The sequence below is a fragment of the Kitasatospora sp. NPDC051705 genome (genome assembly GCF_044453265.1).
Taxonomy (GTDB): Bacteria; Actinomycetota; Actinomycetes; order Streptomycetales; family Streptomycetaceae; genus Kitasatospora.
In genome coordinates, this window is record NZ_JBITCO010000008.1 from 107,697 (window position 1) to 163,217 (window position 55,521).

The 55,521-nt window shown below is 75.0% G+C and carries 51 protein-coding genes (1 of these 51 cut by a window edge); 26 read left to right on the top strand and 25 right to left on the bottom strand.

Translation table 11 applies throughout. The features are described 5' to 3' along the window. Window positions 1-108: 108 nt before the first annotated feature. From ACIA8Q_RS13325 to ACIA8Q_RS13340, 4 genes are all read right to left on the bottom strand, one after another. Window positions 109-2,439: a peptidoglycan binding domain-containing protein gene (locus ACIA8Q_RS13325; protein WP_396317196.1), complete on the bottom strand. Its 2,331-nt coding sequence runs from the start codon at window positions 2,437-2,439 to the stop codon at window positions 109-111. Window positions 2,440-2,677: 238 nt separating this feature from the next. Next, a complete protein-coding gene (locus ACIA8Q_RS13330; protein ID WP_360213779.1) occupies window positions 2,678-3,139 on the bottom strand; it encodes a DUF6113 family protein in 462 nt (153 codons plus the stop codon). Continuing rightward, window positions 3,136-4,056, bottom strand: a complete 921-nt coding sequence (gene mshB, locus ACIA8Q_RS13335; RefSeq protein ID WP_360213781.1) for an N-acetyl-1-D-myo-inositol-2-amino-2-deoxy-alpha-D-glucopyranoside deacetylase — start codon at window positions 4,054-4,056, stop codon at window positions 3,136-3,138. The genes ACIA8Q_RS13330 and mshB overlap by 4 nt, the downstream gene beginning before the upstream one ends. A 48-nt stretch (window positions 4,057-4,104) precedes the next feature. Continuing rightward, window positions 4,105-4,299 carry a DUF2304 domain-containing protein gene (locus ACIA8Q_RS13340; RefSeq protein WP_360213783.1) on the bottom strand — a complete coding sequence of 65 codons (195 nt, stop codon included), beginning with the start codon at window positions 4,297-4,299 and terminating at the stop codon, window positions 4,105-4,107. 315 nt (window positions 4,300-4,614) lie between these two features. Between ACIA8Q_RS13340 and ACIA8Q_RS13345 the strand changes: the two genes are divergently transcribed. The 5 genes from ACIA8Q_RS13345 to ACIA8Q_RS13365 all read left to right on the top strand — a co-directional run bounded on the left by ACIA8Q_RS13345 (window position 4,615) and on the right by ACIA8Q_RS13365 (window position 10,724). Beyond that, window positions 4,615-6,768, top strand: a complete 2,154-nt coding sequence (locus ACIA8Q_RS13345) for a prolyl oligopeptidase family serine peptidase (RefSeq protein WP_396317197.1) — start codon at window positions 4,615-4,617, stop codon at window positions 6,766-6,768. Between the two features lie 324 nt (window positions 6,769-7,092). Beyond that, a complete protein-coding gene (locus ACIA8Q_RS13350; protein ID WP_360213787.1) occupies window positions 7,093-8,055 on the top strand; it encodes an ABC transporter ATP-binding protein in 963 nt (320 codons plus the stop codon). Further along, window positions 8,052-8,774, top strand: a complete 723-nt coding sequence (locus ACIA8Q_RS13355; protein ID WP_360213789.1) for an ABC transporter permease — start codon at window positions 8,052-8,054, stop codon at window positions 8,772-8,774. Before ACIA8Q_RS13350 ends, ACIA8Q_RS13355 begins: the two co-directional genes overlap by 4 nt. A gap of 8 nt (window positions 8,775-8,782) precedes the next feature. Continuing rightward, window positions 8,783-10,039: a histidine kinase gene (locus tag ACIA8Q_RS13360; RefSeq protein ID WP_360213791.1), complete on the top strand. Its 1,257-nt coding sequence runs from the start codon at window positions 8,783-8,785 to the stop codon at window positions 10,037-10,039. 55 nt (window positions 10,040-10,094) lie between these two features. After that, window positions 10,095-10,724 carry a response regulator transcription factor gene (locus tag ACIA8Q_RS13365; protein ID WP_360213793.1) on the top strand — a complete coding sequence of 210 codons (630 nt, stop codon included), beginning with the start codon at window positions 10,095-10,097 and terminating at the stop codon, window positions 10,722-10,724. Window positions 10,725-10,746: 22 nt separating this feature from the next. On the opposite strand, the gene ACIA8Q_RS13370 is transcribed toward ACIA8Q_RS13365, so the two are convergent. Both ACIA8Q_RS13370 and ACIA8Q_RS13375 read right to left on the bottom strand, forming a co-directional pair. Further along, window positions 10,747-11,619 (bottom strand): transglutaminase-like domain-containing protein, encoded by an 873-nt coding sequence (locus ACIA8Q_RS13370; RefSeq protein WP_360213795.1) that lies wholly within the window; start codon window positions 11,617-11,619, stop codon window positions 10,747-10,749. 67 nt (window positions 11,620-11,686) lie between these two features. Then, window positions 11,687-12,718: a GNAT family N-acetyltransferase gene (locus tag ACIA8Q_RS13375; protein ID WP_360213797.1), complete on the bottom strand. Its 1,032-nt coding sequence runs from the start codon at window positions 12,716-12,718 to the stop codon at window positions 11,687-11,689. A gap of 134 nt (window positions 12,719-12,852) precedes the next feature. On the opposite strand from ACIA8Q_RS13375, the gene fdxA reads away from it, so the two are divergent. Together fdxA and dapC are read left to right on the top strand one after the other, a co-directional pair. Beyond that, complete coding sequence (fdxA, locus tag ACIA8Q_RS13380) at window positions 12,853-13,179, top strand: ferredoxin (RefSeq protein ID WP_030061559.1); 327 nt, start codon at window positions 12,853-12,855, stop codon at window positions 13,177-13,179. 20 nt (window positions 13,180-13,199) lie between these two features. Then, the gene (gene dapC / locus ACIA8Q_RS13385; RefSeq protein WP_387904418.1) at window positions 13,200-14,348 is read left to right on the top strand and encodes a succinyldiaminopimelate transaminase; all 1,149 of its coding nucleotides are present in this window, start codon (window positions 13,200-13,202) and stop codon (window positions 14,346-14,348) included. A 75-nt stretch (window positions 14,349-14,423) separates the two neighbouring features. On the opposite strand, the gene ACIA8Q_RS13390 is transcribed toward dapC, so the two are convergent. Both ACIA8Q_RS13390 and ACIA8Q_RS13395 read right to left on the bottom strand, forming a co-directional pair. Then, window positions 14,424-15,191 (bottom strand): hypothetical protein, encoded by a 768-nt coding sequence (locus ACIA8Q_RS13390; RefSeq protein WP_360213909.1) that lies wholly within the window; start codon window positions 15,189-15,191, stop codon window positions 14,424-14,426. Between the two features lie 279 nt (window positions 15,192-15,470). Beyond that, window positions 15,471-16,526 carry a hypothetical protein gene (locus ACIA8Q_RS13395; RefSeq protein ID WP_360213801.1) on the bottom strand — a complete coding sequence of 352 codons (1,056 nt, stop codon included), beginning with the start codon at window positions 16,524-16,526 and terminating at the stop codon, window positions 15,471-15,473. 174 nt (window positions 16,527-16,700) lie between these two features. Here ACIA8Q_RS13395 and dapE point away from each other — a divergent pair, with 174 nt between their 5' ends. Both dapE and ACIA8Q_RS13405 read left to right on the top strand, forming a co-directional pair. After that, window positions 16,701-17,777, top strand: coding sequence for a succinyl-diaminopimelate desuccinylase (gene dapE / locus ACIA8Q_RS13400; RefSeq protein ID WP_396317198.1), 1,077 nt, complete (start codon window positions 16,701-16,703; stop codon window positions 17,775-17,777). Between the two features lie 123 nt (window positions 17,778-17,900). After that, window positions 17,901-18,710, top strand: a complete 810-nt coding sequence (locus tag ACIA8Q_RS13405) for a TIGR00730 family Rossman fold protein (RefSeq protein WP_360213805.1) — start codon at window positions 17,901-17,903, stop codon at window positions 18,708-18,710. Window positions 18,711-18,803: 93 nt separating this feature from the next. Here ACIA8Q_RS13405 and folP read toward each other — a convergent pair whose 3' ends face one another. Further along, window positions 18,804-19,616 (bottom strand): dihydropteroate synthase, encoded by an 813-nt coding sequence (gene folP / locus ACIA8Q_RS13410; RefSeq protein ID WP_360213897.1) that lies wholly within the window; start codon window positions 19,614-19,616, stop codon window positions 18,804-18,806. Between the two features lie 179 nt (window positions 19,617-19,795). Here folP and ACIA8Q_RS13415 point away from each other — a divergent pair, with 179 nt between their 5' ends. Both ACIA8Q_RS13415 and tag read left to right on the top strand, forming a co-directional pair. Next, window positions 19,796-20,221: a DivIVA domain-containing protein gene (locus ACIA8Q_RS13415; protein ID WP_360213807.1), complete on the top strand. Its 426-nt coding sequence runs from the start codon at window positions 19,796-19,798 to the stop codon at window positions 20,219-20,221. Beyond that, window positions 20,218-20,838 (top strand): DNA-3-methyladenine glycosylase I, encoded by a 621-nt coding sequence (tag, locus tag ACIA8Q_RS13420; protein ID WP_387904414.1) that lies wholly within the window; start codon window positions 20,218-20,220, stop codon window positions 20,836-20,838. The genes ACIA8Q_RS13415 and tag overlap by 4 nt, the downstream gene beginning before the upstream one ends. A gap of 246 nt (window positions 20,839-21,084) precedes the next feature. Here tag and ACIA8Q_RS13425 read toward each other — a convergent pair whose 3' ends face one another. Beyond that, window positions 21,085-21,885 (bottom strand): enoyl-CoA hydratase-related protein, encoded by an 801-nt coding sequence (locus ACIA8Q_RS13425; protein WP_360213811.1) that lies wholly within the window; start codon window positions 21,883-21,885, stop codon window positions 21,085-21,087. Window positions 21,886-22,183: 298 nt separating this feature from the next. Here ACIA8Q_RS13425 and ACIA8Q_RS13430 point away from each other — a divergent pair, with 298 nt between their 5' ends. Beyond that, a complete protein-coding gene (locus tag ACIA8Q_RS13430; protein ID WP_014137929.1) occupies window positions 22,184-22,351 on the top strand; it encodes a DUF3117 domain-containing protein in 168 nt (55 codons plus the stop codon). 184 nt (window positions 22,352-22,535) lie between these two features. On the opposite strand, the gene ACIA8Q_RS13435 is transcribed toward ACIA8Q_RS13430, so the two are convergent. Beyond that, the gene (locus ACIA8Q_RS13435; RefSeq protein ID WP_360213813.1) at window positions 22,536-23,144 is read right to left on the bottom strand and encodes an O-methyltransferase; all 609 of its coding nucleotides are present in this window, start codon (window positions 23,142-23,144) and stop codon (window positions 22,536-22,538) included. A 312-nt stretch (window positions 23,145-23,456) separates the two neighbouring features. On the opposite strand from ACIA8Q_RS13435, the gene sigE reads away from it, so the two are divergent. The 4 genes from sigE (at window position 23,457) to ACIA8Q_RS13455 (ending at window position 26,683) form a co-directional block, all read left to right on the top strand. Then, window positions 23,457-24,188 carry an RNA polymerase sigma factor SigE gene (sigE, locus tag ACIA8Q_RS13440; protein WP_387904530.1) on the top strand — a complete coding sequence of 244 codons (732 nt, stop codon included), beginning with the start codon at window positions 23,457-23,459 and terminating at the stop codon, window positions 24,186-24,188. Next, window positions 24,185-25,210, top strand: coding sequence for a zf-HC2 domain-containing protein (locus ACIA8Q_RS13445; RefSeq protein WP_360213815.1), 1,026 nt, complete (start codon window positions 24,185-24,187; stop codon window positions 25,208-25,210). Before sigE ends, ACIA8Q_RS13445 begins: the two co-directional genes overlap by 4 nt. A gap of 156 nt (window positions 25,211-25,366) precedes the next feature. Next, entirely contained in the window at window positions 25,367-25,804 is a 438-nt protein-coding gene (locus ACIA8Q_RS13450) for a sec-independent translocase (RefSeq protein WP_360213817.1), read from the top strand. A 201-nt stretch (window positions 25,805-26,005) separates the two neighbouring features. Beyond that, entirely contained in the window at window positions 26,006-26,683 is a 678-nt protein-coding gene (locus ACIA8Q_RS13455) for a hypothetical protein (RefSeq protein ID WP_360213819.1), read from the top strand. A gap of 148 nt (window positions 26,684-26,831) precedes the next feature. On the opposite strand, the gene ACIA8Q_RS13460 is transcribed toward ACIA8Q_RS13455, so the two are convergent. The 4 genes from ACIA8Q_RS13460 to ACIA8Q_RS13475 all read right to left on the bottom strand — a co-directional run bounded on the left by ACIA8Q_RS13460 (window position 26,832) and on the right by ACIA8Q_RS13475 (window position 30,654). Next, window positions 26,832-27,992, bottom strand: coding sequence for an Mrp/NBP35 family ATP-binding protein (locus tag ACIA8Q_RS13460; protein ID WP_360213821.1), 1,161 nt, complete (start codon window positions 27,990-27,992; stop codon window positions 26,832-26,834). 56 nt (window positions 27,993-28,048) lie between these two features. Further along, window positions 28,049-28,615, bottom strand: a complete 567-nt coding sequence (locus ACIA8Q_RS13465; RefSeq protein ID WP_360213901.1) for a DUF1003 domain-containing protein — start codon at window positions 28,613-28,615, stop codon at window positions 28,049-28,051. Window positions 28,616-28,682: 67 nt separating this feature from the next. Then, on the bottom strand, window positions 28,683-29,984 hold the full coding sequence (locus ACIA8Q_RS13470; protein WP_396317199.1) for a magnesium transporter MgtE N-terminal domain-containing protein: 1,302 nt from the start codon (window positions 29,982-29,984) through the stop codon (window positions 28,683-28,685). Window positions 29,985-30,114: 130 nt separating this feature from the next. Beyond that, window positions 30,115-30,654, bottom strand: coding sequence for a hypothetical protein (locus ACIA8Q_RS13475; protein WP_396317200.1), 540 nt, complete (start codon window positions 30,652-30,654; stop codon window positions 30,115-30,117). 132 nt (window positions 30,655-30,786) lie between these two features. Here ACIA8Q_RS13475 and ACIA8Q_RS13480 point away from each other — a divergent pair, with 132 nt between their 5' ends. After that, window positions 30,787-31,725, top strand: a complete 939-nt coding sequence (locus tag ACIA8Q_RS13480; RefSeq protein ID WP_387904403.1) for a DMT family transporter — start codon at window positions 30,787-30,789, stop codon at window positions 31,723-31,725. 62 nt (window positions 31,726-31,787) lie between these two features. Here ACIA8Q_RS13480 and corA read toward each other — a convergent pair whose 3' ends face one another. Further along, window positions 31,788-32,909 carry a magnesium/cobalt transporter CorA gene (gene corA / locus ACIA8Q_RS13485; protein ID WP_387904400.1) on the bottom strand — a complete coding sequence of 374 codons (1,122 nt, stop codon included), beginning with the start codon at window positions 32,907-32,909 and terminating at the stop codon, window positions 31,788-31,790. Between the two features lie 429 nt (window positions 32,910-33,338). On the opposite strand from corA, the gene ACIA8Q_RS13490 reads away from it, so the two are divergent. Next, a complete protein-coding gene (locus tag ACIA8Q_RS13490) occupies window positions 33,339-33,980 on the top strand; it encodes a suppressor of fused domain protein (RefSeq protein ID WP_387904397.1) in 642 nt (213 codons plus the stop codon). 63 nt (window positions 33,981-34,043) lie between these two features. On the opposite strand, the gene ACIA8Q_RS13495 is transcribed toward ACIA8Q_RS13490, so the two are convergent. The 5 genes from ACIA8Q_RS13495 to ACIA8Q_RS13515 form a co-directional block, all read right to left on the bottom strand. Next, window positions 34,044-34,904: a PHP domain-containing protein gene (locus ACIA8Q_RS13495; protein ID WP_360213831.1), complete on the bottom strand. Its 861-nt coding sequence runs from the start codon at window positions 34,902-34,904 to the stop codon at window positions 34,044-34,046. A 46-nt stretch (window positions 34,905-34,950) separates the two neighbouring features. Continuing rightward, a complete protein-coding gene (locus ACIA8Q_RS13500; protein ID WP_360213833.1) occupies window positions 34,951-35,589 on the bottom strand; it encodes a DUF6758 family protein in 639 nt (212 codons plus the stop codon). A gap of 307 nt (window positions 35,590-35,896) precedes the next feature. Next, window positions 35,897-36,055: a hypothetical protein gene (locus tag ACIA8Q_RS13505; protein ID WP_360213911.1), complete on the bottom strand. Its 159-nt coding sequence runs from the start codon at window positions 36,053-36,055 to the stop codon at window positions 35,897-35,899. A 366-nt stretch (window positions 36,056-36,421) separates the two neighbouring features. Continuing rightward, window positions 36,422-37,297 (bottom strand): alpha/beta fold hydrolase, encoded by an 876-nt coding sequence (locus tag ACIA8Q_RS13510; RefSeq protein WP_387904394.1) that lies wholly within the window; start codon window positions 37,295-37,297, stop codon window positions 36,422-36,424. A 119-nt stretch (window positions 37,298-37,416) separates the two neighbouring features. After that, window positions 37,417-39,345 carry a DEAD/DEAH box helicase gene (locus tag ACIA8Q_RS13515; RefSeq protein WP_396317201.1) on the bottom strand — a complete coding sequence of 643 codons (1,929 nt, stop codon included), beginning with the start codon at window positions 39,343-39,345 and terminating at the stop codon, window positions 37,417-37,419. A 695-nt stretch (window positions 39,346-40,040) separates the two neighbouring features. Between ACIA8Q_RS13515 and ACIA8Q_RS13520 the strand changes: the two genes are divergently transcribed. Further along, window positions 40,041-40,769, top strand: a complete 729-nt coding sequence (locus ACIA8Q_RS13520) for a ferritin-like fold-containing protein (RefSeq protein WP_360213839.1) — start codon at window positions 40,041-40,043, stop codon at window positions 40,767-40,769. 15 nt (window positions 40,770-40,784) lie between these two features. Here the strand turns inward: ACIA8Q_RS13520 and ACIA8Q_RS13525 are convergent, their stop codons facing one another. From ACIA8Q_RS13525 to ACIA8Q_RS13535, 3 genes are all read right to left on the bottom strand, one after another. Further along, window positions 40,785-41,111, bottom strand: a complete 327-nt coding sequence (locus tag ACIA8Q_RS13525) for a hypothetical protein (protein ID WP_360213841.1) — start codon at window positions 41,109-41,111, stop codon at window positions 40,785-40,787. Between the two features lie 137 nt (window positions 41,112-41,248). After that, on the bottom strand, window positions 41,249-41,476 hold the full coding sequence (locus ACIA8Q_RS13530) for a DUF3107 domain-containing protein (protein WP_360213843.1): 228 nt from the start codon (window positions 41,474-41,476) through the stop codon (window positions 41,249-41,251). A 130-nt stretch (window positions 41,477-41,606) separates the two neighbouring features. Next, window positions 41,607-42,266 carry a TetR/AcrR family transcriptional regulator gene (locus ACIA8Q_RS13535; RefSeq protein WP_360213845.1) on the bottom strand — a complete coding sequence of 220 codons (660 nt, stop codon included), beginning with the start codon at window positions 42,264-42,266 and terminating at the stop codon, window positions 41,607-41,609. A 217-nt stretch (window positions 42,267-42,483) separates the two neighbouring features. On the opposite strand from ACIA8Q_RS13535, the gene ACIA8Q_RS13540 reads away from it, so the two are divergent. The 5 genes from ACIA8Q_RS13540 (at window position 42,484) to moeZ (ending at window position 49,056) form a co-directional block, all read left to right on the top strand. After that, window positions 42,484-43,386, top strand: a complete 903-nt coding sequence (locus tag ACIA8Q_RS13540) for an alpha/beta fold hydrolase (protein WP_360213847.1) — start codon at window positions 42,484-42,486, stop codon at window positions 43,384-43,386. 429 nt (window positions 43,387-43,815) lie between these two features. Continuing rightward, window positions 43,816-45,477, top strand: coding sequence for a DUF3492 domain-containing protein (locus tag ACIA8Q_RS13545; RefSeq protein WP_396317202.1), 1,662 nt, complete (start codon window positions 43,816-43,818; stop codon window positions 45,475-45,477). Next, on the top strand, window positions 45,477-46,571 hold the full coding sequence (locus ACIA8Q_RS13550) for a hypothetical protein (protein ID WP_396317203.1): 1,095 nt from the start codon (window positions 45,477-45,479) through the stop codon (window positions 46,569-46,571). Before ACIA8Q_RS13545 ends, ACIA8Q_RS13550 begins: the two co-directional genes overlap by 1 nt. An 86-nt stretch (window positions 46,572-46,657) precedes the next feature. Continuing rightward, window positions 46,658-47,647 carry an NAD-dependent epimerase/dehydratase family protein gene (locus ACIA8Q_RS13555; protein ID WP_360213853.1) on the top strand — a complete coding sequence of 330 codons (990 nt, stop codon included), beginning with the start codon at window positions 46,658-46,660 and terminating at the stop codon, window positions 47,645-47,647. Between the two features lie 230 nt (window positions 47,648-47,877). Continuing rightward, the gene (gene moeZ, locus ACIA8Q_RS13560) at window positions 47,878-49,056 is read left to right on the top strand and encodes an adenylyltransferase/sulfurtransferase MoeZ (protein ID WP_387904386.1); all 1,179 of its coding nucleotides are present in this window, start codon (window positions 47,878-47,880) and stop codon (window positions 49,054-49,056) included. Between the two features lie 108 nt (window positions 49,057-49,164). Here moeZ and ACIA8Q_RS13565 read toward each other — a convergent pair whose 3' ends face one another. Beyond that, complete coding sequence (locus ACIA8Q_RS13565) at window positions 49,165-51,927, bottom strand: flippase-like domain-containing protein (protein WP_396317204.1); 2,763 nt, start codon at window positions 51,925-51,927, stop codon at window positions 49,165-49,167. Window positions 51,928-52,061: 134 nt separating this feature from the next. Between ACIA8Q_RS13565 and ACIA8Q_RS13570 the strand changes: the two genes are divergently transcribed. Then, window positions 52,062-52,472 (top strand): MGMT family protein, encoded by a 411-nt coding sequence (locus tag ACIA8Q_RS13570; protein WP_387904380.1) that lies wholly within the window; start codon window positions 52,062-52,064, stop codon window positions 52,470-52,472. Window positions 52,473-52,541: 69 nt separating this feature from the next. Then, window positions 52,542-55,521: the 5' portion of an ATP-dependent helicase gene (locus ACIA8Q_RS13575; RefSeq protein ID WP_396317205.1), read on the top strand. It continues 335 nt past the right edge of the window; only the first 2,980 of its 3,315 coding nucleotides appear in the window; its start codon is at window positions 52,542-52,544; the stop codon falls past the right edge of the window.

Genomic DNA, 55,521 nt, shown 5'->3' on the forward strand with positions numbered 1-55,521 from the left:
ACGTGGGGGGGGGGGGGGGGGGGGGGGGGGGGGGGGGGGGGGGGGGGGGGCGGGGCGGGGGGGGGGGGGGGGCCCCCCCCCCCGCCCCTGGACGGGTGCCGCGCGGCGTCAGGCGGCGGTGAACTTGAAGGTGCGGTCCTTGTCGCCGCTCTTGTCGAGCAGCGGGGTGAGGGCGTCCGCGACGTCCTGCGGGGTGAGCACGGCGGTCTGGCCGTTCTTCTTGACCTTCACCTTGTCGAACACGCCGTCCAGCTGGGCCTTCAGCGCGTCGAGGTCCCACTTGGGCACGATCTTGCCGGAGGCGTCCGGGACGAGCGTCAGCGCCTTGGCGGCGCTCTTCGGCCCGAAGTCCCACTTCTTGACGCCGACCAGGACGTGGATGTTGCCGTTGACCGCGGACTTGCCGAGGCTGTCGGCGGCGGCCTGCAGCGCCTGGGCGGAGGTCTTGGGCTGGGCGGCCGTCACCGCGAGGGCGACCGGCTGGTCGGGCTTGCCGGCCGCGCGGTCGCGGTAGGCCTGCTCGACCACGTCGAGGGCGCTCGCCGAGTCCACGGCCTGGCCGGCCCGGCCGGGCACGACGACCGGGTCGCCGTTGTCGGCGAACTTGACGTAGCCCTCCTGCAGCCCGGAGCCCGAGCCGGCGGCCAGGGTGTCCAGGGCGGCCTTCAGCTTGGCCCGGTCGACCTTGACCTCCGGGGCGACGGCCTTGGTGCCGCCCTGGAGGGACTTGATGACGTCCACCGGGTTGTAGCTGTGCTGGGCGAGGCCGTCCACGGTGCCGGTGGTGTCGAAGGCGAGCCCGGCCACGGTCGGGTCGAGGTCCAGCACCTGGTCGCCGACCTTCAGCTTGAGCGGCTGCTGACCGGCCTTGCCGACGGTCTCGTCGAGCTGGTGGATGGCCTGGTCGCGGCTGCTGCCGCCGATGTCGGTGCCGAGCACGACGGTGCCCTTGGGGATGTCGGACTGGTTGAGCATCAGGCCGGTGCCGTACGCGGCGGCGCCGAGGAACAGCACCCCGCCGACGCCGTAGACGGCCAGCTTGACGAGCTTCTTGCCGGAACCGCCGCGCTTGCCCTTGGCAGGCTCGGCCTTCGCCGGCTGCGGCGCCGGCTTGGCCGCCGCCGGACCGGCCGGCGCGGGCCTGCCCTGGGCCGGGTGCGGCTGGGCGCCGTCGGGGCGCGGGCCGGGAGTCGGCAGCGGGGTGAACTCGGTGGCCTCCGGGTCCTGGCCGGCCTGCTGCGGGCGGCCCGGGGCCGCGCCGGGCGCTCCCGGGAAGAGTCCGCCGGGGGCCGGGGCGGCGAAGGCGTCCTGGCCGGGGTGCTGCGGGGCGAAGGCGTCCTGGCCCGGGCGCTTGGTGGCGAACGGGTCGGCGCCGGCCGGGGCCGAGGCGAACAGGCCGGGCTGCGGGCGGGTCTCGCCGCCGTGCGCGGCGCCGTTCTGCGGCAGGCCGGATATGGCGCCGGGCGGCGGAGTGTTCTCGCGGACCGGCCGGAAGCCGTCGACCGAGGTGTCCTCCGGGTTGGCCTCGCCGGCCGCCGGGCCCTGCGGGTGGGCGCCGGGGCGCGGGCCCTGCTGCGGGCCGCCGGCCGGTCGGCCGCCCCGAGGGGCGCCGTTGGGCCGCGCGCCGTTGGGCTGCGCGCCGTTCTGCGGGCGGGCGCCGCGCTGGCCGCGGGCACCGGCCTCGGGTGCCGCCGGGGCGAACGGGTCGGCGACGGGGGCGGCGGCCTCGTAGACGCCGGGCTCCTCCGCGGGGGCCTGCGGACCGGCCGGGTTCGACGCCTGCGCGGGCACCGGACGGCCGTTCGGGCGGGCCGCGCCCTGGGCGGCCGCGGGGCGGGAGCCGCCCGGCCGGGCGGCGGCGGCCGGGGCGGCCTTCGCGCGCGGCTCGGCGCCGGCGGGCGCGGCCGGGGCCTCCGCGGTGCCCGGGGCGCCGGCGGCGACGGCGGCCGGGGCCGGCTCGCCGGCCTTCTTCTGCCGCGGCCGGAACCAGGCACCGGTGGACTCGGACTCGGAGGTCGCCGGCGGGATCGGCGGGATCTGCCACTCCGGCGGCAGGTTCGGCGGGGTGGCCGTGCGGGTGTCACCCTCCATCACCCCGAGGACGGGGGAGGCGGGCGCGGAACGGTGCCGCGGGCCGCCCGGCTCGGCGGCCGCCGGGGCGTCCTCGCCGGAGCCGCCGTCCTCGTTCTTGACGGTGCTGCGGACCACGACCGGCGGGATCGGGCGCGAGCCCGGGATGTTGATCCGGACCCGGGTGGTCAGCGTGGTCTCGGTCTTGGGGCCGTCGTCCTCGGCGCCCGACGCGGCGCCCTGGGCGGCCGCGGCCCGGTCGCCGCCGGGGAGCCCCGGTGTGCCGTAGGGCGGGGTGCCCGACGGGTAGGCGTCCGGCCCCGTACGCCGCGGCGTCGGGTGGGCGTTGTCAGATTCGCGGCTGCTCAATGCTGCTCTGCTCCGGGTTCGCGGGCGGGCCGTGCGGCGCGACCGCGGTTCGTGGTCGCCGGGCCTGGGCGGGCGGCGGTCGGGTACGGCGTTCTGCGGGACCACCATACTGGGAAGAACTGAGCGGCGAACGGCTTCGGACAGATCCTGATACGTCCGGTTCCTCCGTTATGAGAGTACGGCCGTGTGGTCCTGACTGCGCGTCGTGCGCAGCCCCGTTCGCGCCCCGTGGGCGGGGTCAGCGCGGTGGCGCCGGCACGCCCGGGAACCAGCTCGTGCGGGTGGGCAGGGTGGCGCAGATCACGCCGAGGACGGAGCCGGCGAACAGCCAGGCCAGCGAGGTGGCGTTGGACCACAGCACGTTGTCGCCCTCCGGCCGGGGCACGATCAGCAGCAGCATCGCCAGGAACCAGCCGGCCGCGGGCATCGCGGCGCCGAGCCGGGTGCCGGTGACCCGCAGGCCCGCGTAGAAGGTGGCGCCGGTCGCGGCGAGTGCCAACAGGACTCCCACGGGCGGCCACAAGGCCTGCACAAAGGATCCGCAGACCGACACCGCGATGCCCAGCAGGAAGAACAGCAGGTAGGCCGCGATGCGGGCGGCGCGCGGGGGCTGAGGCTCGGCCAGCCGCTCGTCGCGGGTGCCGAGGACGATCGCCGGGATCGAGCGGCGCGGCGCCCGGGCGGTGGCGGGCTCGGTCATCGGGTGCTCTCCTCGGCGGTGGTGTGCAGCGGCTCGGGGTCGGGCGCCAGGCCCGCGAACAGGTCGTCCTCGGGTCGCCCGGGGCCGGCCTGGCCGCGCACCAGCTGGTAGTACTCGGTGGCGACCAGCGGCTGGCCGAGGTCGTTGGAGAGCGCGAAGAAGGGGCCGGCCACGGTGATCTGGGTGGCGTGGGCGGCCATCGCGGCCGCCTTGCGCCCGGCGTGCGCGGCGCCGTCCAGGACGGTGGTGACCAGCTCGTCGGCCACCACCCCCGGGACGTCGGCCGGGGCGGCCACGCCGGGGAACGGCGCCCGGGCGGCCGTCTCGGCGAGCCCGGCCTCGATCACCGAGCGGGGCATCCGGTTCCAGTACACCTTGGCGATCCGCCAGGCCGGGCCCAGCTCCGGGCGGTGGGCCGGGTCGGCCGCCAGCTCGTACCCGCGCATCGCGACCCGGTGCGCCTGGACGTGGTCCGGGTGCCCGTAGCCGCCGTCCTCGTCGTAGGTGACCAGCACCTGCGGCCTGACCTCGCGGATCACCGCGACGAGGTGGCCGGCCGCCTCGTCCACGTCGGCCTGCCAGAAGCAGCCGGGCACGTCGTTGTCGGGCACGCCCATCATCCCGGAGTCGCGGTAGCGCCCCGGTCCGCCGAGGAAGCGGAAGTCGGTGACGCCGAGGGCGCGCATCGCCTCGGTGAGCTCGCCGATCCGGTACGTACCGAGGGTGTCGTCCCGATCGGCCGTCAGGTGGGCCAGCTCGGGGGGGATCACCTCGCCGCCCTCGCCGAGGGTGCAGGTCACCAGGGTGACGTGGGCGCCCTCGGCGGCGTACCGGGCCATGGTGGCGCCGTTGCCGATCGACTCGTCGTCGGGGTGGGCGTGCACCAGGAGCAGGCGGCGGCCGGTAGTCGCGGTCATGGGAGGAAGCCTAACGACCGGCCGGTCGCGGGTCGGGCCGGGCGGGGGTCAGAGCTTCAGGCCGTTGATCATCCCGGCGAGGTTGCTGGTGAACTGGCTGATCGACGGCGCGATCGAGCTGGACGCCAGGTAGAAGCCGAGCAGCGCGCAGACGATCGCGTGCGCGAGCTTCAGCCCGGAGCGGCGGATCAGCACCACCACGATGACCAGCATCAGCATGGCTGCGGAGACGGACAAAGCCATGTCGGCTCACACCCCTTCTCGGGTGCGCCGCCCCCGGGGAGGGCGGCGGTGGGACCGTGCGGGACTTGCGGTCGGGTGACCGGGGCCCGGGACGGGGCCCGACGATCACTCGCCTGAGCCAGTCTTACCCGATGGGTAAGGGGAGCATTACATTCAGTGAGTCCCCGCGCGCCGGGGCACGGTGGCACCGGTGGGGCGCACGGGCCGGTCGGAGGGGGTGCGGGGCCCTCCGGGGCGTCCTCGGCGAGGATGCTCCGAACGAGTGATCACCGGGCTTCCGGCGGGCGGGAGTCCGCCGTCGTAGGGTCTGGTGCCATGACCACCCACACCCCTGCGGACACCTTCCCCCGGCAGTACGCGCGCACCCTGCGCTATACCGTCGGCGCGCCCCGCTCCTTCTCCGTCGCACCCGACGGCTCACGGGTCGTCTTCCTGCGCTCCCGCGCAGGCGGCGACCGGGCCAACCTGCTCTGGAGCCTCGACACCGGCACCGGCGAGGAGCGGATCGCCGCCGACCCGGCCGCGCTGCTCGGCGGCGGCGAGGAGGACCTCTCGCCCGCCGAGAAGGCCCGCCGCGAGCGCAGCCGCGAGGGATCGGCCGGCATCGTCGGGTACGCGCTGGACGCGGCCGGCCGGCTGGCCGCCTTCGCGCTCTCCGGCCGGCTGTTCACCGCCGACCTGACCACCGGCGACACCGCCGAACTGCCCGCCGCCGGCCCGCTGCTGGACCCGCGGGTCTCCCCGGACGGCGTCCACGTCGCCTACGCCAACACCGCCGGCGAACTGCGGATCACCCGCACCGACGGCACCGGCGACCGGGTGCTCGCCGAGCCCGACGGCCCGAACATCACCTGGGGCCAGGCCGAGTTCATCGCCCAGGAGGAGATGGACCGCGACCGCGGCTTCTGGTGGTCCCCGGACGGCGACCGGCTGCTGGTCGAGCGCGCCGACGACTCCCCGGTGCGCCGCTGGTGGATCGCCGACCCGGCCAACCCCGAGCGCGAGCCCGCCGAGGTCGCCTACCCGGCCGCCGGCACCGCCGACGCCGAGGTCGGCCTCTGGCTGGTCGACCTGGACGGCGACCGCACCGAGGTGCGCTGGGACCGCGCGGCCTTCCCGTACCTGGCCCGGGTGCACTGGTCCGCGGGCGGCGCGCCGCTGCTGCTCGTCCAGGCCCGTGACCAGCGCAGCCAGCTGCTGCTCGGCCTGGACCCGGCCACCGGTGCCACCGAGGTGCTGCTGGAGGAGCGCGACGACGCCTGGCTGGAGCTGTTCCCGGGCGTCCCGGCCTGGACGCCGGACGGCAAGCTGGTCCGGATCGCCGACGTCGGTGAGGCCCGTGCGCTGGTGATCGGCGAGGAGACCGTCACCGGGGCCGACCTGCACCTGCGGTCGGTCGTCGCGGTCACCGACGACGAGGTGTTCTTCACCGCCTCCGGCGGCGCCGCGGAGACCGACCCGGAGCCCGGCTGGATCGCCGTCGGCCGGATCAGCCACGACGGCAAGCGGCTCGGCTGGGAGTCCTCCAACGGCCGGCCGTTCACCTCCGTCACCAGCGCCGTGCACGCCGGCGGGATCACCGTGCGCGCCACCGCCGAGCCCGACCTGCCCGGCAGCCTGGTCACCGTCGCCCGGGACCTGCCCGAGGGCGTGGTCGTCGACGAGGTCGCCGTCATCGCCTCGTACGCCGAGACCCCGGTCATCACCGCCCGCCCGGTCTTCCGCTTCGCGGGCGAGCGCCGCATCCCGGCCGCCGTCTTCCTGCCCACCGGCTACGACCGCGAGCGGGACGGCCTGCTGCCCGTCCTGATGGACCCGTACGGCGGCCCGCACGGCCAGCGCGTCGTCCAGGCGCACAACCCGCACCTCAACTCGCAGTGGTTCGCCGACCAGGGCTTCGCCGTGGTCGTCGCCGACGGGCGCGGCACCCCCGGGCGCGGCCCGGCCTGGGAGAAGTCGATCGCCTTCGACTTCGCCGGAGCCACCCTGGACGACCAGGTGGACGCGCTCCATTCGCTCGCCGGGGAGTTCCCGCTGGACCTCGGACGGGTCGCGATCCGCGGCTGGTCCTACGGCGGCTACCTCTCCGCGCTCGCCGTGCTGCGCCGCCCGGACGTCTTCCACGCGGCCGTCGCCGGCGCGCCCGTGACCGACTGGGAGCTGTACGACACCCACTACACCGAGCGCTACCTCGGCCACCCCGCCGAGCGGCCCGAGGTGTACGCCGCCAACTCGCTCACCGGGTACGCCGCCGCGCTGGAGCGGCCGCTGATGATCATCCACGGTCTGGCGGACGACAACGTGGTGGCCGCGCACACCCTGCGGCTCTCCTCCGCACTGCTCGCGGCCGGCCGCCCGCACACCGTGCTGCCGCTGTCCGGCGTCACCCACATGACGCCGCAGGAGAAGGTCGCGGAGAACCTGCTGCTGCTCCAGGTCGACTTCGTGAAGCGCTCGCTGGGGCTGTGAGCGGATGAGGGGGAGCGGGGTCGGAACAGGGCGCCGGGGCCCTTCGCGTACGGTGCCGCGGGGCCCTGCCGCTCCCCCCTGGCCGCGTGTGCCCGGACGGGCGACCAGTCCGGCCTCGACGTGACCACACGCTAGCCCCCGGTACCGACAGGGGGCCGCCGAACGGCGCAACGGTGGCCGGCACCCCGCCCGGGGTGCCGGCCACCGGCATGACATCCGTCATGTCGAAGCCGGGACGGCGCACACTGCCGACCACCCCCGCCCGCGCGGGACTCTGAAGCGGTGCGAACGACAGTGACACCACCAGGGGAGAGGAGCCGGGCGATGGGCACCGAGGTGGCAGCCTTCCGCGGCGTCGGGAAGAGCTACGGCCGGGTACGCGCCGTGGACGACCTCGACCTCGTGCTGAGGGCGGGCGAGACCGTCGCCCTGCTCGGCCCGAACGGCGCCGGCAAGTCCAGCAGCCTGGACCTGCTGCTCGGCCTGCGCGACCCCGACCAGGGCAGCGTCACGCTGTTCGGCGGCACGCCGCGGGAGGCCGTCACGGCCGGCCGGGTCGGCGCGATGCTGCAGAGCGGCGGGCTGATGGCCGACGTCAAGGTCCGCGAGCTGGTCCGGCTCGCCTGCGACGTCCACCCGCGCGGCCGGTCGGTCACCGAGGTGCTGACCGACGCCGGGATCGCGGACATCGCGGAACGGCGGGTCGACAAGCTGTCCGGCGGCCAGGAGCAGCGGGTCCGCTTCGCCCTCGCGATCGCCGGGGACAACGACCTGATCGTCCTGGACGAACCCACCACCGGCATGGACGTGACCGTCCGGCAGGCGTTCTGGGCGAGCATGCGGGCGCAGGCCGACGCCGGGCGCACGGTGCTGTTCGCCACCCACTACCTGGAGGAGGCGGACTCGATCGCCGACCGCGTCCTCGTGCTGCACCGCGGCCGGCTGATCGCCGACGGCAGCTCCGCCGAGATCAAGGCGCGCGCCGGGGCCCGCCGGATCGCCTTCGAGCTCCACGACGCGGACCTGACGGAGGCCGCCGCCCGCTTCGACGAGGGCGTGCTGCGCACCCTGCCGGGCGTCCGGTCGCTGGACGTCACCGCCCGGGTCCCGGGGGTGCGGACCGTCCGGATCCGGACCGCGGACGCCGACGCCAGCGTCGCCGGGCTCTACCGGGCGGGCCTGTACCCGCGCGGGCTGGAGGTCACCGGCCTCGGCCTGGAACAGGCCTTCCTGACCATCACCGGCGAGCAGGACCAGCACGAGGCCGCGAAGGAGAACGCGCGATGACCACCCTGATCCGGCTGGAGATCCTGCGGACCCTCCGCAACCGGCGCTACCTGCTCTTCACGATCGCCTACCCGGCGCTGATGTACTTCTTCTTCATCCACGCCTACGGCTCCACCGCGCAGGCCGGCGGCCTGCCGGTGAAGACCTACTTCATGGTCTCGATGGCCACCTTCGGCGCCGTCGGGGCGGTGCTGACCGGCAGCGCGCAGCGGATCTCGCTGGAGCGCAAGAGCGGCTGGGTGCGCCAGCTGCGACTGACCGCGCTGCCCGGCCGGGCGTACACCCTCGGCAAGATCGCTGCGAGCTCGGTGACCACGCTGCCGGCGATCCTGGTGGTCTTCGCGGTCGGCGCGAGCCAGGGCGTGTCGCTGGGCGCGGCGCAGTGGGTCGGCCTGGCGGCCGCGCTGTGGCTGGGCAGCTTCGTGTTCGCGGCGCTCGGGGTGGCGCTCGGGTACGCCGCGGCGCCGGACTCGGTGCAGACCATCGTGATGATCACCTACATGGTGATGGCGCTGTTCGGCGGGACGTGGTTCCCGGTGAGCGGCTCGCTGGAGAGGTTCGCCCGGTTCAACCCGGTCTACCTGTACAACAAGCTGGCCACCTTCACCCAGCCCGGGCACTCCCTGGACACCGCCGCGGTCGCCGGGCTGCTCGCCTTCCTCGCGGTGTTCGTCGCGGCCGCGGCGGCCCTGTACCGCCGCGACACCCGACAGGCATGATGACCGCCATGAACGACACGCGCCAGGCCCACCCGTCCGACGAGACCCCGGACGCGGGCCCGGCGCGCGCGTCGTTCATGAACGTCCCCGGCTCCCCGGTCGAGACCCGCCGGCAGCTGCTGGTCAAGGTCGCCTGGATGCTGCTGTGGATGATCTACCTCGCCTACCCGGTGGGCGACCTGCTGCACGGCGGCCACGGCCCGGCCGGCAAGGTGCTCGGCTGGGGCTGCCTGGCGTTCTTCGTGGCGGGCTACGTCCTGCTGGTGATCTTCCGCTCGACGGCCGGGATGCGGCCGCGGGCCTGCCGGGCGATCGTCGCGGTCATGGTGGCGCTCGCGACCGCCTCCTCCTTCGTGCTCGGCGGAGCGTTCCTCACCCTCTTCATCTACGCCTCGGTGTGCGTCGCGATCGTCACCCCGCCGCGCTACGCGCTGCCCGCGCTCGGCGGCATGGCCGGCCTCACCGCCGTGGTCGGACTGCTGATCCACGCGGGCGTCGACAACGTCTCGACCTTCACCCTCAGCGCCTTCCTCTCCGGCGCCGCGATGACCGGCCTGCAGCGGCTGGTCGCCACCATGAAGGAGCTGCGCGAGGCGCGGGCCGCGGTCGCGCACCTGGCCGCCTCCGAGGAACGGCTGCGCCTGGCCCGCGACCTGCACGACCTCCTCGGGCACTCGCTGTCGCTGATCACGCTGAAGAGCGAGCTGGCCGGGCGCTTCCTGGACGCCGGCAAGGACGAGGCGGCGCGGACGCAGGTCGCCGACATCGAGCAGGTCGCCCGGCAGTCGCTGATCGACGTCCGGGAGGCGGTCACCGGCTTCCGCCGCCCCACCATGCCGGTCGAACTCGCCGCCGCGCGCACGGCGCTGGCCGCCGCGCAGGTCCGGCTGGAGGCCGCGCCGGAGCTCGTCGACGCCTGGCCCGGGCTGGCCGACGAGGAGGCCGGCGCGCTGGCCTGGGCGCTGCGCGAGGCCGTCACCAACATCGTCCGGCACGGCGAGGGCGCCACCGTCTGCACCGTCACCGCCGACGAGAGCTGGGAGGGCGGCGGCGAGCGCTACGCCGTCCTGGAGATCGCCGACGACGGGCGCGGACCGGGCAAGTCCCAGGCCGGGAACGGGCTCTCCGGGCTGGAGGAGCGGCTGGCCCTGGTCGGCGGCCGTCTGCGGACCGGCCCGGGGCCGCGCGGCAGGGGGTTCCGGCTGCGGGCCTCGGTGCCGCTGCGCACCGTCGCCGTCGTCCCCGAGGCCTCCGAGAGGGCGTAGCGCGGGCCCGGAACCGCCCCTACGGGCGGGGCCGCGCAAGCCCTAAGGTCGGGGCATGAGTGACATTCAGAACGGGGCCCCGATCCGGGTGCTGCTGGCCGAGGACCAGGGGATGGTCCGGGAGGCGCTGGCGGCCCTGCTCGGCCTCGAGGGGGACATCGACGTCGTCGCGCAGGTCGGCCGCGGGGACGAGGTGGTGGCGGCGGCGCTGGCGAACGACGTGCAGGTCGCCGTGCTGGACATCGAGATGCCGGGGCTGACGGGCATCGAGGCGGCCGCCGAGCTGCGCCGGGCGGCGCCGGGGACGCGGGTGGTGATCGCGACGACCTTCGGCCGGCCCGGGTACCTGCGGCGGGCGATGGAGTCGGGCGCGGACGCCTTCCTGGTGAAGGACGCGCCGGCCTCGGAGCTGGCGGAGGCGATCCGCCGGGTGCTGCGCGGGGAGCGGGTGATCGATCCGGTGCTGGCCGCGGCCGCGCTCGCCGAGGGGGCGAACCCGTTGACCGCACGGGAGCGCGACGTGCTGGGCGCGGCCGCGGACGGCGCGGTGAACGCGGACATCGCGCAGCGGCTGCACCTGTCGGAGGGGACGGTCCGCAACTACCTCTCGATGGCGATCCAGAAGACCGCGGCCCGCAACCGCACCGAGGCGGTCCGGATCGCCCGCGAGAAGGGCTGGCTGTAGGGCCCGGCCCCGGCCGGCCGCGTCAGTTGAGCCGGTGGCGGGCCGCCCGGGCCTCCTGGCGGACCTTGACGGCGGTGTCCGGGTCGAAGGCGTCCAGGATCTGCGCGTAGGCGTCCATCTCGGCCGAGCCGCCGAGGAAGTCGCCGGTCCGCACCAGCAGTTCGGCGCGTTCGAGGCGCAGTTGGGCGGGGTGGCGGGGCAGCAGCAGGGCGAGTTCGGTGGCCCAGAGCTGGGTACGGGCGTGTTCGGGGCGGTCGGCGGCCCAGGCGCGGATGTTGCCGAGCACCCGCAGCACGATGTCGAGCGGCTGGGCCGGGGTGAGCAGGGCGGGGCTGAAGTCCTGCCCGGCGGCGGCGACCAGCCGTTCGGCGTCGTCGGGATCGAGCAGCCGCCCGCCGTGGAAGGGGTCGGCGAGCACGTACTCCTCGCCGCCGCCGGGGGAGCCGACGGCGACGATGAAGTGGCCGGGCAGGGCGATGCCGTGGACGGCGAGCCCGGCCCGCCGCCCGACCGCCGTCCACACCAGCGACAGCATGATCGGCAGTCCGCGCCGCCGCCGCAGCACGTCGGGCAGCAGGGAGGACTCCAGCCGCCGGTAGTCGGACTGCCGTCCGTGGAACCGCTCCCGCCCGCCGAGGACGGCGGCGAGCAGGGCGGCGGTCTCCTCGGGCCCGGTGGGGGCGCGCTGGGCGACGGCGAGCCGGACGGCGCTCGCGTGCCGGTCGAGCGCGGCCTCGCAGGCGGCGAGCAGGGCGTCCACGCTCGGCGGTTCGCCGGGGTCGTCCGGGTCGAGGACCGGGCCGTGTTCGGCCGCGGCCAACAGGCAGAGCAGCACCGGGTCGGGGTGCTCGGAGCGGGCGACGGTCCGGAAGCGGTCTCTGCTCTGCTCGGTCACGGTGACGGCGACGGCTTTCGTACGGCGGGCGGGCAAGCGGACGGACGGGCGGGTCGAACGGCGCGGGCTACTCGGACGGGTGGTGCCGGCCCTCGGGGAGCAGGGTGTAGTGGTAAGTGTGACTGGTCGTGAAGCCGAGTCCGTCATAGAGCGCGATCGCCCCGGTGTTGTCGGCCTCGACCTGCAGGTACCCGCCGGCGGCCCCCTCCTCCGCGGCCCGGGAGGCGAGCACCGCCATCACGGCCGTGGCCAGCCCGGCCCGCCGGGCGCGGGGCGCGACCTCGACCGCGCCGAAGCCCGCCCAGGGTCCGTCGACGACGCAGCGCCCGATCGCCAGCGGCGGCTGCCCGGGGGCGCCGGGCACGGTGGCGAACCAGACCGACGGGCCGCCGTGCAGCACCCGCGACGCGGCCTCCTCCAGGGCCTGGTCCCCGGTCACCCGCCGGTACAGCGAGAGCCACGCCGCGTCGGCGGTCCGGGAGAGCCGCACCCGGTCGTGCCCGGACCCGGCCCGGGCGAGGCCGGCCAGCGGGACGGTGCGGACCAGGGTGGGCGCGTGCCCGGCGCCCAGCCGGTCGAGTTCGGCGCGCAGGTCCTGCGGTGCGCCGGGTTCGACCACCTCGACGTGGGCGGGCAGCCCGCGCGCCGCGTACCAGTCGCGGACGGCCGCGAGCGCGTCCGCGGTGGGCAGCCCCGGGTCGCCGAGGGCCTGGACGGAGTTGGCCCTGCGGGTGAACCCGGCCGAGGCGCGCAGCGTCCACTCGCCGAGCGGCTCCTGTTCGACGGCGGGCCAGCCGCGCGCGGCGGTCCGCTGGAGTTCGATGGGGCCGGCGGCGGGCAGCGGGGCGCGGCGGGCCGGGAAGAGGGGCACGACCTTGCCCGCGACCAGCAGTTTCTCGGCGAAGGCGACCGGCTCGCCGGTGCGCGGAACGACCGTCAGTCCATGATCGTCCCACGATGTGAGCACGCCGATCGAATCCCGGAACACCGGGCGGCCGTCGACGAACTCCGAGAGGCGCCGGACGGACACGCGTCGTCCCACGTCAGAGCGGTCTATCCGGACCTCCGGACGGTCCTGGACCGGGCCGCCTGCCGTCATCTGGGCACCTCCTGTGCATTTGCCGTCTCCGACCCGCGATACTAGGGGCGGGCATCGACGACGCCGCGCTCACCGCGCACGCGAGCAGAACAGAACGGGCCGCCACGGCGGCTCTTCCGAGGAGGAACGACAGCGTGACCTACGTCATCGCGCAGCCTTGTGTCGACGTGAAGGACAAGGCGTGCATCGAAGAGTGCCCGGTTGACTGCATCTACGAGGGCGAACGATCGCTCTACATCCACCCGGATGAGTGTGTCGACTGTGGCGCTTGCGAGCCGGTCTGCCCGGTCGAGGCGATCTTCTACGAGGACGACACTCCCGAGGAGTGGAAGGACTACTACAAGGCGAACGTCGAGTTCTTCGACGACCTGGGTTCGCCCGGTGGCGCCTCGAAGCTGGGCCTGATCGAGCGAGACCACCCGTTCATCGCCGCTCTGCCGCCGCAGAACGCCGACCACTGACGATCGGTGGCAACTGAGCTGTGAGCACCAACAGCACGCGCGCGCCGTTCCCGGGCCACCCGGGGGCGGCGCGCCGCGTTTCAGACCTCCTCCCGGTCTTCCCCTGGGACAAGCTGGAGCCGTACAAGGCGACCGCCCTGGCCCACCCGGACGGCCTCTGCGACTTCTCCGTGGGCACCCCGGTGGACCCGGTCCCCGAGGTGGTCCAGAAGGCACTGGCCGCCGCCACGGACACGCCCGGCTACCCGACGGTCTGGGGCCCGGTGGAGCTGCGCGAGGCGATCGCCGGCTGGCTGCACCGCCGCTGCGGCGCCGAGATCGGCCCGCAGGCCGTCCTGCCGACCGTCGGCTCCAAGGAGCTGGTGGCCTGGCTGCCGACCCAGCTCGGCCTCGGCCCCGGCGACCAGGTCGCCTACCCGCGGCTGGCCTACCCGACCTACGAGGTCGGCGCGCGGCTGTGCGGCGCGGAGCCCGTCGAGTACGACTCGGTGGACGAGCTGGACGGCTCCCGGGTACGCCTGATCTGGGTGAACTCGCCGTCCAACCCGACCGGCCGGGTGCTGTCCGCGGACGAGCTGCGCCGCACGGTGGAGTGGGCCCGGGAGCACCGGGCGCTGCTGGTCAGCGACGAGTGCTACCTGGAGCTGGGCTGGTCCGCCGACCCGGTCTCGGTGCTGCGCCCGGACGTCTGCGGCGCGGACCACGAGGGCCTGCTGGCCGTCCACTCGCTCTCCAAGCGCTCCAACCTGGCCGGCTACCGCGCCTCCTTCGTGGCGGGCGACCCGGTGGTGGTCAGGGAGCTGCTGGAGGTGCGCAAGCACGGCGGCATGATCGTGCCCGCCCCCGTCCAGGCGGCGACCGTCGCGGCGCTGGCGGACGACGCGCACGTGGCCGAGCAGCGCGAGCGGTACGCGGCCCGGCGCTCGGCGCTGCGGACGGCACTGGAGGCCTACGGCTTCCGGATCGAGCACTCGGAGGCGAGCCTCTACCTGTGGGCGACGCAGGACCGCCCGTGCTGGGAGACGGTGGCCGAACTGGCCGCGCTGGGCATCCTGGTGGCGCCCGGTGACTTCTACGGGCCGGCCGGTGAGCGCTTCGTCCGGGTCGCGTTCACCGCGACCGACGAGCGGGTCACCGCCGCGGTGGCGCGCCTGGACGCGGCGCGCTGATCCGACGCGGGAGGGGGCCGGTGTCGATCCGACACCGGCCCCCTCTGCGCTTCCCCCGCGGTGCGGGGGGACGGACTACAGCGGCAGGCCGCTGATGCTGCCGCCGTTGACGCCGCCGAGCAGGCCGCCGACCGGGCCGAGGGCGTTGGTGAGGCCGGAGAGCGGGTTGTTCGGGCCGAGGTCGGCGCCGCCCAGGCGGTTCGCCGAGCCGTGCTCGGCCAGCCCCAGGACGTCCGTGGCGGGCAGGGCGGGCAGCGCGCGCTCGACGGAGCCGAGCGGCAGCGCGTCGGTGACGGCGTTGGTGCTCGGGACGGCCTGGGTGAGCTGGCCGGCGCCGGGCAGGCCCTGGGCGACGGAGCCGGACTGGGCGAGCCCGCCGACCGGGCTGGCGGCGGCGCTGCGGGTGCCCGCACCCTTGCCGGTGACGGCCTCGCCGAGCTTGCCGGCCAGCGCGGAGGCGACCTTCGGGGTGACGGCGGACAGCTGGCCGGTGGTGGCCGCGGTCTGGTCGACCGGGGCGGTCAGCGAGCTGGCCTTCTCGTTCGCCTCGGGGAGCTGGTGGGCGACGATGTTGCCGGCCGCGTCGGCGGAGGCCGGTACGCCCGCGGCGACGGTGGCGGCGCCGGTGGTGCCCGCGGCCTGGCCCAGCTGGTGGGTGGTGTGCTGGAGCGTGGAACCGGTGTCGGTGTTGGTCAGCTGGCCCAGCGGGGCGGCGAGGTCGCTCTTGGGCAGCAGGGCGTCGCCGCCCAGGGCGGACGCGGAGCCGGCCGCGACCAGCGGGGTCGCGCCGGCCGCCACGAGCAGCGCGGCCTGGGCGATCCGGCGCGTGAGGGGGTGAGACATGGGGCTCCTCGAAGGGTCTGGGTCCGTCCCGTCCGCCGGGCGGACGACGGTGTTACCGCTCGAGGAGCCGGAAGGTTTCGGCCCGGGTGAGGAAAGTTTCTGGCTGACCATCGGATCGTAGGACTGCGCGGGTCGGGCCTGGCGGAGCCCCCGCGGGGCCGTGGACCCGGCGCGGGGCAAGGGGAGTGACGGTTCTCCACCGGGGCGCGCCGGGGGCGGAGCCGGTCCACCGGGGTTGACCAACTTCACCCGTCCGGCGGCAACCCGTACGTCAGTGCGTCAACCCTTGTCCGGCGCGGCGAGGGTGACCTGAACGAGCTTGGTCGACGTCCCGGAGGTCTGCGGCTGCCAGCCGTCCGCCGACTTGCTCTTGCGCCAGATCTTCCCGTCGTAGGCGACCGTCGCCACGCCCAGCTGCTGGGCCTGGGCCACCGCCCAGTGGGCGACCTCCCAGCCGCTCGCCCGCTCGGCGCTCACCCCGCCGTCCGTCACGGCGTCCGCCGAGGAGGTCAGCGCGGCGGTGGCCGGGTCCGGCGTCAGCGAGACGGCGTTCTCGGCGCCCTTGATGGTCGAGGTGTAGCCGGTGGCCGGGGTGACGGTGCGGCCGAACTCCCGGCGCACCCGGTCGGACAGCACCTGGGCCCGGTCCGGCGCCGCGGCCGGGGTGGCGGAGGCGCCCGCCGTGGGGGAGGCGGAGTCCTCCGGGTCGGGCTTGGTGTAGTCGTGCACGATGCAGGAGAACGACGCGGGCTCCCGGCCGGCCAGCGCCGAGGTGAGCAGGGTCGCCTTGGTCTCGTGCTTGGCGTACGCCTGCGGGTAGCCGCTCTTCTGCACCGCCTGCGCGGCGTCGGTCAGCGGCAGCCGGGTGTAGCCGGGGACCTTCACCAGGCCGTCCAGGAACTTGTTGGTCGCGTACACCGGGTCTGCGATCTGCGCCGGGGTGCCCCAGCCCATCGACGGCCGCTGCTGGAACAGGCCGATCGAGTCCCGGTCGCCGCCCGCGAGGTTGCGCAGCTTGGACTCCTGCATGGCGGTCGCCAGCGAGATCGCGGTGGCCCGGTCCGGCAGCCCGCGCGAGCGCGACACCGCGGCGATCGTCGCGGCGTTGGCGGCCTGCGGCAGCTCCAGGGTGCCGCTGCCGGCCGCGGTCTTCACCGTGCAGCCCTCGGACTCGCCCGGCTTGAAGCCGAACCACCAGATGCCGACCACGGCCAGGCCCGCGACCAGCGCCAGGCCGAGCAGTCCGACGATCACCAACAGCAGCGCGCGCAGCGGCCCGCGGCGGGCGGGCGCCGCCTCGTCGCCCGGCTCCTCGCTGCTCCTCTTCCTGGCCACCGTCGCCCCTCTCGCGCCTGCACCTTGATCCGACACCGTACCCACTCGGACGGGTGTGCGGCGCCCCCGGTTGCCGTTCCGCCCCGGTTGCGCGTCACGGAACCACCACGGAACGACCACGGACGGCCACGGACGGGCACGGGGCCGCCGCGCGGTACGGCCTAGGCTGGCGGCATGAGCAGCTCGAACCCGACCCCCCTGGACCTCACCCTCGACGGCGGTGCGCTGACCGCCCGGCTCGTCGACTTCCCGTCGGTGAGCGGCGACGAGCAGGCGCTCGCCGACGCCGTGGAGGCCGCCCTGCGCGGTCACCCGCACCTCACCGTGGACCGGTACGGCAACAACGTGGTGGCCCGCACCACCCTCGGCCGGTCGGAGCGCGTCCTGCTCGCCGGCCACCTGGACACCGTGCCGATCGCCGACAACGTGCCCTCGTACGTCGAGGGCGACCTGCTCTACGGCTGCGGCACCTCGGACATGAAGTCCGGCGTGGCCGTCCAGCTGCGCCTCGCCGCGACCCTGACTGACCCCAACCGCGACCTGACCTACGTGTTCTACGACTGCGAGGAGGTGGAGGCCCACCGCAACGGCCTGGGCCACCTCGCCAAGGAGCACCCGGACTGGCTGGCGGCCGACTTCGCGGTGCTGATGGAGCCCAGCGGCGCGGTCGTCGAGGGCGGCTGCCAGGGCACGCTGCGGGCGCAGGTCCGGCTCACCGGGGTGCGCGCCCACGCGGCCCGCAGCTGGCTCGGCGACAACGCCATCCACCACGCCGCCGAGGTGCTCACCCGGCTCGCGCAGTACCGGCCCCGCCGGGTGGAGATCGACGGCCTGGAGTACCGCGAGGGCCTGAACGCGGTGCGGATCGACGGCGGCGTGGCCGGCAACGTCATCCCGGACGAGTGCGTGGTGACGGTCAACTTCCGCTACGCGCCGGACCGCAGCGAGGCGGACGCGGAGAAGCACGTGCGCGAGGTCTTCGACGGCTTCGAGCTGACCGTGACCGACTTCGCCCCGGGCGCCCTGCCCGGGCTGTCCCAGCCCGCCGCGCGGGCCTTCCTGGCGGCCACCGGCGGCCAGGCCCGGGCCAAGTTCGGCTGGACGGACGTCGCCCGGTTCAGTGCGCTCGGCGTCCCGGCGGTGAACTACGGCCCCGGCGACCCGAACCTCGCGCACAAGCGGGAGGAGCACTGCTCGCTGAGCGCCATCGCCGAGGTCGAGGACCGGCTGCGGGCCTGGCTGACCAGCTGAACGGACGGACCGACGAGCGGCTGGTCGGACCGGCCGCTCATCGGTCGGACGCCATCTTCCGGTCGTCCAACCGACCTTCCCCCGTTGCCTGAAAACGGGGATCTCCGGGCGTAGGGTTTCGTCATGACAGGCACAGGAGACGAGAAGAGCTACGGACACGGCCCCGAGCAGGTCGGCGCGCCGCGGAAGAAGAAGGCCTGGCCCGAGAAGCAGAAGGGTCCGGTGCTGGTGCGCCGGGACCAGGTCGGCACGAGCACCACGGACCAGCGCCTGCTGGACACCACCGGTCCGACCGACTGGCTGCACACCGATCCGTGGCGGGTGCTGCGGATCACCTCCGAGTTCGTCGAGGGCTTCGGCGCCCTCGCCGAACTCCCGCCCGCGATCAGCGTCTTCGGCTCGGCCCGGACCCCGGCCGACTCGCCCGAGTACGAGGCCGGCGTGGCCATCGGCCGGGCCCTCGCCGAGGCCGGCTACGCGGTGATCACCGGCGGCGGCCCGGGCGCCATGGAGGCCGCCAACCGCGGTGCCTCCGAGGCCGGCGGGCTGAGCGTCGGCCTCGGCATCGAGCTGCCCTTCGAGCAGGGCCTCAACGAGTTCGTCGACCTCGGGCTGAACTTCCGTTACTTCTTCGTCCGCAAGACGATGTTCGTGAAGTACGCCCAGGGCTTCGTGGTGCTGCCCGGCGGGCTCGGCACGCTGGACGAGCTGTTCGAGGCGCTCACCCTGGTGCAGACCAAGAAGGTCACCCGCTTCCCGGTGATCCTCTTCGGCAGCGCGTACTGGGGCGGCCTCTACGAGTGGCTGAAGAACACCCTGGTCGCCCAGGGCAAGGCGGCCCCGCACGACCTGGAGCTCTTCCACATCACCGACGAGATCGACGAGGTCATGAAGATCCTCGCCGACGCCCGCCGGCCGGTGAACGAGATCTAGCAGCTGCACATCCAGCCCCCGCCCGGCGGGCGGTGCCCGTCGGGCCCCGGGCGGCACCCCGCCCGCGCGGGCCGCGCCCCCCGGGGCGAGGGCTCACGCCAGGCCCCGGCGGGCGACCGCCGGGGGGCGGGTGCCCCGGATCGAGGCGACCATGTCCAGCACCTGGCGGGTCTCGGCGACCTGGTGCACCCGGTAGATCCGGGCGCCCAGCCAGGCCGAGACCGCCGTGGTCGCCAGGGTGCCGAGCAGCCGCTCGTTCACCGGCCGGTCCAGCGTCTCGCCCACGAAGTCCTTGTTGGACAGCGAGACCAGCACCGGGAAGCCGGTGGCGGTCATCTCCGGCAGCCGCCGGGTCGCCTCCAGCGAGTGCCGGGTGTTCTTGCCGAAGTCGTGCCCGGGGTCGATGACCACGGCGTCCCGCCGCACGCCCAGCTCCACCGCGCGCTCGGCCAGCCCGACCGTCACCCGCAGGATGTCCGCCATCACGTCCTCGTACCCGACCCGGTGCGGGCGGGTGCGCGGCTCCGCGCCGCCCGCGTGGGTGCAGACCAGCCCGACGTCGTGGCGCGCGGCCACCTCGGCGAGCTTCGGGTCGACCCCGCCCCAGGCGTCGTTCAGCAGGTCGGCGCCGACCTCGCAGACCGCGTCGCCGACCTCGTGCCGCCAGGTGTCCACGCTGATCACGGCCCCGGGGTGGCGCTTGCGCAGCTCGGCCACGAACGGGACGGTGCGCCGCAGCTCCTCCTCCACCGTGACCTCGTCACCGGGCCCGGCCTTCACCCCGCCGATGTCCAGGATCGCCGCGCCCTCGGCCATCGCACGGTCGGCGGCGGCGAACGCGGCCTCGTCCGCGAAGGTGGCGCCCTTGTCGAAGAACGAGTCCGGCGTCCGGTTGACGATCGCCATGATCACCAGCTCGTCGTCGCCGAATTCCCGCGGTCCCAGGCGCAGTGCCACCGATGTCTCCTCCACAGCTCCTGCGGGTGCGATGATGGCCCCCGGCCTCACTAGGGACCATGCTGTCATGATCAGTTTGGTAATCGGCACCCTGACGAGGAGCGGCCGGAAGTTCGGGAGGACAGCTCGTGTTCTGGGTGATCGTGGTCGCCATGGCCGTGGTGGTGGGTGGCGCCGCGCTGGTGGCGCTCGGCGGGGGCGGCTCGATGCCGGAGGCGGTGCCCGACCGCCTCGCGGCCCGCCTGCCGCAGGACCGTCCGCTGAGCAAGGCGGACGTCGACGACCTGCGGCTGCCGATGGCCGTCCGCGGCTACCGGATGGACGAGGTGGACGACGTCCTGGACCGCCTCGGCGCCGAACTCGCCTACCGCGACTCGCGGATCGCCGAACTGGAGGCCGCCGCCCACCTGCGCGGCGCGGTCGAGGCGACCAACGGCCCGGACGCCGGCGCCGAGCCGCTGCCCGGCCTGGAGGAGTTCGCGAAGGTCGTCGAACCGGTCGTCGTGCTCACCAAGGACGAGCCCGAGGACGCGAAGCCGGTGAAGGACCAGTGACCACCCCCGCGCAGGGGGCGGTGCTCGGTGCGGACGGCCTGCTCCGCTGCGGCTGGGGCGACTCCACCGACGACTACCGGGTCTACCACGACACCGAGTGGGGCCGCCCGGTGCACGGGGACGACGCCCTGTTCGAACGCGTCTGCCTGGAGGCCTTCCAGTCCGGGCTCTCCTGGCTGACCATCCTGCGCCGCCGGGAGGGCTTCCGCGCGGCGTTCGCGGGCTTCTCCATCGCCGAGGTCGCCGGGTTCGGGGAGGCCGACGTGGAGCGGCTGCTCGCCGACGCCGGCATCATCCGCAACCGCGCCAAGATCGAGGCGGCCATCGCCAACGCCCGGGTCGCCCGCGACCTGGACGGCGGCCTGGACGCGCTGATCTGGCGGTTCGCCGCCGCCCCGGACCGGCCGGCCCCCCGCACCCTGGGGGAGGTGCCGGCCGTCACGCCCGAGTCGACGGCGCTCGCGAAGGAGCTGAAGCGGACGGGCTTCCGCTTCGTCGGCCCGACCACCGCCTACGCCCTGATGCAGGCCTGCGGCCTGGTCGACGACCACCTGGCGGACTGCCACGTCCGCACCGGGGCCGCCGCCGGAGCGGCGGCGGGACCCGGCGGGTCCTAGGGGGGTGTCTTGTGGATCACTGCCGGGGCCGCGACGCCAGGGCACGCACTCCCCCAGCCTTCGGCCAGGGGTACCCCCACGCCGCGTTGTCGTCGGTCGCCGATGGCCCCCAGCCTGGCGGCCGGGAGGTGCCCCCACCGCATGGACTCTCCCCCAGCCTTCGGCCGGGAGGTGCCCCCATCCTCCGCCTTGCGATGCACGCACCCTGACGCCGCAACCTAACCGACAAGATCCACAAGACACCCCCTAGCGGCCCAGGTAGGTCGGCTTCTCCTTGGCGATGAAGGCGCGGACCGCGATCCGGTGGTCCTCGCTCTCGCCCGCCAGGGTCTGCAGCTCGTCCTCCTTGTCCAGCAGCTCGTCCAGCGAGTGCGCGGCGCCGTACGCCAGCGACTCCTTGACGGCGCCGTAGGCCACCGTCGGGCCCTCGGCCAGCTCCCGGGCGAACACCCGGGCGGTGGCGGCGAGTTCCTCGGCGGGGACGACCTTGGTGGCCAGGCCCAGCTCCATCGCCTCGGTGGCCTTGACCGTCCGCGGCAGCATCAGCAGCTCGGTGGCCTTGGCGTGCCCGACCAGCCGGGGCAGCGTCCAGGAGGCGCCCGAGTCGGCGGTCAGGCCGATCCCGGTGAAGGCGGTGTTGAAGCCGGCCCGGTCGGACAGGATCCGGAAGTCGCAGGCGAAGGCCAGCGAGGCGCCCGCGCCCGCCGCCACCCCGCCCACCGCGGCGACGGTCGGCTTGCGCATCCCGGCCAGCGCCCGCACCAGCGGGTTGTAGTGCTCGGCGACGGTGCGCAGCGCGCCCTCGCCGGTCTCGTCGGCGCGCTTCAGCATCGTCAGGTGCTCGTTCAGGTCCTGCCCGACGCAGAACGCGCGCTCGCCGGCGCCGGTCAGCAGCACCGCCCGCACCGCCGGGTCGGCGGCCGCGGCGGTCACGGTGTCCCGCAGCGCGACCTTGGTCGCGACGTCCAGGGCGTTCATGGCCTCCGGGCGGTTGATGGTGATGACGGCCAGGCCGCCCTCGAGCTCGTACAGCACGGAATCGGACATGGGCGAGGGGCTCCCTTGTGATCGTCTCGGTGTCGGTCGTGTGCCAGGATGCCGGAGCACCCGTCCGGCTGGGGAGTGTGAGGTATCGCACCTTCCGGTGGCGTGCGCACGGCCGCCACGCCGGGGCTTATGACGGCAATTGCGGTGCTTGGGGGCGGTCCGGCCGAGGTTGCACCGAGAGTGATGTTGGTCATCAGGCCGTGGCATGCGGGATAATGGCTTCCGATCAATGCGTTCGATACCGGCGGTGGACGGACTGCCGGTGCGTAGCTGAGCGGTTGCAGGAAGGGGAACGAGCATGGCGGCCATGAAGCCGCGGACGGGTGACGGCCCGCTCGAAGTCACCAAAGAGGGACGGGGCATCATCATGCGCGTTCCGCTCGAAGGCGGCGGACGCCTGGTGGTGGAGCTCACGCCTGACGAGGCCGACGCCCTCGGCGAGGCCCTGAAGAAGGCCTGCGGCTGACCGCAGCAGGTGCTCGCCATCTCCTGGAGATGTGCCGCCGGGCCCGGGTACGACGTCATGTCGCCCGGGCCCGCGCGTTTCCCCGCCGCGACCGGCGGCGGGGCGCGGTCCGGTCCCCGGCGTCCGACGGGGTCGGCGCGTTCGACGGCCCTGGCGTTCGACGGCCCCGGCGCCTTCGACGGCCCTAGCGTTTGACGGCGCAGAGCAGCCCGTCCGAGACCGGTAGCAGCGCCGGCAGCAGCGCGTCGCTCTCCCGGACGTCCCGGACCAGTTCGCGCACCGCGTGCGTCTGCGGGTCCTGCAGCTCCGGCTCGGCCAGCCGGCCCTCCTGGAAGACCCCCTCGAAGCAGACCATCCCGCCCGGCCGCAGCAGCCGCAGCGCCTCCGCCAGGTACTCCCGGGACTCGGCCGGGTCGCCGTCGCAGAACACCAGGTCGTACTGGCCGTCGGCGAGCCTCGGCAGGACGTCCAGCGCCCGCCCCGGTATGAACCGCGAGCGGTTGGCGGCGAACCCGGCCGCCTGGTAGGCCTCGCGGGCCAGCTGCTGGTGGACCGGCTCCGAGTCCACCGTGGTGAGCACGCCGTCCGGCCGCATCCCGCGCAGCAGGTAGACGCCGGAGACGCCCGTCCCGGTGCCGATCTCGGCCACCGCCTTGGCGTCCAGCGCGGCCGCCAGCAGCCGCAGGCAGGCCCCGCCGCTGGGGCCGATCGACCGTATCCCGGTGCGCGCGGACTGCGCCCGGGCGTAGGTCAGCACCGCGTCCTCGCCGACGTAGGTGTCGGCGAGGGCCACGCGCGCGGGCCCGAAGTCGCTGATGGCTGCCTCTTTCGGAGCCCCGGGTGACGGCCCGGCGCCGGGGGAAGTCGATATTTCCTGCCACAGATTACTGGCCGACCGGGAACCGCGTACGGCGGCGGGCCGTTGTCAGGGAGGACCGGGTACGGGAGACCTCCCGGGCACTTTTATCCGGGCTTGACGGGTGAGGTGGATATGGTGGTGGCCCTGCTGGGCAGAAGAGCCGACCGAGGAGGTGTGGCCGAGGGCGACGTCCCCGTGCGGCGGCACTCCCGCGGCACCGCGTCGGCCCGTACGCCGAAGCCCGTGATGAACCAGCCTGCGCACTCCGACCTGGACCAGCCGGCCGCCGAAACGCCGGCCGCCGGGACCACCGAGGCCCCCGCCCTCGCGACCTTCACCGAGGGCCCCGACGCGCAGACCTGGACTCCGCCCACGTGGGAGGAGATCGTCGAGGCGCACAGCGCCCGCGTCTACCGCCTGGCCTACCGCCTGACGGGCAACCAGCACGACGCCGAGGACCTCACCCAGGAGGTCTTCGTCCGGGTGTTCCGCTCGCTGTCGACCTACACCCCCGGCACCTTCGAGGGCTGGCTGCACCGGATCACCACCAACCTGTTCCTGGACATGGTCCGCCGACGCCAGCGCATCCGCTTCGACGCGCTCGGCGAGGACGCGGCCGAGCGGCTCGCCTCCCGCGAGCCCAGCCCGGCCCAGCACTTCAGCGACACCCACTTCGACGCCGACGTGCAGCAGGCCCTGGACACCCTCGCCCCGGAGTTCCGGGCCGCCGTGGTGCTCTGCGACATCGAGGGCCTCTCCTACGAGGAGATCGCCGCCACGCTGGGCGTCAAGCTCGGCACCGTCCGCAGCCGCATCCACCGCGGCCGCTCCCACCTGCGCGCCGCGCTCAAGCACCGGGCCCCCGGCTCCGCCCCCGGGCGGGAGCGCCGCGGCGGCTCGGAGGAGCCGGTGCCGGTCGGCGCCGCCGCCGTCGAGGGCGCGGTCGCGCCCGGTGCGCGCGGACGGAGGCGATCGTGAGCGGAACCGGCCGGTCCGGGCCGGGCCAGTCGGACGCGTCCGGCCGGTCCGCCACCCGGCGGAGCTGGGCCCTGCCGGGCCGTCGCGGCCACGACGAGCCCGCCGAGCCGGTACCCCCCGCGGTCGCGCTGCCGGGCGAGACGGCGCTGCGCGCCGTGCCGGTGCGCCCCACCGAGCCCCCCGCCGAGGAACACCACCTCGGTGAGCGCCTCTCCTCGTTCCTGGACGGCGAGCTCGGCCACGACTCGCGCGAGCGCGTCCAGGCCCACCTGGCGACCTGCCCCCAGTGCCTCGCCGAGGCCGACGAGGGCCGCGCCGTCAAGCACCTGCTGACCCGCACCGGTACGCCCGGGCCGTCCACCGGGCTGATGGCCCGGCTGATGGCCGTCGGCGCCCTGCCGGACGGCGACCCGGCGGACACCGACTGGCCGGCCGGCCGCGGGGACGACGACGACCTGCCCGGCGGCGGTACCACGGCCCCCGGCACGCTCGGCGGCAGCCGGCTCAACGGCGGGACCTTCGGCCGCGGCGCCGGTGCCTCCTTCGGCGCGGGCGCGCTCGGCGCCGGAGCCCCGGTGCCCGGGGTCGACCCGCGGGCGTTCGGGCGCGGCGGCGCGGTGCTGCGTCCGCTGATGGGCCGGCGCTCGGCCCGCCCCGACGCCGCCGGCCACCCCGCGAGCCCCGTCCCGGCACGGGCGGCCGCCGCCCAGGTGCGCGCCGCCGCCCCGCGCGGGCGCCGCTTCGTCTTCGCCGCCGCGGGGGCCTTCTCGGTCGCCGCGGTCACGCTCGGCGGTGTCGGCGGCCTCAGCACCCAGGGCGAGGACCAGCACGGCACCTCGGTCAGCCCGGCGGGCAGCAACGGGAGCACCGGCCGCAGCGGCGGGCTGGTCCCGATGACCGGGCAGGTCCCGGTGGACTTCCCCGGCCGCCCCGTCGCGGCGACCCGCAACGCGACCCCGCCCCCGGCCCCGGAACGCCCCCCGGGCGGCCTCGTCGCCCTGCACCAGGAGACGGGCTACTAGGCCCGGACCCCGAGAGCCCGCCCATCGTCCGGACTCCGGCGCGACGGCCCCGGCCACCGGCAGGTCTTTACCACGGCTTCATCACAGCGTGGACCAGGGACCCGCCGGTGGCCATTACCCTGTAGGAACCGTCGTCCGACGAGCTAGGGAGCTTAGGTGTTCAGCGATGTAGGCGGGCTGGAGATCCTGACCCTGATCGTGATGGCGATCATCATCTTCGGCCCCGACAAGCTCCCGAAGCTGATCCAGGACACCATGGGCTTCATCCGGAAGGTCCGGTCCTTCGCGGACAACGCGAAGGAGGACATCCGCAGCGAGCTCGGCCCGGACTTCAAGGACTTCGACTTCGAGGACCTGCACCCCAAGACCTTCGTGCGCAAGCAGCTGCTGGGCGGCAACGAGGACCCGCTGGGCCTCAAGGACATGAAGGACTCGCTCGACATCCGTTCCGTCCTGGACGACAAGCCCGCGGCGCCGGTGAACGGCCGCAGCGGCAGCGTCAGCTTCGACAAGCCCGCGGCCCCGGCCGCGGCCGCCGCGGGCGCCCCGCTGCAGCCCGGCGAGCGGCCCCCGTTCGACCCCGACGCCACCTGAGCACGTACCGACCGCGCCCCGCCCGGCCGCCCGGCTGAGCGGGGCGCCGGCGTGTGCGCCGCTATTGTGCTGATTGCTCCCGATGAGCCGTCCGTCACATTCCGCCCGGTCGCGGGCCAGGAACGGCCCCCGGGAGCGCCGCGGTACGCCACGATGGGAGCGCGCCACGGCAGGCAAACGTGCGGTTGAGGAGGTCCGGGGATGGACGCGACGAGTCAGTCGGTGGGGACGACGGCCACGGCCGGCGGCCCGGTGGTCGGCGGGCAGGCCGGTCCGGCGGACCCCCTGGTGCCCTACCTGTCCGCCGACTTCCCCTGGTACGGCCTGGACGACGGCTGGACCGGCCGCCGCTACCTGATGCAGGCCGGTGCGGGCGGCCCCCGCGCCGGGGCGGCCGGCGGCGTCGACTACGGCACCCTCGGCCACGGCGAGGAGCCGGCCAGACAGTACGAGCCGCGGGACGTGCGCCGCTTCGCCGTCGTGGTCACGGTAGCCCGCCGGGACAGCCGCCGCAGCGCCGACAACACCGGCACCCTGGAGGCGACCTCCGCCTCCTCGGCGGCCTGGCTGGCCGGCTCCGGCCTGCTCGCCTCGACCTGGCCCGGCCAGCTCGACCGGGCGCTGCGCCAGGACTGGCTGGACCAGCAGAGCAGCCTCGCCTGGGACCTCGCCGACGACCTGGCCGGCCCCGGCTGGTCCACCCTGAGCCTGCCGGTCAACGGCCTCCCGCAGCCCTTCCGCTACCGCGAGTCGGAGTACGGCTGGGTGCTCGCGGGCGAGGCCCCCGGCGTCCTGCTCGGTGCGTACGGCCGTGGAGTGAGCGCCTACGGCGCCGGCTTCGCCACCGTCCCGGACCTGGCGGCCTACACCCGCCCGTAGGCCCCGCAGGCCCCGTCGGGCCGGTCCTGCCGGCCGTTCCGGGGCCCGCGCCGGTCCGCCCCGCCGCCGCGGACGCCGGAGGCCGGGTGGTGGGCACCACCCGGCCTCCGGCCCGTCGGTCCGTCAGTTCCGCCCCGTGGGCCCGGGGTCAGAACTTGTTCTTGGGCGTCAGGCCCAGGGAGAGGCCGGACAGGCCGCGCTGGCGGCCGCCGAGCTTGCCGGCGACGGCGCGCAGCGCGGCGCCGGCGGGGGAGTCGGGCGCGGCGAGCACGACCGGGCGGCCGTCGTCGCCGCCCTCGCGCAGGCGGACGTCGATCGGGATCGAGCCGAGCACCGGGACGGTCGCGCCGACGGTGCGGGTGAGCGCCTCCGCGACGACCTGGCCGCCGCCGGTGCCGAAGACGTCGATCATCTCGTCGCAGTGCGGGCACGGCATGCCGGACATGTTCTCGATCACGCCGACGATCTTCTGGTGGGTCTGCACCGCGATGGTGCCGGCCCGCTCGGCCACCTCGGCGGCGGCCATCTGCGGGGTGGTGACGATCAGGATCTCCGCGTTGGGGACCAGCTGCGCCACCGAGATCGCGATGTCGCCGGTGCCGGGCGGCAGGTCCAGCAGCAGCACGTCCAGGTCGCCCCAGTACACGTCGGCGAGGAACTGCTGCAGCGCGCGGTGCAGCATCGGGCCGCGCCAGACGACCGGGGCGTTGCCCGGGGTGAACATGCCGATCGAGATGACCTTCACGCCGTTCGCCTGCGGCGGCATGATCATGTCCTGGACCTGGGTGGGCCGGCCCTCGACGCCGAGCATGCGCGGCACGCTGTGGCCGTAGATGTCGGCGTCCACGACGGCGACCTTCAGCCCGTCGGCGGCCATCGCGGCGGCCAGGTTGACGGTCACCGAGGACTTGCCGACGCCGCCCTTGCCGGAGGCGACGGCGTAGACGCGGGTCAGCGTGCCCGGCTTGGCGAACGGGATCTCCCGCTCGGGGGCGCCGCCGCGCAGCAGCTGGGAGAGCTCCTTGCGCTGCTCGTCGCTCATCACGTCGAGCTCGACCTCGACACCGGTCACGCCCGGGACCTTGCCGACCGCCTCGCGGACCCGGGTGACGATGGTGTCGCGCATCGGGCAGCCGGAGACGGTCAGGTAGACCGCGACGTGCACGGCGCCGTCCTCGGCGATCGCGACCGATTTCACCATCCCGATCTCGGTGATCGGGCGGTTGATCTCCGGGTCGTTGACGGTCGCCAGCGCCTGGCGTACGGAATCCTCCGTGACGCCGGCCGCGACCTCTGTCTCGTTGGCCATGCCTTGATGGTACGGCGCGGGGGGTGCCCCTTAACCAGTCGGTAGCGTGCCGCCGGTCACAGCGCCTCGGCGGACTCCCGGCGCTCGTCGATCTCCTTGAGGAGCGACTGGAGTTCGGTGCGGATGCTGCCCAGCTCGGAGGAGATAAAGGCGCGGGTGGCGACCTCCCCGAGCCCGTGGCGCAGGGCCGCGACCTCGCGGGTCAGGTACTCGGTGTCGGCGATGTTGCGGTCGCTGCGGGCGCGGTCCTGCTCCATGTTGACGCGGTCCCGGTTGTCCTGGCGGTTCTGCGCGAGCAGGATCAGCGGGGCCGCGTAGGAGGCCTGGAGGGACAGGACCAGGGTCAGGAAGATGAACGGGTAGCTGTCGAACCGCACGTCCTCGGGCAGCAGGGTGTTCCAGGCCACCCAGATGATGATCACCACCGTCATCCAGACGATGAACCGGCCGGTGCCCAGGAAGCGCGCGATCCGCTCGGAGAGCTTGCCGAACGCCTCCGGGTCGTACGAGGGCAGGCTGATCAGGCCGGGCCGGGCGGTGCGCGGCTGGTCGAGCCGGCTGCGCGACGGGCCGGTGGAGGAGGTCTCGGTGCGCCGCTCCCGGCCGCCCTCGCGGTTGCGCAGCTCCCGGAGCTGGCGCAGCTCGCTCTGGAGGCGCTGGCGGGGGGACTCCTCCCGCCGTCCCTTGCGGTCAGCGTCCACCACGCACCTCTTCCCTCGTGTCGTCGCCCTGTGCATCGTCGTGGCCGTGCAGGGCGGCCTCGCGCCAGTCCTCGGGCAGCAGGTGGTCGAGCACGTCGTCGACGGTGACCGCGCCGAGCAGGTGGTCCGCCTCGTCGACGACCGGCGCCGAGACCAGGTTGTAGGTCGCCAGGTAGCTGGTGATCAGCGACAGCGGGGTGTCCGGCGGCAGCGGGTCCAGGTCGTCGTCGACGAGGGAGCCGACCAGGACGTACGGGGGTTCGCGCAGCAGCCGCTGGAAGTGCACGGTGCCCAGGTACTTGCCGGTCGGGGTCTCGTTCGGCGGCCGGCACACGTACACCTGCGCGGCCAGCGCGGGCTTGTGGTCGCGGACCCGGATCCGGGCGAGGGCCTCGGCCACCGTGGCGTCCGGCTCCAGGACGACCGGTTCGGTGGTCATCAGACCGCCGGCGGTGTTCTCCTCGTACGACAGCAGGCGGCGGACGGGCTCGGCCTCGTCCGGCTCCATCAGCTGGAGCAGGCGCTCGGCCTCGTCGCCGGGCAGTTCGGAGAGCAGGTCGGCGGCGTCGTCCGGGTCCATCGCCTCGAGGACGTCGGCGGCGCGTTCGTCCTGGAGCTTGCCGATGATCTCGATCTGGTCGTCCTCGGGCAGCTCCTCCAGGACGTCGGCGAGCCGCTCGTCGTCGAGGGCGGCGGCCACCTCGGCCCGGCGCTTGGCGGACAGGTGGTGCATCACGCTGGCGAGGTCGGCGGCGCGCAGCTGCTCGAAGGTGGCCAGCAGGTTGGCGGCGCCCTGGTCCTGTTCGGGCAACGCGAAGCCGGTGACGTCCTGCCAGTCCAGGGTGAGCCGCTCGCCCTTGCCCTTGCGCAGCCGGCCGGCCCGGCCGATCTGGACGAAGACCTTGCTGATCTCCCACTCGCGCAGCCGGGTCTGCACCATCCCGACGTCCAGGACGGTGACCTCCTCGCCGGTCTTGGACCAGGTGACGGTGCGGTCCAGCAGCTCGGCGAGCACCATCGTCTCGGACGGGCGCTGCTCGAAGCGCCGCAGGTTGATCACGCCGGTGGTGAGCACCTGACCGGACTCCATGCTGGTGACCCTGGTCATCGGCAGGAAGATCCGGCGCCGGCCGACCACCTCGACCACCAGGCCGAGGACCCGCGGGGGGCGGCCGCCGAGCCGCAGCGAGACGACCACGTCCCGGACCCGGCCCACCTGGTCGCCGTTCGGGTCGAACACGGCGAGCGCCGAGAGGTGGGAGATGAAGACCCGGGTACCTGGCCCTGCCATGAACTCCCTCGACTCGCTCGACGCCGGTGCCTGGCACGCCGGGGCGCACCCGGGGCCTAGGCTACCCGCGCGTCGGTGCCCCGGCCCGACGAGGCACCGTACACAGCCGCGGAGGCCCGGGCGTGAACCTTTAGCGGCGCTTGAACAGCAGTTTGGGCAGACCGGCCGGGATCGGCCGGCGGGTGGTGGCCGGGGTGTCCATCGGCCGGGCGGCGTGCGAGCCGTCCGGCATGGCGTCCGGGCGTTCGGTGAGGGCGCCGGCCGGCTCCAGCCGCAGCACCCGGCACTCGCGGGCCCAGCGGTCGCCGATGGTGTCGGTGTCGGGCGCGTTCAGCCGCTTGCCCTTGAGCTCCTCGACGGCGCCCAGCCAGGCCTCGCCGTTCGGGGCGAGCTCGGACACCCGGGCGTTCCAGCCGGTCAGTCGGCCGCCCTTGTCCTTGCTGCGGACGGTCACCACCGCGTCGGAGCCGGCCACCAGGCCGTGCAGCGGCTGCTCGCCGCCGTCGCCGACCACCACCACCGCGCCGTCGTGCCAGGCGTGCCAGAGCGGGCGGGCCTGTTCCTGGCCCTCCGCGCGGACCCAGAGGAGGCCGGACTTCTTCGCGGCCTCCTCCAGCAGGGCCTGGTCGAGGAAGTCGTCGGAGGTCGCGGCGGCAGGCGTACGGTCCATGGCGGACAGCGTACGGCCTCGGGCTCGCCTGCCGTCCACGGAGTGTCTCAGCCCCCGGGCGACAGCTCCGTGCCCGACTCACGGGCCTTACCGTAGGAGCCCCTCGTCCACGTCACCCAGCAGAGGAGCGCCGTGCCCGCCGCCCGGCCCGCGACCGCCCCCGCACCCGCCGCCGACACCGTCCGGCCGGGCCACCCCCTCCCCACCCTCGACCTGGTGCTGCTCGCCGTCTCGATCGCCGGCATCTCGCTGTCCGGCCCGCTGATCAGCGCCACCGCCGCGCCCGCGCTGGCCATCGCGTTCTGGCGCAACGTCATGTCGGTCGGCGTGCTCGGCCCCTACGCGCTGCTGCGCCACCGCGCCGAGCTGCGCGGGATCGGCCGCCGGGCGCTGCTGCTCGCGACGGCCGCAGGCGCTCTGCTCGCCGTGCACTTCGCGCTCTGGATGCCCAGCCTGCGGATGACCTCGGTGGCCTCGGCGACGGCGCTGGTCACCACCACCCCGCTGTGGACGATCCTGCTGATGCGGCTGTTCGGCGTCCGGGCGCCGCGGCTGGTGTGGCTCGGGATGTGCGTGGCCTTCGCCGGTGTGCTGGTGCTGACCGGCGTCGACCTCTCGCTCTCCTCGCGCGCCCTGCTCGGCGACGCCCTCGCGCTCGGCGCGGGCCTGGCCGCGGCGGGGTACATGCTGCTGGGCGCCGAGGTCCGCAGGACCGTCAGCACCACGGCGTACACGCTGGTCTGCTACGCCACCACGGCGGTGGGCCTGCTGGTGATCTGCCTGGTCGCCGGGACCCCGCTGGCCGGCTGGCCGGCCGGGGTGTGGTGGCAGATCGTGCTGCTGATGGTCGCCGCGCAGCTGCTGGGCCACTCGCTGAGCAACCGCGTGGTGCGCACCCTCGGCCCCTCGATCACCTCCACGGCGATCCTGCTGGAGACCCCGGGCGCGGCCCTGATCGCCGCCCTCTGGCTCGGCCAGTGGCCGCCGGTGGCGGCCTACCCGGCGGTGGTGCTGATCCTGCTCGGCCTGGTGCTGGTCGCCCGGGGCGGCCGGCGCCGGGCCGAGGGGTAGGGCCTACGGCCTGTCTTCAAACCCCCGGGGTCGCCCCGCAGACGCGGGTTCGAAGACAGGTCCTAGAGCCAGCCGTTGCGGCGGAAGCCCCGGTACATGCCGATGCAGATCAGGACGATCGCGCCGAGCACCATCGGGTAGCCGTACTCGTGGTGCAGCTCGGGCATGTAGTCGAAGTTCATGCCGTACACGCCGGTGATCATGGTGGGCACCGCGAAGATCGCCGCCCAGGCGGTGATCTTGCGCATGTCCTCGTTCTGCGCCACCGAGACCTGGGCCAGATTGGCCTGCAGCAGGGAGTTCAGCAGCTCGTCGAAGCCGTGCACCTGCTCGGTGACCCGGGCCAGGTGGTCGGCGACGTCCCGGAAGTACTTCTGGATCTCCGGGTCGACGAGGCGCTGCAGGGGCTCCGACAGCTGCTGCATGGGGCGCAGCAGCGGTACCACGGCGCGCTTGAACTCCAGTACCTCGCGCTTGAGTTGGTAGACGCGGCCGACGTCGGAGCTGCGCCCGCCCTTGGCCGAGAAGACGCCGTACTCGATCTCGTCGACGTCGTTCTGCAGCCGCTCGGCGACCAGCAGGTAGTTGTCCACGACGTGGTCGGCGATCGCGTGCAGCACCGCGGACGGGCCCTTGGCGAGCAGTCCGGACTCGTCCGCATCGGCCTCCAGCCGGTGCCGCAGCTCCTGCAGCGAACCGTGGCCGCCGTGCCGGACGGTGATGACGAAGTCCCGCCCGGCGAAGACCATCAGCTCGCCGGTCTCCACCACCTCGCTGGTGGGCGTGAGTTGGTCGTGCTCGACGTAGCGGATGGTCTTGAAGACGGCGAACAGCACGTCGTCGTAGCGCTCGACCTTGGGGCGCTGGTGCGCGTGCACCGCGTCCTCGACCGCGAGCGGGTGCAGGCCGAAGCGCTGGGCGATGCCCTCGAACTCGTCCTCGGTCGGCTCGTGCAGCCCGATCCAGCTGAACGACCCCTTGCCCTCGGCGAGTTGGTGTGACGCCTTGACCCGGCGGGCGGCCTCGCGCGGGCTGCAGGTCTCGCCGTTGCGCTTGCCGTGCTGGTAGACCGCGCAGTCGACGACCGCCGAGCCGGCGCCCACCGGGACGGCGTCGTACACGCCGGCCGCGGAACGACGGCGGTTGGTGCGGACGGCGGCGCGCAGGCTGTTGATCATCGACATGGCAGGCTCCCTGGGACAGGAGCCGCCGCACGGCGGCGCGGGATCCCCCCGGGCCTGGGCCGGGGGAGGAACGGGTGGCCGTGGTGCGACGGCGAAGAACACCGGTGAAGGGGATGAGGGGTGCTCTCCCGGCCGGTCCGTCCCGCGTCCGGCCTTGCCCGGGCTACTTCGGCTGGTTCAGCCGGTTCAGCCTGCGTGGCGAGGGGTACGGGGAGTTCGGGGCCGGGTAGAGCTGCCGGTACTGCATGGTCGGCCGGTATCCACCGCAACCACCTCCTTCGCGCCGCCGCCCCGGGAAACGCAGCGTTTCCGGTGGCCAGTCGCTCACCCTAACATCTGACCGGTCATCGGTGCCGCGGGGTTTCCCGAGTCTTTGCCCTGGCCCGCCCGCACGCGGTCGGCCGGCCCCCGCGGGTTACGCTCACCGGCATGGCGCACGACTTCCCGCTCTTCGGCGATCCCCACGGCGGCAGCTCCCCGGCGCTCTCCCGGGAGGCGGTGCTGGCGGCCGTCGAGGCCCGGCTGATCGCCACCTTCGGCGAGCCGAGCGGCCGCGCCGCGGTCACCTTCCTCGGCACCGACCGGATCGAGGTGCTGCGCTTCGGCCCCGACGCCGACGGACTGGTCCGCTACGCGACGCTCGGCATGTCCGCCGCGCCGATGGCCGACCCGACGGCGATGGTCGCCGACCAGCTGCGCGGCCCGCGCGCCGAGCTGGTGCTGACCGTCCGCGGCGGGCGCGACAGCGTGCTGCGCAGCCTGGCGACGCTGGCCGCGACGCCGCAGGTCGAGGGCCTGGTGGTGGCCCCGGGCGGCTCGCTGGACCTGGGTGCCCCGCTCTGGGAGGGCGCGCCCTTCACCTCGGTGCTGGCCGCCGAACCGGGCGGTCTGGTGCCGGACCTGGAACTGGACGAACCGGCCGATCCGGTGCGCTTCCTGCCGCTGCTGCCGATGACGCCCAACGAGGCCGGCTGGAAGCGGGTGCACGGTGCGGCCGCGCTCCAGGAGCGCTGGCTGAACCAGGGCACCGACCTGCGCGACCCGCAGCGGCGCGGCGTCCGGCTGGACTGACCGGCCGGGCCGGCCAGCCCGGCCGACGGGCCCGGCCGGCAGCGACGCCGGCCGGGCGGGGCGTCAGCCCGTGATCGGCTTCGCGCCGGTGGCCTGCGCCAGCAGCGCCTCGTACACGTCCGGGTCGGTGGTGTGCTCGCCGAGCCGGACGGTCTTGCGGCTGCCGTGGTAGTCGCTGGAGCCGGTGACCAGCAGTCCGAGCTCGCCGGCCAGTCCGCGCAGCCGCAGCCTGGTCTCCTCGTCGTGGTCGGTGTGGTCGACCTCCAGCCCGGCCAGCCCGGCGGCCGCGAGGTCGGCGATCACCTCGTCCGAGACGGTCCGCCCGCGCTTGACCGCTCCGGGGTGGGCGAAGACCGGGACGCCCCCGGCCGCCCGGACCAGTCGGACCGCCTCGACCGGGTCGGTCTCGTGCTTGCGGACGTCCGCCCGGCCGCCGTTGGCCAGCCAGTCGGCGGTGAAGGCGTCGGAGACGGTGGCCACCACCCCGGCCTCGACCAGCGCGCTGGCGATGTGCGGCCGCCCGACCGAACCGGCCCCGGCGATCCGCTGCACCTGCTCCCAGCTGATGTCGGCGCCGAGCTCCCGGCAGCGTTCGACGATCGCCCGCCCGCGCCGGAACCGGTCGGTGCGCACCAGCTCCCGCTCGCCGGCGAAGGCCGGCTCGTCCGGGTCGAAGAGGTACGCGAGCAGGTGCATGCTGACGTCGCCCACGACGCAGGACAGTTCGGCGCCGGGGACGACGGTCAGCCGGGTGCCGGCCGGCAGCGCCCGGACGGCCTCCTCGGCCTCCCGGTGGCCCGCGACGGTGTCGTGGTCGGTGAGCGCCACGACGTCGAGCCGCGCGGCCACCGCCGCGGCGACCAGCTCGGCCGGGCTGTCGGTGCCGTCGGAGGCGTTGCTGTGGGCGTGCAGGTCGATGCGCACGGGGCGGGCTCCTGGGGGCTCGTGGGTGCGGCCCAGGATAAGCCGTTCAACCGAGGAGCCGGGGGGAGAGGGCGCCGCAGGGGAGCAGGTCCAGCTCGGCGCCGGCCTCGCGCAGGTCGGTGAGCACCAGTTCGTCGTACATCACCAGGGCGGACTGCTCGGGCCAGGCGATCGCCCAGAGCCAGAGCCCCCTGGCCTCGCCGACGAACACGGCGCGGTCGGCCGGGGCGTCCGGGACGTGGAACATCGGGGTGGGCCGGCCGGCGGCCATCAGCTTGGCGTCGGCGGGCTTGTAGAGGCCGACGGAGTCGCCCGGGTCGGGCCCGGGCATCCCGGCGTAGCGGGCGCCGAGGCCGACGCCCAGCTCCTCGGCGACCAGCACCAGTTCGCCGAAGCCGCCGAGCGGTGCCGGGCCGGCGCAGGCCACGGCGGTGGCCCGGGCGCCGGAGACGTCGTCGCCGACGTGCGAGATGCCGGTGTAGAGCCAGCCGACCGGGAGCGGCCAGGGCAGCCAGACGGGGACCTGGGAACGGGCGACGGCCACGCCGAGGGCCTCCACGCTCGGCGGCAGCACCGGCTGCATCGGGTGCACGGCTCCGTGCCGGTCGCACTGCCAGGTGTCTGAGAACAGACCGGGGGCGCGGACCCGACCGGCGCACCTCGGGCAGCTGGGCTCGCCCCTCATAGCCGACAACGCTCCTCCCTCCGGACCGCCGCGTCAAGGACGATCACCCGTACGGAGGGCTCGGCGGTACCTGTCGGTGGCGGGCCCGTCCGGCGCGCGCGGTGGGCGCGGTGCGGGCGGTTCCCGTTGGGGGATGTCCCGTGGGGGGCGGCGGCAAACGTCGGGGGCGACGGGTCCGAACGCACTGACGCCCCGTCATCGGCGATCGCGGTGACGGGGCGTCAGTCGGGTATCGGTACGTCCGGATCGGACGCTCCGGGCTCGTCGGCGGCGGGTGAGGTCTCCGGGCCGGAGGCGCCGCGCGTGGTCAGACGGTCGGGCACGGGCGGATGAGCAGTCGCTCGCCGGTGCTGGCGGCGGCCTGGACGAGCTCGCGGACGGTGTCGGCGTCGGCGATCACGCGGTCGGTGGCGGAGCCGTTGGCGTCGTCCAGTCGGACGATCTCGAAGCGCATGGTCTTCGTCATGGGCGTCTCCTTTCCTGGCCCCGCGGGGCGGGGCGGTCGCGGCTGAGTCGGTATCAGCCCTTTCGGGGTCGTGCGGGTCCGGCGGTGAGTCCGGACCGTTCGGTTCGTGCGTTCGGCTGCCTGCTGCGGCAAGGGTCCCCCTCTTGCCCGGTGCGTCTGGTGCCTCGTGAACCACGGTGTCGTGGCGGTGCTACCGGGCCGTTGCCCGTCCGTAAAGTCCAGGTTTCGGATGGTTCGCGATGACCTGGAGGCCGGTGATGATTCCCGGACAGAATCAAAGATTACCGTAACTAACGAATTTTGTCCCGTGTTGAGGACGGTCGAACTTCGAAAAGTGGTTCAGACCACTCCCGGGGGTCGGGGCGGTCAGCCCCAGAAGTCGGCCAGCGCCGCGGCCGTGGCGGCCGGACGCTCGGCGTTGGGGGAGTGACCGGCGTCCTCGACGACCACCCGGCGGGCGCCCAGCCGCCGGGCCATCGCGGACTGCTCCGGCACCGGCCAGGCGTAGTCCCGCACCCCGGACAGCACCAGCACCGGCAGGCCGGCGGTGGCCGCGGCCAGCTCCGCCACCCGGTCCGGGGCGGCGACCAGATGGCCCCCGGTGACGGTCAGCGCCAGCGGGACGTTGGCCAGCCAGCGGCGGTGCAGGAACTGCGCGACCGCCTGGTCCGGGCGCTGCCGCTGGTCCCCGGAGCCCTCCTCCATCTGCTGCATGACCTGCCAGATCTCCTCCAGGCTCAGCGCCGGGAGGGCGTCCAGCAGCAGCTTGGTGCGGGCCGCCTCGGCCGGGTCGATCGCCCCCGGGCCGGTGGACATCAGGGTCAGCGAGCGCCACGGCGACGGGCCGTCCGCCGCGGCGGCCAGCACCGCCTCCCGGACCACCTGCCCGCCGAAGGAGTGGCCCAGCAGGTGCGTCGGGACGCCCTCCGCGGCGACGGCCGCGGTGAGGGCCCGGACGTCCGCCCCCAGCGCGCCGACCGCGTAGGCGGCCGGGTCGTCCGGGCCGCCGGTCTCGTACTGGCCGCGCTGGTCCACCGCCGTCACCCGGTAGCCCGCGGCCGCCAGCGGCTCCAGCAGGGCGATGAAGTCCTCCTTGCTGCCGGTGAAGCCCGGTACCAGCAGCGCCGAGCCGCGCACCGGCCCGTCCGGCTCGGCCCGCAGCGCGGCGAACTCCCCGCGCGCGGTCGACAGCCGCAGCGCCCGGGCGCAGCGGGGGAGGGTGAGGAACGGCGGGGTGCTCATGGGCTGCTCTCCTGCGGGCGACTGGCCGGTAACCCGAGCGTATCGGGGAACCCGGGAACGCCGGAGGGGGCGGGCCGGGCCGCGATCGGCCGGGCCCGCCCCCTCCGGGGCGGGGTGCGTCAGCTCTCCGGGGTCGCCTCCGGGGCGGCGGCGGCCTTGCGGGTGCGGGTGCGCTTGCGCGGGGCCGGAACCTCGGCGACGGCCTCGGCGGCCGGGGCCTCGGCCGCCGCCGGGGCGGTCTCGGCCTGGGCCTTCGGCTTGCGGGTCCGGGTGCGGGCGGGCTTCTTCTCCGCGGTGGCCGGGGCCTCCGCAGCGACGGCCTCGGCGGCCGGGGCCTCGGTGGCGGCCTCGACGGCCTCCGCCTTCGGCTTGCGGGTCCGGGTGCGGGCGGGCTTCTTCTCCGCGGTGGCCGGGGCCTCCGCGGCGACGGCCTCGGCGGCCGGGGCCTCGGTGGCGGCCTCGACGGCCTCCGCCTTCGGCTTGCGGGTCCGGGTGCGGCGCGCGGCCGGCTTCTCCTCGGCGACGGCCTCGGCGGCCGGAGCCTCCGCCACCGGAGCCGCCACGACGGCCTCGACGGTCTCGGTCACGGCGACGGCGGCCTCACCGGCGGCGCCGCGCGAACGGCGGCGACGGCGGCGCGGAGCCGCCTCGCCCTCGGTGCCCTCGACGGCCACGGCCGACGCGGTCTCGACGGCCGTACCGGCCTCGCCCTCGCCGACCACCGAGCCCCGCCGGGTGCGGCGGCGCTCACGGGTGCGGCGCGGCTGCTCCTCGGTCGCCACGGCGGCCTCGACGGCCTCGCGGGCCGGGCCACTGCGCCCGCCGCGGCCGCGGGCGGCGCGCGCACCGCGTCCGCCGGTCTCGCCGAGGTCCTCGACCTCCTCCGCGTTCAGCCCGGCGCGGGTCCGCTCCGAGCGCGGCAGGACGCCCTTGGTGCCCGGCGCGATCTTGAGCAGCTCGTACAGGTGCGCGGAGGTGGAGTAGGTCTCCTCCGGGTCGTTGAACGGCAGCTCGAGCGCCTTGTTGATCAGCTGCCAGCGCGGGATGTCGTCCCAGTCGACCAGCGTGACCGCGGTGCCCGAGGCGCCGGCCCGGCCGGTGCGGCCGATCCGGTGCAGGTAGGTCTTCTCGTCCTCGGGGCACTGGTAGTTGACGACGTGGGTGACGCCCTCGACGTCGATGCCGCGGGCGGCGACGTCGGTGCAGACCAGGACGTCGACCTTGCCGTTGCGGAAGGCGCGCAGCGCCTGCTCGCGGGCGCCCTGGCCGAGGTCGCCGTGGACCGCGCCGGCCGCGAAGCCGCGCTGGGTCAGCTGGTCGGAGACGTCGGCGGCGGTGCGCTTGGTCCGGCAGAAGATCATCGCCAGCCCGCGGCCGTCGGCCTGCAGGATGCGCGAGACGACCTCGACCTTGTCCAGCGAGTGGGCACGGAAGATGTGCTGCTCGATGTTGGCGACGGTGGTGCCGGTGTCGTCCGGGGCGGCGGCCCGGATGTGGGTCGGCTGGCTCATGTACCGGCGGGCGAGGCTGATGACCTGGCCCGGCATGGTGGCCGAGAACAGCAGGGTCTGCCGCTTGGCCGGCAGCATGGTGATGATCTTCTCGACGTCGGGCAGGAAGCCCAGGTCGAGCATCTCGTCGGCCTCGTCCAGGACCAGCGAGCGGACCTTGGACAGGTTCAGCTTCTTCTGGCCGGCGAGGTCCAGCAGACGGCCCGGGGTGCCGACCACGATGTCGACGCCCTTGGCGAGCGCCTCGACCTGCGGCTCGTAGGCGCGGCCGCCGTAGACGGCCAGGACGCGGACGTCACGGACCTTGCCGGCGGTCTGCAGGTCGTTGGTGACCTGGGTGCAGAGCTCGCGGGTCGGGACGACGATCAGCGCCTGCGGGGACTCGGAGAGCTGCTCCTCGGTGGCCCGGCCGGCGTCCACGTCGGCGCGCACGATGACCCGCTCGATCAGCGGGAGGCCGAAACCGAGGGTCTTGCCGGTGCCGGTCTTGGCCTGGCCGATGACGTCGTGGCCGGTCAGCGCGACCGGGAGGGTCATCTCCTGGATGGGGAAGGGATGGACGATGCCGACGGCCTCCAGGGCCTCGGCGGTCTCCGGGAGGATTCCCAGGTCCCGGAAGGTCGTCTTGATGGGTTCAGCGGTGGTGGACAGGGTGCTGCCTCTTCCGTGTGGAGGGGCCGAGAGCGAGCGGCGGGCGGGCAGCCGCGCGGCTGCGTACGGGCCGGGACGGCCCTGATACAGCTGCGCGGACGCACAACCGCGCCGGTCCCTGCGGCCGGCCGGTGCGCGCGGCCCGGTGCGGGGCGCGTCGCCGGCGGCGTCGGGGAGGATTCCCGTGAGGGACCTGCGCGGGACCATGCGCCAGGGGGCGCGGTCTCGGCGGCCCTCGCTCGGCCACTGATGCGGTGCCAAGGCTTGAAGTCCAAGCCATGGTCGGAGCCGATCGGCTCTCCGACCGGGCATCCGCGTACGTGAGTACCCGTGCCTCCGGTGCGGACGCGTCCGGGTGGACGTCGCCGCTAGGGAGCGGGCTTGCGCGGGGCACCGAGACGGCGGTGACACCGTGCGAGCACGACGGGGCTCCGTACCACCATACAGTCAGGCGACGACTCGAACACGTGACGCGTCTGACATTGCCCCGGGCGACCACGGCCGGAACCGGGATTCCGGCCGGTCACCCGGGTGCGTCCGGTGGTGGGGGAGCCGGGCCGTCGGGACTAAGGTGACGGGTCATGGAGACCCATGGTGAGACGCAGGACGCCGCGGCCGGCTCGATCGGGGACTGGGCCGCGTGCTCGGCCGACCCGGGGTACCGGGCGGCGGTGCTGGATCTGCTCGGCGCGCTCGCGTACGGCGAGCTGAGCGCCTTCGAGCGCCTCGCCGAGGACGCCAAGCTGGCGCCGGACCTCGCGGACAAGGCTGCCCTGGCCCGGATGGCCTCCGCGGAGTTCCAGCACTACCAGCGGCTGCACGACCGCCTCGCCGAGGTCGGTGCCGACCCGCAGGAGGCGATGCGCCCCTTCGTCGAGCCGCTGGAGCTGTTCCACCGGATGACGGCGCCCTCGGACTGGCTGGAGGGCCTGGTCAAGGCCTACGTGGGCGACGCCATCGCGACCGACTTCTACCGCGAGGTCGCCGTCCGGCTCGACGACGACACCCGCGAGCTGGTGCTCGGCGTGATGTCCGACACGGGCCACGCCCAGTTCGCCGTGGACAAGGTGCGCCAGGCCATCGAGGCCGACCCGCGGGCCGGCGGCCGGCTCGCCCTGTGGGGCCGGCGGCTGATGGGCGAGGCGCTCAGCCAGGCCCAGCGGGTGGTGGCCGAGCGGGACGCGCTGTCCAACCTGCTGGTCGGCGGCGTCCGGGTGCAGGGCTTCGACCTGGTCGAGGTCGGCAAGATGTTCAACCGCATCACCGAGGCGCACACCCGGCGGATGGCCGCCCTGGGCCTGGCCTCCTGACCCACCGGACAGGACCTACGCGGGCCGGTGCCGCCGCGGCGCGCGGTGGGCGCCGGCCCGGTGCGGGTGGTGCCGGTGCGCCGGGGCCCGCCCGGCGGCCAGGTCCGGCCGGGCCAGGGCCGAGGTGAGCACCGCCGAGGCCAGCACCGCGGCCGCCACCGCGCCGACCGGGTACCGCCCGTCCAGACAGAAGTGCGCGACCACCCCGCCCAGCAGGGCCGCCGCCAGCGCGGTGCCCATGGTGAGCGAACGGGCCGCCGGGAAGTACGCGGGCCGGGCCAGCAGCGCGGTCAGGCCCGTGACCAGGCCGACCAGGGCGAAGGCGATCGACTCGACCAGCAAGACTGCCTCCCCGGGGACGGGTGCGCGGCGCCGCCGGCCGCACTGACGCCGTACCCAGGCCCACCGGGCGGTACACGCAGCGGTGCCCCGCTCCCACGGGGGGAACGGGGCACCGGGTGCGCTGCTCGGACGTCGCCTCAGGCGGTGCCGAAACCGACCTTGCGGACGGCCTGCTCGCCGATCTCCACGTACGCCAGGCGCTCGGCCGGGACGATGACGCGGCGGCCGTGCTCGTCGGTCAGCGCGAAGAGCTTGGTGGAGCCCTCCAGCGCCTTCGCGACCGCGCTCTCGACCTCATCGGCAGTCTGCGAGCTCTCGATCACGATCTCGCGCGGCGCGTTCTGCACGCCGATCTTGACCTCCACGACTTCCGTCCCTCCGGGGTTGCAGCCTCCACGCGCGGACGACGCCCGCCTGGAACAAGCGTTCGCGGCGACCGCGCCGTACGGCTTCACCATAGAGCACGGGATCACCGCGGCGGCGAAGGTCGCCGGATCACCCCTGCTGGGAGGGTGCCTCGCCCTCGCCGGTCGGGTGCATCGGGAAGCCCTTCAGGCCGCGCCAGGCCAGGCTGGCGACCAGCCGCACCGCCTCGTCGCGGGGGATCTCCAGGCCCTGCGAGAGCCAGTAGCGGGCGGTGATCTGGGCCAGGCCGCAGACGCCGGCGGCGAGCAGCTTGGACTCCGACTCCGGCAGGTCGGTGTCCTCCTGGATCACCTTGCTGACCAGCGTCGCGCTCGCCTCGGAGGCCCGCTCGACGCGCTCGCGCACGGCCGGCTCGTTGGTCAGGTCCGACTCGAAGACCAGTCGGAACGCGCCGGACTCGCTGGAGACGTAGTTGAAGTACGCCTCCATCGTCGCGGCGACCCGGAGCTTGTTGTCGGTGGTCGTCGACAGCGCGTCCCGGGTCGACTCGACGAGGGCGTCGCAGTGCTTGTCCAGCAGCGCCAGGTAGAGCTCCAGCTTCCCGGGGAAGTGCTGGTACAGCACCGGCTTGCTGACCCCGGCGCGGTCGGCGATGTCGTCCATGGCGGCCGCGTGGTAGCCCTGGGCGACGAACACCTCCTGGGCGGCACCGAGCAGTTGTTCGCGGCGGGCGCTTCGCGGCAGGCGGGCACCGCGCGGGCGCTCCTGCGCCTCCTGGATGGCCGTCACGGCGCTCCTCACTTCGGGTTGTTCCGGGCTGGCAAGAGGGCCGATTCTACTTTTCGGTAACCGCTTCCGCGTTCGGCGGGAACGAGAAAAGGCCTCGGCCTCCTTGTCAGGAGCCCACAATACGGCGCTGACCTCGGCATCGGCAGGGGTGCGACGGGGGAGGGAACGGCCGGACCGCCCCCGCGGCCCCGGCCGGGGCTCACTACCATCGTCCACCATGAGCGGCGCTGAGCAGCAGGTGCGGACGGTCGAGGTTCCCGGCGCGGTGCTCGCGGTGCACCGCCCGGCCGCGGGCGACGGGGCGGACGGCCGGGAGCCGGGCCTGTTCGTGCACGGCCTCGGAGGCTCCGCGGCCAACTGGACGGCCCTGATGGACCGGCTCGGCGACGTGGTCGACGGCGAGGCGGTGGACCTGCCCGGCTTCGGGCGCTCCGGCCCGCCCGCCGACGGCAACCTCAGCGTCTCCGGCCACGTCCGCGCGGTGATCGGCTACCTGGAGGCCGCCGGCCGCGGGCCGGTCCACCTGTTCGGCAACTCCCTCGGGGGCGCGGTCGCCGTCCGGCTGGCGGCACTGCGCCCGGACCTCGTGCGCAGCCTCACCCTGGTCTCGCCGGCCCTGCCCGAGCTGCCGCCGCAGCGCTCCGCCTGGTCGACCGGCCTGCTCGCGCTGCCCGGGCTGCCCGTGCTGCTGCGCCGCCTGCCGGTGAACGCGCGCGGCCCCGAGCAGGCCACCGAGGACCTGCTGCGGCTGGTCTACGGGGACCCGGCCGGACTGTCCGCGGCGGCCCGTGCCGAGGCGGTGGCCGAGTACCGCCGCCGGCTGGAGGTGCCGCACGCGATGCAGGCGCTGACCGGCTCGGCCCGCGGGATCGTCTCCGCCTACACCGAGCGCGGCGACCAGGCGCTGTGGCGCCAGGCCGAGAACGTGCCGGCGCCGGTGCTGCTGGTGTACGGGCTGCGCGACAAGCTGGTCGGCTACCGCTCGGCCCGGCGGGCCTGCGCGGCGTTCGCCGACGCCCGGCTGCTGGTCCTTCCGGAGTCCGGCCACGTCGCGATGATGGAGCACCCCGACCAGGTGGCCAGGGCCGTGCGCGAGCTGATCGCGGAGGCCGCCCGGTAACGGCCCCGTTCCGGGCGAGGTCACGCCGGTTCACTCGTTCAGGTGGCAACCAGGCATGTGACCGATGGATTGCCCGGGCCCGGTCCTACCTTTCTGCTGTCGGACCGAACAGGTGTGGGGGAGGCGCGGTCGCCGGAGGAGCCGGAGGACGGCCGCACCCGTCGTCCCGGCGGGTCGGGACCGACCGCCGGAACGGGCGCGGGCCCGGGGAACGGATCGCGGGAGGACCGCGGCCGGGCCGCCGCCCCGACACCACCCGGCCGTGCGGCCGGGGAGCGTCCCGGTGCCGTCGCACCCGGCCGACCGGGCCCTTCGCCCCGGCCGTCCCGCCGCCGCGCGGGGCCGCCCCGGCGACCGCCCGGGCCGCCCGGCCCATCCGTCGATCCGCCCGTGATCCGCCCGTGATCCGCTCTGTCCTGGAGGTCTCCCGTGCGCGTTGCCCTGCTCACCGAGGGTGCCCGTCCGCATCCCCAGCGTGCCGCCGGCGGCTGGTGCGACCGGCTGGCCGAGGGCCTCCCGGAGCACGGGTTCGAGCTCTACCTGCTCGCACCGCCCGGGGGCCGGGCCGCCGCGGGGCGTCCGTCGTCCGTCTGGCGCGGGGTGCACGAGCTGGCGCTGTGGGGGCGCCGGCGGGGCGGCAGAGCCCCCGGCGCGCTGCGCAGACGCCGCTACGCCGGGGCGTACGAGCAGCTCGTCCGGGCGCTGGTGATGCCGGGGGAGCGGGCGGGCTTCGGCGCCGGGCTGTACCGGCTGGCCGCGCTCGCCCGGGAGGACGGCGCGCTGCCCGCCTTCCTCTCCTCGGTGCACGCCCGGCGCACCCTGGAACGGGTCTGGCGGCTGCCGGGCGCGGACACCTCCGCCGGGCAGCCTCTGGTCTGCGACGTGCTGGTCGCGGCGGACCTGCTGGAGCAGTGCCTGCGGCCGCTCTCCGCGCCGTGGTACGGCACCGGGCCCGGCGGCCTGGGCGGTGCCGACCTCTGCCACGTGGTCGGCGGCGGCCCGGCGGCGCTGCCCGCGCTGGTCGCCCGGCAGCTGCACGGGGTGCCGTTCGTGGTCACCGAGCACGGCCTGCACCTGCGCGAGCAGTACCTCGGCTACCGCGAGGCGCCGTACCGCTGGCCGGTCCGGGCGCTGCTGCTGGCGTTCTTCCGGGCGCTCACCGAGGAGACCTACCGGCAGGCCGCCGTACTGACCCCCGGCAGCGTCCACGACCAGCAGTGGCAGCGCCGCTGCGGGGCCGATCCGGCGCGCACCCGGGTGGTGTACGAGGGCACGTCCGCGGTGTCCCGACCGGCGGCCGGGCCCGAGCCGGACGAGCCGACCCTGGTCTGGGCGGGCGCGCTGGAGCCCGGGCGGGACGCCGAACTGATGCTGCACGCCTTCGCGCAGGTGCGGGCCGAGGTGCCGCGGGCCCGGCTGGTGGTCCACGGCGAGGAGGCGGCGCCCGGCTACCGGGCGCACTGCGCGGCCGTCGCCGAGCGGCTCGGGGTGTCGGCGGCGGTCGACTTCGCCGGCCGGCCCGGCTCGCTCGCCGAGGTCTGGGAGGGCGGCACGGTGGCGGTCTTCTCCGGGCTTTCCCAGCGCAGCCCGCGGCTGCTCGCCGACGCGATGCTCAGCGGCCGCGCGGTGGTGTCCACCGACGTAGGGGTGGCCCGGGAGGTGGTCGGGCCAACCGGACTGCTGGTGCCGGCCCGGGACCCGCGCGCCCTGGCCGGCGCCTGCCTGGCGCTGCTGCGCGACGAGGAGCGGCGGGCCAGGCTCGGGCTGGCCGGGCGGCTTCGGGCGCAGGAACGCTTCGCCGTCGAGCCGGTGATAGGTGCCTTCCGGGAGATCTACCTGGAGCTGGTCTCGCAGTACCCGGCCTTCCCGGACGGCGCCGGCGGCGGCACGGCCGGGGAGCCGCCGCGCCCGTTCGCCCGGCCCGCCGAGTACTGGCTGGCCGACGGACGGCGCGGCGCGGACGCCCCGGACGGCGGCCCGCACCGCCCCGCCGACCCGAGGGCCGGCCGGCCCGGCCCGGCCGGCCCGGTCGAGGAGAGCGGTGACGCCGGCGCGCAGGAGCGCCCCGGCGCCCTCGCGGAGGCCGTCTGATGGCCGGCGGCGCGGCGGTCGGCGGCACCGGCCGCCCGGTGGGCGACCCGGTCCGCGAGGTGATGGCCGAGCACCGGACGCTGTGCGAACGGGCCGTCGACCCGCTGGAGATCGCCGCCGGGCTGGAGGAGGCCGGGTTCGGCCCGGACGCCGCCGCGCGCTGCCGGCACGCCGACCTGTTCTCGCTCGCCGAGGAGCTGTACGCCCGGGTGCCCCGGCGGCCCCCGGCACCCGAGCCGCCGTGCGGCGGCCGGCAACGCGGCGCCGCCCGGGCGAGCCTGACCGCCGCCGGGCTGGCCGCGCTGCCCTGTGCGGCGGCCGCCGCGCTCGGCGGCCGCTGGCCGGTGCTGCTGCCGGCCGCCGTCCCGCTGCTGCTCCTGCCCGCGCTGACCGCGGACCCCGCGGTCGAGCCGGCACCGCCGTCCGGCGGCCCGGTGGGGGCGCTCGGCCCGGCCCGGCCGGTGCGCCGCCCGGCGGGCTCGCGCCGGAGCCCGGCCGCGTTCGGGTACGGGCTGGGCCTGGCCGGGCTGCTGCTGCTGCCGCTGGCCGCGGCGGACGGGGACCGGCGGCTCGCGGCCGCCCTGGTGCTCGCGGCGGCGCTGTCCGCCGGGTCGGCCGAGCGGGCCGCCCGCTGGTACCGGCAGGTCGGCCGCGGGCACCTCGGGGCGGCGGGCACGCTCGCCGAGTTCCGGGCCCGGATGCGGCCGGTGCTCCCGGTGGCGGTCGCCCTGCACCTGGCGGTGCTCGCGGTGCTGACCTTCGCCGCGCTGGCCGTGCTGACCGTCGTCGCGCCGCGCCCGGGCCCCAGCCACGGCGGAGGGCTGCTCCACCTGGCGGCCGAGCGGGCCGGCGCCGCGCAGTGGGCGGCGCAGGGCGTGCTGGGACTTCTGCTGGTGCTGCCCGCGCTGCTCGCGCGCTGCGGCCGGGAGCGGGCCGCCGCGCTGGGGGCGGCGGCCGGCCCCGCGGCGACGCTCGTCCTGCTCGTGTCGGGCCGGGCCGTCCCGGTGGCCGTCCTGCTCGGGGGCGGTGCGGTCGCCGCGGTGCTGCTGGTGCACGCCTGGGCGGTGCTCGGCCGTGCGGGGTCGCACCGTTGAGCCCGGCCCGCCGTCTCCCCCGTTCCGTCTGTTGGTTTCAGTCCGCCAGGTCGTCCCCGACCTCGCTTCGTGGAAGGACGCCCCCGATGAGGGTGCTGCTGCTGGGCGCCGACGGCTTCATCGGCCGCCGGGTCACCGATCGTCTGCTGATGGACCACGAGTTGCAGGTGACGGTGCTCGGCCGGCGCGACTCGGCCGACATCCGCTTCGACCTGACCACCGGGAGCCCGGGTGCCCTGGCCCGGTTCCTGGACGCGGTCGCGCCGCAGGTGGTGATCAACTGCGCGGGCGCCACCTACGGCAGCTCGCGCACGCTGATCCGGTCGAACACGCTGGCCGTCGCCACCGTCTGCGAGGCGATCCGGCGCAGCCGGGAGCCGGCCCGGCTGGTGCACGTCGGCTCCGCCGCCGAGTACGGCCCGGTGCCCGGCGGGGTGCCGGTGTCGGAGCAGGCCGAACCGCGGCCGGTCGGCCCGTACGGGGTGTCCAAGCTGGCCGGGACGGAGCTGGTGCTGGCCTCCGGCCTGGACGCGGCGGTGCTGCGGGTGTTCGACGTGGTGGGCCCGGGCGCCCCGACCGCCTCGCTGTTCGGGCGGCTCGCGGAGGGGCTGCGGCGGGCGCTGGAGCGGGACGAGGCGCAGGTCCGGATGCCGGACCTGTCCGGATACCGGGATTTCGTGGACGTGCGGGACGTCGCGCGGGCGATCCAGGCGGCCGCGGTGTCGGCCGCCACCGGGGTGGTCAACATCGGCAGCGGGCACGCCGTCCGGGCCCGGGACGCGGCCCAGCTGCTGGTCCGGGCGTCCGGCTTCGAGGGGTCGATCGTGGAGGAGAACCGGCAGGTCCTGCTGCCCGCGCAGGCCGGCGGGCCGGTCGGCGACCACCTGCCCGGCCACCATCTCCCGGGCCACCGCCCGGAGGGCCACCGTCCGGAGGGCCGGGCCGCCGCGGGGGAGCCGGTGCCGTGGCGGCAGGCGGACGTGCGGACGGCCCGGGACCGTCTCGGCTGGCGGACACAGGTGCCGCTGGAGGAGTCGCTCGGCGACGTGTGGCTGGAGACGGCCTGCCGGGTCTGACCGGTGCCCCGGGGCGCTCCGGGCCTGTCACCGCAGGCCCGGAGCGCCCTGCGGGCGGCGGCGGCCGGTTCCACGATCCGACGCCACCCGTCTCGCCCATCGGACGGGCTGTCTCGGAATACCGGAGGGACGTGACACTGTTGGCGTAAGCAGCCACCCGCGTGGCGGAGCAGAAACCCCACCAAGAGGCTGGCCCTGGCCACCTGAACCAGACACCCATCGGAGTCCCCGTGTCGTTGCCACCCCTGGTCGAGCCGGCCGACGAGCTCACCGTTGACGAGGTCCGCAGGTACTCCCGCCACCTGATCATCCCCGACGTGGGCATGGCCGGGCAGAAGCGGCTGAAGAACGCCAAGGTGCTGTGCGTCGGCGCCGGCGGCCTCGGCTCGCCCGCGCTGATGTACCTGGCCGCCGCCGGTGTCGGGACGCTGGGCATCGTCGAGTTCGACGTGGTGGACGAGTCCAACCTGCAGCGCCAGATCATCCACGGCCAGTCGGACGTGGGCCGCTCCAAGGCGGAGTCGGCGCGGGACTCGGTCAAGGAGATCAACCCCTACGTCGACGTGATCCTCCACGAGGAGCGCCTCGACAACTCCAACGTCATGGAGATCTTCTCCGGCTACGACCTGATCGTGGACGGCACGGACAACTTCGCCACCCGCTACCTGGTGAACGACGCCGCGGTGCTGCTGGGCAAGCCGTACGTGTGGGGCTCGATCTACCGCTTCGACGGCCAGGCGAGCGTGTTCTGGGCCGAGCACGGCCCCTGCTACCGCTGCCTCTACCCGGAGGCCCCGCCGCCGGGCATGGTCCCCTCCTGCGCCGAGGGCGGCGTGCTGGGCGTGCTGTGCGCGTCCATCGGCTCGATCCAGGTCACCGAGGCAATCAAGCTGCTGGCCGGCGTGGGCGACCCGCTGGTCGGCCGGCTGATGATCTACGACGCCCTGGAGATGAACTACCGCCAGGTGAAGGTCCGCAAGGACCCGAACTGCGCCGTCTGCAGCGAGAACCCGACGGTCACCGAACTGATCGACTACGAGGCCTTCTGCGGCGTCGTGTCGGAGGAGGCGCAGGCCGCCGCCGCCGGTTCGACCATCACCTCGCACCAGCTGAAGCAGTGGCAGGACGAGAAGGAGGACATCTTCCTGATCGACGTCCGCGAGCCCGGCGAGTACGAGATCGTCAACATCCCCGGCGCGGTGCTGATCCCGAAGAACGAGTTCCTCATGGGCGACGCCCTGGAGAAGCTGCCGCAGGACCGCAAGATCGTGCTGCACTGCAAGTCGGGCGTGCGCTCGGCCGAGGTGCTGGCCGTGGTGAAGGCGGCCGGCTTCGCCAACGCCGTCCACCTGGGCGGCGGCGTGCTCGGCTGGGTCAACCAGGTCGAGCCGCACAAGCCGGTCTACTAGACCCGGGCTCCGGCAGGAGCGACCACGTCTGCGAAGGGCCCGCCCCGGCGGGCCCTTCCGCGTGTCCGGGCCCCGCCGCGGGGCCCGGGCGGCGCGGCTGCGCAGGGGTCAGAGCGCGCCCCGGCGCTGCAGCACGTTGTAGGAGATCCAGCCCGGCAGCACCGGCAGCCAGAAGGTGAGCGCCCGGTAGAGGAAGACCGCCGGGGTGGCGACCGCCGGTGAGACGTCCGCGACCGTCAGGGCGCCGATCAGCGCGACCTCGACCGGGCCGATGCCACCGGGGGTCGGGATCGCCGAGCCGGCCGCGTTGGCGGTCAGGAAGACCACCGCGACCGCCGAGAAGCTGACGTTGCCGCCGAAGGCCTGCACCGAGGCGTCCAGGCAGGCGGTGAACGACAGGGTGAGCAGCAGGATGCCGCCGAAGCCGGTGACCAGCTTGCTGGGCGTCTGCATCAGGTCGAGCATCCGCGGCACGACGCCGAAGAACAGCGAGCGCAGCCGGCCCAGCACGAACCGGCGCAGCGGTGCGACGGCCGCCACCACCAGGGCGAGCACGGCGGCGGTCAGCACGCCGATGATCACCGCGCGGGAGGCCGAGAGGTCGCCGTTGGTCTGGCTGCCGGTGATCAGGCCGAAGCTGAACAGCAGCAGCAGGTGCCCGGCCAGGCCGGCCAGCTGGGAGGCGCCGACCGAGGCCACCGCCTGGCCGGAGCGGATCCCGGCCTTCTGCAGGTACCGGGTGTTGAGCGCGATGCCGCCGATCGCGGCGGGGGCGACCAGCTTCACGAAGGAGCCGGCCAGCTGTGCGGCGACGGTGCGCCGGAACGGGAGCTTCTCCGGCACGAAGCCGGTCAGGCTCATCGCGGCGGCCACGTAGCTGAAGGCCGCCGCGGCCAGCGCCGCCGCCGCCCAGGCCCAGTCCATCTGGGAGAGCTTGAGCTGGGCCGGCTTGATGGTGGTCAGCGCCAGGTAGGCGGCGAAGGTGAGCGCGATCACCATGATCAGGCTCTTCGGCTTCAGCCGTTCCAGCTTGGCCGGCTCCATCGGCGCCTCGGGGGCGATCTGCAGGATCTGTCCGCGGATGCGGCTGAGCAGGTCCTCGCCGGCCGTCGCGATGTCCTCCTCGGCCTGCTGCTGGGTGCGCTCGCCGGCGGCGACCTGCTCCAGGGCCTTCGCGCGGGCGGCGGCCTTGCGCTCCTTGCTCAGCTTGTTGAGGTCGATCCTGGTCGAGCGGCTCATCCCGACCGGCTGGAGCAGCGGCAGGGCCTGCGCCACCCGGTCGGCGCCGAGCACGGCGTTGGCGGTGGCGACGGCGCGCTCCGGGCCGATCCGCAGGGCGAAGGTGGTGACCAGCTGGGCGACGTCGATGCGCAGGGTCAGGTCGGTGGCGGCGATGTCGCCGCCGGAGAGGTTGACCAGGCAGGCCGTCTTCTCGTCCACGACGAGCAGCGACTCGCCGGTGAGCCGGCGGTGGGCGATCCGGCGCTCGTGCAGCGCGGCCACCGACTCCCAGAGCGAGGCCATCACCAGGTCGGTGACCTCCTCGTCGGCGAGCTCGTCCAGGGTCCGCCCCTCGACCTTGCCGTAGACCAGGATCGCGGCGTCCGGGCCCAGCTCGGAGGTGGCGACCAGCTGCGGTGCGCGGGCGCCCGAGGCGGCCGCCGCGTAGGCGATCAGGGCCTCCTGCTCCAGCGCCTGGCGCAGCGACTGCGGGCTGCGGCGCACCGCCACCGAGCGCAGCCGCAGCCGCCGCCAGGCGCGGTAGAAGAAGCCGGAGGCCTGCTGCTCGCGGTCGATGATGTGGACGTCCAGCGGCGGGCCGCTCTGCTGGGTCACGTAGTAGCGGCGGGTGCCGCCGGGCGCGTCCGGGGCGCGGTGGGCGCTGCGCGGGGTGAAGCCGACCTTGCGCAGGCCGATCATCAGGTGCTGGCCGGTGGGCCGGATGTTCGGGGAGCCGATCGCGTACAGCGTGCCGTAGGCGACGGACCAGCCGATCAGCACGGTGAGGAGCAGGGACAGCGGGGTGGTGTAGCCGCCGAGCAGCTCGGTGACCCCGCTGAAGACCACCACCACCCAGAGGGCGACCCGCCACCGGGGGCGGCTCGACATGCCGACCGCGGTCATGTAGGCGATCACCGGGGCCAGGTAGCCGTGCACCGGGTCGGTGAGGGTGCCGTTGCTGTTCATCGGCAGCCGGGTCAGCGCGTCCCGGATCTGCTCGGAGGCGCCTTCGGCCACCCACCAGTCGATGCCCAGCGAGACGCCGTAGGCGAGGACCGAGGCGAGCACCCCGTCGGCGACCCGCAGGCCGTCGCGTTTGATCAGCCGCTCGACCGCGAACGCCAGCGGCACGGCGAGCACCGCGACGCTGGAGAGCAGCCCGGTGACGGTGGACAGCACCGCGGAGAAGTGCGGCGCGTTGTCGGAGATGTCCTTCTCGATGCCGGTGGTGGTCGAGGTGGCGATGCCGGCCAGGACGAAGACGGCGACTATGCCGAGGACGCCGGCCAGGAAGCGGATCAGGTCGGACGGGCGGTGCGCCCGGGCGGCGAGCAGGGGCTCGTCGACGTCCAGGTACGGGGTGTCGTCCAGCGGGTCGTGCTGCTCGGGCAGCGGCCGCCGGGCCGGAGGTCCGGGTTCGGCGGGCCGCGGTCCGGCGGGTGCCGGTCGGGCGGGCTCGGTGGGCCCGGGTTCGACGGGCTCGACGGGTTCGACGGGGCGCGCCTGCGCGGGGGTCTTGATCGTCAGGTCCTTGATCAGGGAGACTTCCGGAGTCGGCCCTTCCGCGGGCCCGCCACCGGGAGCCGGGGGCACGGCGGCGGTGGACTCGTCGGAGTCCTCGTCCACGCCCACGTCAGCCGTCCCGGTCATCTGGTCTTGTCCTCGTATCACCACTCACCGCCCCGAAGATGGTGGCATGCCCCGGCGCCCCGTGCTGGACAGGGGGCGGATCGGGCGCGGCGGATCGTTCGTACGGGACCGCGGGTGCGCCCCCGTGCGGAAGAATGCCGCAGGTGACGGACGTAACAGACGACGGCCTCCCGGACGACCTGCCGCCCTTCGCCGAACTGGTGCTCGACCTCACCGAGCGGATTCCACCCGGCAGGGTGATGACCTACGGGGACGTTGCCGAGTACCTCGGCCAGGGCGGCCCCCGGCAGGTCGGCCGGGTGATGGCACTCTACGGCGGCTCGGTCCCCTGGTGGCGGGTGATCCGCGCCGACGGCCGCTTCCTGCCGGGGCACGAGCACCGCGCCCTCGCCCACTACGGCGAGGAGGGCACCCCGCTGCGCGAACTCGCCGACCCGCCCCGGGTCGACCTGCGCCGCGCCCGCTGGGACGGCCGGGAGGCGGCCGGCCCGGCGGAGATCCCGCGAAACGGCCGCGCCGGCGGGAATGACGGGGCAGGATCGTAGGCTCGATACGGGCGGGCCCCGGCGGGCCCGCCCGGCCACGTCTCCCGCACAACTCCCAGGACCCGCCCCTTGAGCTCCCCCTACCGGCTCGTGCGCAGCCCGCTCGTCCAGCCCGACCCGCCCGTGCTGGACGCGTACCAGCGCGCGGTGGTCGAGCACGCCGGCGGACCGCTGCTGGTGCTCGCCGGCCCGGGCACGGGCAAGACCACCACCCTCGTCGAGGCCGTCGCCCGGCGGATCGAGGACGGCACCGACCCGGAGCGGATCCTCGTCCTCACCTTCAGCCGCAAGGCCGCCATGGAGCTGCGCGACCGGATGTCCGGCCGCCTCGGCGCCTCCGCCGCCGCCCCGCAGGCCACCACCTTCCACTCGTTCTGCTACGCCCTGCTGCGCGCCCACCAGGACCCCGGGGACTACGCCGAGCCGCTGCGGCTGCTCTCCGGACCGGAGCAGGACGTCATGGTCCGCGAGCTGCTCGCCGGCGGCGCCGAGGACGCCCGGCTCGGCAGCTCCCGCATCCACTGGCCGCTCGACCTGCGGGCCTGCCTGACCACCCGCGGCTTCGCCAACGAGGTCCGTGCCGTCCTCGCCCGCAGTCGCGAGCTCGGACTCGGCGAGGCCGAACTGGAGCGCTTCGCCCAGGGCGTCCAGCGGCCCGACTGGGCCGCCGCGGCGCACTTCCTCGCCGACTACCTCGACGTGCTCGACCTGCGGGGCGTCCTCGACTACGCCGAGCTCGTCCACCGCGCCGTGCTGCTCGCCGAACGCCCCGAGGTCGGCGAGGAACTGCGCCGCCGCTACGAGGTGGTCTTCGTCGACGAGTACCAGGACACCGACCCCTCCCAGGTCCGGCTGCTGCACCGGCTCGCCGGCGGCGGCGGGGACCTCGTCGCCGTCGGCGACCCCGACCAGTCGATCTACGCCTTCCGCGGCGCCGACATCAACGGCATCCTCGACTTCCCGCAGGCGTTCCGCCGGGCCGACGGCAGCCCCGCCGAGGTCAGGGTGCTGCGGGTCTCCCGCCGCTCCGGCGCCCTGCTGCTCGCCGCCTCCCGGGAGATCGCCCGCCGGATGCCGATGGGCCGGCTGCCCGCCGACAAGCTCGCCCAGCACCGCGCCCTGCTGCCCTCCCGCGAGGGCGGCCGGGTCGAGGTGTACACCTACCCCACCCCCGGCGCCGAACTCGACTCGATCGCCGACCTGCTGCGCCGCGCCCACCTGGAGGACGGTGTCCCCTGGGGCGAGATGGCCGTCCTGGTCCGGGCCGGCGGCCGCTCCATCCCCGGCGTGCGGCGGGCGCTCAGCGCCGCCGGCGTCCCGCTGGAGATCGACGGCGACGACCTGCCGCTGCGCGAGGAGCCCGCCGTCGCCCAGCTGCTGCTCGCCCTGCGGCTCTGCGCCGAGCAGGCCGACCGCGACCGGCACGGCGACGCCGACCGGCCCGACCCGCTCACCACCGACCTCGCCCGCACCCTGCTCACCGGCCCGCTCGGCGGCCTCGACGGCTCCGACCTGCGCCGCCTCGGCCGCGCCCTGCGCGAGGAGGAGCGCGCCGCCCTGCGCGCCGACGGCGACCCGAGCGCCCCCCGCCCGGCCGACGAGCTCATCCGGGAGGCGCTCGCCGAGCCCGAGCGGCTGGTCGCCCTGGACCCCGGCCACGCCCGCCGGGCGCGCGACCTCGGCACCCTGCTGCGCAAGGTCCGCGAGGCCCTGGCCGGCGGCTGCACGGCCGAGGACGCGCTCTGGGAGCTGTGGGACGGCAGCCGCCGCTGGCGCGAACGCCTCGAACGGGCCGCCCTGCGCGGCGGCGCCGCCGGCCGCAACGCCGACCGCGACCTCGACGCGCTGTGCGCCCTGTTCGAGACCGCGGCCCGCGCCGAGGAACAGGTCACCGGCCACCGCGGCGCCCTCGACCTGCTCGCCGAGCTCGACGCCCAGGACATCGCCGCCGACACCCTCACCGTCCGCGCCGTGCGCCCCGAGGCCGTCCGCCTGATGACCGCCCACCGCTCCAAGGGCCTGGAGTGGCGCCTCGTCGTCGTCGCCGGGGTCCAGGACGGCCTCTGGCCCGACCTGCGCCGCCGCGGCTCCCTGCTGGAGGCCGACCGGATCGGCCGCGACGGCCTCGCCGAGCCGCTCTCCCCGGCCGCCCTGCTCGGCGAGGAGCGCCGCCTCTTCTACGTCGCCGCCACCCGCGCCAGGGAGCGGCTGATCGTCACCGCCGTCAAGGCGCCCGCCGACGACGGCGACGAACCCTCCCGCTTCCTGCGCGAGCTCTACCGCGAGGACGTCGACCCCCGGACCGGCAAGGTGGTGCGCCGCACCCCGCCCGTCACCGTCGAGGACATCACCCACCGCCCGCGCCGCCCGCTGTCCGTCCCCGCGCTGGTCGCCGAACTGCGCGCGGTCACCGTCGACCCGTCCCGCTCGCCCGAGCTGCGCCGGGCAGCCGCCGAACGGCTCGCCCGCCTGGCCGCCGCCACCGACGACGAGGGCCTGCCGCTGGTGCCCGTCGCCCACCCCGACCGCTGGTGGGGGCTGGACGACGCCACCGCCGCCCCCGACCCGCTGCGCAGCCCCGACCTGCCGGTGCGGCTGTCCGGCAGCGGCCTGGAGCAGCTGGAGAGCTGCTCGCTGCAGTGGTTCCTGGAGAAGGAGGTCAAGGCCCAGGGCCCCGGCTCCGCCGCCCAGGGCTTCGGCAACGTCGTGCACGCCCTCGCCGACGAGGTCGGCTCCGGGCGCGCGCCCGCCGACCTCGCCGTCCTGATGGAACGCCTGGACACGGTCTGGGACGCGCTGGCCTTCGACGCGCCCTGGAAGTCCCACCAGGAGAAGACCGAGGCCCGGGCCGCCCTGGAGCGCTTCCTCAACTGGCACGTGCTGGAGCGGGGGCGCGACGTCGTCGCCACCGAGCACGGCTTCGACGTCACCCTCGACGTCGGCGGCGTCTCGGTGCGCATCCGCGGCTCGATGGACCGGGTCGAGAAGGACCGGGCCGGACGCGCCTACGTGGTCGACTTCAAGACCGGCAAGCAGATCCCCACCGAGA

What these genes read in the sequence shown, in the direction of transcription:
- ACIA8Q_RS13360 (WP_360213791.1), top strand. Translation starts at nt 8,783, where the DNA reads ATGAACGACACGCGCCAGGCCCACCCGTCCGACGAGACCCCGGACGCG.
- ACIA8Q_RS13510 (WP_387904394.1), bottom strand. Translation starts at nt 37,297, where the DNA reads ATGAGCACCCCGCCGTTCCTCACCCTCCCCCGCTGCGCCCGGGCGCTG.
- ACIA8Q_RS13375 (WP_360213797.1), bottom strand. Translation starts at nt 12,718, where the DNA reads ATGACGGCAGGCGGCCCGGTCCAGGACCGTCCGGAGGTCCGGATAGAC.
- ACIA8Q_RS13475 (WP_396317200.1), bottom strand. Translation starts at nt 30,654, where the DNA reads ATGGACCGTACGCCTGCCGCCGCGACCTCCGACGACTTCCTCGACCAG.
- ACIA8Q_RS13470 (WP_396317199.1), bottom strand. Translation starts at nt 29,984, where the DNA reads ATGGCAGGGCCAGGTACCCGGGTCTTCATCTCCCACCTCTCGGCGCTC.
- ACIA8Q_RS13500 (WP_360213833.1), bottom strand. Translation starts at nt 35,589, where the DNA reads ATGAGGGGCGAGCCCAGCTGCCCGAGGTGCGCCGGTCGGGTCCGCGCC.
- ACIA8Q_RS13365 (WP_360213793.1), top strand. Translation starts at nt 10,095, where the DNA reads ATGAGTGACATTCAGAACGGGGCCCCGATCCGGGTGCTGCTGGCCGAG.
- ACIA8Q_RS13570 (WP_387904380.1), top strand. Translation starts at nt 52,062, where the DNA reads ATGCCGCAGGTGACGGACGTAACAGACGACGGCCTCCCGGACGACCTG.
- ACIA8Q_RS13350 (WP_360213787.1), top strand. Translation starts at nt 7,093, where the DNA reads ATGGGCACCGAGGTGGCAGCCTTCCGCGGCGTCGGGAAGAGCTACGGC.
- ACIA8Q_RS13345 (WP_396317197.1), top strand. Translation starts at nt 4,615, where the DNA reads ATGACCACCCACACCCCTGCGGACACCTTCCCCCGGCAGTACGCGCGC.
- ACIA8Q_RS13540 (WP_360213847.1), top strand. Translation starts at nt 42,484, where the DNA reads ATGAGCGGCGCTGAGCAGCAGGTGCGGACGGTCGAGGTTCCCGGCGCG.
- ACIA8Q_RS13455 (WP_360213819.1), top strand. Translation starts at nt 26,006, where the DNA reads ATGGACGCGACGAGTCAGTCGGTGGGGACGACGGCCACGGCCGGCGGC.
- ACIA8Q_RS13390 (WP_360213909.1), bottom strand. Translation starts at nt 15,191, where the DNA reads ATGTCTCACCCCCTCACGCGCCGGATCGCCCAGGCCGCGCTGCTCGTG.
- mshB (WP_360213781.1), bottom strand. Translation starts at nt 4,056, where the DNA reads ATGACCGCGACTACCGGCCGCCGCCTGCTCCTGGTGCACGCCCACCCC.
- dapE (WP_396317198.1), top strand. Translation starts at nt 16,701, where the DNA reads ATGAGCAGCTCGAACCCGACCCCCCTGGACCTCACCCTCGACGGCGGT.
- corA (WP_387904400.1), bottom strand. Translation starts at nt 32,909, where the DNA reads ATGTCGATGATCAACAGCCTGCGCGCCGCCGTCCGCACCAACCGCCGT.
- folP (WP_360213897.1), bottom strand. Translation starts at nt 19,616, where the DNA reads ATGGCGATCGTCAACCGGACGCCGGACTCGTTCTTCGACAAGGGCGCC.
- ACIA8Q_RS13425 (WP_360213811.1), bottom strand. Translation starts at nt 21,885, where the DNA reads ATGTCCGATTCCGTGCTGTACGAGCTCGAGGGCGGCCTGGCCGTCATC.
- ACIA8Q_RS13520 (WP_360213839.1), top strand. Translation starts at nt 40,041, where the DNA reads ATGGAGACCCATGGTGAGACGCAGGACGCCGCGGCCGGCTCGATCGGG.
- ACIA8Q_RS13490 (WP_387904397.1), top strand. Translation starts at nt 33,339, where the DNA reads ATGGCGCACGACTTCCCGCTCTTCGGCGATCCCCACGGCGGCAGCTCC.
- ACIA8Q_RS13555 (WP_360213853.1), top strand. Translation starts at nt 46,658, where the DNA reads ATGAGGGTGCTGCTGCTGGGCGCCGACGGCTTCATCGGCCGCCGGGTC.
- ACIA8Q_RS13330 (WP_360213779.1), bottom strand. Translation starts at nt 3,139, where the DNA reads ATGACCGAGCCCGCCACCGCCCGGGCGCCGCGCCGCTCGATCCCGGCG.
- ACIA8Q_RS13405 (WP_360213805.1), top strand. Translation starts at nt 17,901, where the DNA reads ATGACAGGCACAGGAGACGAGAAGAGCTACGGACACGGCCCCGAGCAG.
- ACIA8Q_RS13340 (WP_360213783.1), bottom strand. Translation starts at nt 4,299, where the DNA reads ATGGCTTTGTCCGTCTCCGCAGCCATGCTGATGCTGGTCATCGTGGTG.
- sigE (WP_387904530.1), top strand. Translation starts at nt 23,457, where the DNA reads ATGAACCAGCCTGCGCACTCCGACCTGGACCAGCCGGCCGCCGAAACG.
- ACIA8Q_RS13565 (WP_396317204.1), bottom strand. Translation starts at nt 51,927, where the DNA reads ATGACCGGGACGGCTGACGTGGGCGTGGACGAGGACTCCGACGAGTCC.
- ACIA8Q_RS13515 (WP_396317201.1), bottom strand. Translation starts at nt 39,345, where the DNA reads ATGACCCTCCCGGTCGCGCTGACCGGCCACGACGTCATCGGCCAGGCC.
- ACIA8Q_RS13355 (WP_360213789.1), top strand. Translation starts at nt 8,052, where the DNA reads ATGACCACCCTGATCCGGCTGGAGATCCTGCGGACCCTCCGCAACCGG.
- ACIA8Q_RS13505 (WP_360213911.1), bottom strand. Translation starts at nt 36,055, where the DNA reads ATGACGAAGACCATGCGCTTCGAGATCGTCCGACTGGACGACGCCAAC.
- ACIA8Q_RS13550 (WP_396317203.1), top strand. Translation starts at nt 45,477, where the DNA reads ATGGCCGGCGGCGCGGCGGTCGGCGGCACCGGCCGCCCGGTGGGCGAC.
- ACIA8Q_RS13430 (WP_014137929.1), top strand. Translation starts at nt 22,184, where the DNA reads ATGGCGGCCATGAAGCCGCGGACGGGTGACGGCCCGCTCGAAGTCACC.
- ACIA8Q_RS13460 (WP_360213821.1), bottom strand. Translation starts at nt 27,992, where the DNA reads ATGGCCAACGAGACAGAGGTCGCGGCCGGCGTCACGGAGGATTCCGTA.